The organism is Serratia sp. PGPR-27 (assembly GCF_022678525.1).
Taxonomy (GTDB): domain Bacteria; phylum Pseudomonadota; class Gammaproteobacteria; order Enterobacterales; family Enterobacteriaceae; genus Serratia; species Serratia nematodiphila.
Map to the genome: position 1 here is coordinate 57672 of NZ_JALBYS010000014.1, position 47715 is coordinate 105386.

Here is a 47715-nt window from a genome sequence, read left to right on the forward strand (position 1 = left end):
CTTCTCCGATCCTGGTCTGCTGCTGGACGCCGCCTGCAACGGCCTCGGCATCGCGTTGGTCAGCCAACTGCTGGCGCAACACGCGCGCGACGTCGGGCTGCTGCAGCCGTTAACCGAGCAACGCGTGCGCGGCGCCAACTGGGCGTGGCTGCTGCACCGCGACAGCGAACACAATCCGCTCGCCCGTCACTTCTGCCAATGGCTGCAGTCGGCGCTGCCCGCCGGCGCATAACGCGTCACATCACGATTTGCTACTCTGGTCAGGCGGGCCCGCCTGACCGCTGCTACTTTCAATAAAGCGCCGCAACAGCCCGAAGAAAACGCGCTAACCTGCTGTTTCAAAATAATTAGTTGAATTCACCTGATAACTGAACATCGCTAAAAGGATCTTCTATGTCTGCCGGTTTATTGAAAACGATAGCGCTGAGCGTGACCCTTGTTTGCTCCCTTCCCGCCGCCTGTGCCGCCGATCTGACCGCCGGCGCGGTCGCCGCTCCGGATCAGTATGGCGCAAAAGTCGCCGCGCACATTCTGCAGGCCGGCGGCAACGCGGTCGACGCGGCGGTCGCCACCGCCTTTACCCTCGCGGTGACCTACCCTGAAGCCGGCAATATCGGCGGCGGCGGCTTTATGACGCTGTATGTCGACGGCAAGCCCTATTTTCTCGACTACCGCGAAGTGGCACCCAAGGCCGCCAGCAAGACCATGTATCTGAACGAGAAAGGCGAAGTGATCGAAAATCTCAGCCTGGTGGGCAGCCGCGCCGCTGGCGTGCCGGGCACCGTGCTGGGGTTGTGGGAAGCGCACAAGCGTTTCGGCAAGCTGCCGTGGGCCGAACTGCTGACGCCGGCGATCGGCTACGCCCGGCAAGGTTTCACCGTAGCGGATCAGCAGTATCAGTACCGTGAAGACGCCAACAAGCTGTTCGCCGGTAAAACCAACTTCGGCGACTATTTCGGCGCCATGAAGCCCGGCACGGTGTTCAAACAGCCGGAGCTGGCCGCCACCCTTGAGCGCATCGCCAAATCGGGCGCCGACGATTTTTATCACGGCGAGACCGCCCGCCTGCTGGTGGCGCAAATGCAGCGCAACAAGGGGCTGATCGGCGCGGCGGATCTGGCCGACTATCGGGTGAAATGGCGTGAACCGATGCGCATCAGCTGGCGCGGCAACACCGTGTATACCGCCCCGCTGCCCAGCTCCGGCGGCATTGCGTTGGCGCAGCTGCTGGGGATCAAAGAAGATCGCGCGGCCGACTTCAAGGGCGTGCCGCTCAACTCGGCGCGCTATATCCACCTGTTGGCGGAAATCGAAAAACGCGTGTTCGCCGATCGCGCCGACTACCTCGGCGACCCGGATTTCACTAACGTGCCGGAAGCGCAGCTGATCGCCCCTGATTACCTGCAAAAACGCGCCGCCGAGATCAACCCGACGGCGATCTCGCCGACCGAACGGGTGCGGCCGGGGCTGGAAAGCCACCAAACCACCCACTTTTCGATCGTCGATGCCGCCGGCAACGCGGTCAGCAATACCTATACGCTGAACTGGGACTTCGGCAGCGGCGTGGTGGTCAAGGACGCCGGCTTCCTGCTTAACGACGAGATGGACGACTTCAGCGCCAAACCCGGCGTCGCCAATGCTTTCGGCGTGGTGGGCAGCGACGCCAACGCCATCGAGCCGGGCAAACGCATGCTCTCCTCGATGAGCCCGACCATCATCACGCGCGACGGCGACGTCACCCTGGTGATCGGCACCCCGGGCGGTTCGCGCATCTTCACCTCGATCTTCCAGGTGATCAACAACCTCTACGATTACCATCTGCCGCTGGCGCAGGCGGTGGCCGCCCAGCGCGTACACCATCAGCTGTTGCCGAAGGACACCGTATACTATGACAGCTTTGCGCCGCTGACCGGCAAACCGGCGGACGAGCTGAAGGCCATGGGCTACACCCTCGAAGACCAGGGCTGGAACATGGGGGATATTCAGGTCATCCGCATCGATGGCCGCACGCCGGAAACCGCGTCCGATCCGCGCGGCCGCGGCGTGGGCCTGGTGGTGAAAAAGTAACGCCCCGGCGGCCCGCCTCAGGTTAGACGGGCCGCTACTTCCCCGCATTGACTGCCGCTGCGCCCTTTCTTACTCATCTATACTGAAGCGACAGGCTCGCGTTTGACGACGGCGGCGTCTGCCTTCCTTCTTAGACGATAACGACAATATTAATTTTAAATCAATCACCTGCATTTATCGTAAGCGGTGTCGGAGGCAATCAATAATGGCGAAAAGACGAGCAGTACCCGGTGTCCATCCCTACGATGGGCCCGCCGGCGGTTGGGGCGCGCTGAAAGCGACGGCCATCGCCGTGCGCACACAGATGGATACCCTGGAAGCGCCGGTGACGCTGATGCGTACCAACCAGCCCGACGGGTTTGACTGCCCGGGATGTGCGTGGCCGGATAAAGAGCATCGCTCCACCTTTCAGTTTTGCGAAAACGGCGCCAAAGCGGTGACCTGGGAAGCGACCAGCAAGCGCGTGACGCCCGAATTCCTGGCGCAAAATACCGTGACCTCACTGCTGCAAAAAACCGATTATCAGTTGGAAGACTATGGCCGCCTGACCACGCCCCTGTTTTATGACGCCGGGACGGACACCCTGCGCCCGCTGGCCTGGGACGAGGCGTTCCAACGCATCGCCGCCGTCTTGCAGACGCTGCCGCCGGAACAGGTGGAATTTTATACCTCCGGCCGGGCGTCCAATGAGGCGGCCTACCTGTTCCAGCTGTTTGCGCGTGAATTTGGCAGCAATAACTTTCCCGACTGCTCCAACATGTGCCATGAGCCGACCAGCGTTGGCCTGCCGCAATCGATCGGCATCGGTAAAGGCACCGTCTCGCTGGACGACTTTGACAGCGCGGAGCTGGTTATTTCCATCGGGCACAACCCGGGCACCAACCACCCGCGCATGATGGGCACGCTGCATGAGCTGGCGCGCAAAAAAGTGCCGATCATTGTGTTTAACCCGCTGCGCGAGCGGGCGCTCGAACGTTTCACCGATCCGCAAAACGTCATCGAAATGGCGACCTACAGTTCGACCCCGATCGCTTCAACCTACTATCAGGTCGAAGCCGGCGGCGATGCTGCGGCGCTCAAAGGCATCGCCAAAGCGTTGCTGCAGTTGGATGATGAGCATGGCAATGCGCTGGATCACGCCTTTATTGCCGAGCACACTGAAGGGTTTACGGCTTTCGACGCCGATCTGCGGACCACCCGTTGGGAAGCCATTGAGGCGGAAAGCGGTCTGACGCGTCAGGATCTGGAACAGGTCGCCGCCGCTTACGCGAAATCCAACGCCACCATCGTGACCTACGGCATGGGCATTACGCAGCACAATAAAGGGACGGCCAACGTGCGCCTGATCGCTGACCTGCTGCTGCTGCGCGGCAACATTGGCAAACCGGGCGCCGGCATTTGCCCGCTGCGCGGCCACTCTAACGTGCAGGGCAACCGCACCGTCGGCATCACCGAAAAACCCTCGGCCGAATTTTTGGCGAAGCTGGAAACGGTGTTTGGCTTCACGCCGCCCAAAGCCCACGGTCACGATGCCGTGAAATGCATGCAGGCGATGATCGACGGCGCTTCGAAAGCGTTGATCTGCCTGGGCGGCAACTTCGCCGTGGCGCTGCCGGATCCCGAGCAGAGCTTCCCGGCGATGAAAGCACTGGAGTTAAGCGTACATATCGGCACCAAACTCAATCGTAGCCATCTGTTGGTGGCGAAAGAAACCCTCATTCTGCCCTGCCTGGGCCGTACCGAGCTGGATCTGCAGGCCGGCGGACGGCAATCGGTGACGGTTGAGGATTCGATGTCGATGGTGCATGCCTCGTCCGGCAAATTAAAACCGGCGTCGGAGCTGTTGCGTTCGGAACCCGCCATTGTGGCCGGCATGGCCAAAACGGTGATGCCCGCCAGCAAGGTGCCCTGGGATGAGTTGGTCGAGGATTACGACGTGATCCGCGATCTGATCGAAAAAACCATCCCCGGCTTCGACGATTACAACGCGCGCATTCGTCAACCCGGCGGTTTTCGCATGCCATTGCCGCCGACAGAACGCCTGTGGCCGACGGCGACGGGCAAAGCGATGTTTTCGGTGTTCAGCGGGTTGCACGAAGACCAGATTGCGGCGGAACAAGATACGCTGCGGCTGATCACCCTGCGCAGCCACGATCAGTACAACACCACCATCTATGCCCTGGATGACCGCTATCGCGGGGTTTTCGGCAGGCGCGACGTGCTGTTTATGAATGACAGCGATCTGCAACGTTTGGGGCTGGAGCATGGCGACGTGGTCGACCTGGAAACGGCGCTGCCCGGCAGCACCCAGCGCCTGGAAGGCATCACGGTGATCGCCTACAACATCTCGGCCGGATCGGTCGGCGCCTACTACCCGGAAGCCAACGTGCTGGTGCCGTTGCATTACATCGATGAGGAGAGCGGTACGCCTTCGTACAAATCGGTGCCAATCCGCGTGAAGCTGAGATCCAAAGAGGTGCGCGCGGTCGATATCGCCTGACGGAAGCGGTTTGAGCCTTTCTCCACATGGAGAAAGGCTTCTCCCCTTTATACCTGCGCCACCAACACATTGACGTTGGCGGGGAAAACCAGCCCTTCGAGCGCATTACCGCTGTCGGATGTCACCAGATAATCGACCTCGGGCCATTTGGCCACCAGCGTCATCGCATGCCCGCGCAGCTTGTTTTCATCTGCCAGCACGATGCATTTGCGGCTCTGCGCAATCATTTTTCGCGCGATGGCCGCCTCATTGACGTTTTGATCCATCACCCCGGTCTGCACATTAACCGCGCCGGCGCCGATAATGGCGTAATCGGCGAAAAACGCTTCGATATTATTCAACGCGATCGCGCCCAGGCACGCCATTTTGGAGTCGATGAACTGCCCGCCGATCAGCACCACGTCGGTGGAGTCATTTTCCAGACAGACGTTGGCGATCAGCGGCGAGTTGGTGATGACCGTCAACTGATCCACCGTCGCCAACTGCCGAGCGAACTCCAGCGTGGTGGTGCCGAAATCCACGAACACCGTATCGCCCGGTTGGATCAGCGTCACCGCTTTCTCCGCGATGGCGCGCTTCTCAGCCTCGGCGATTTTGGCCCGCTCATTGAATTCATGCTCGAACTTGAACTGGCTGCTGACCGCGCCACCGTGGATCTTCTTGATCAGCCGATAATCTTCCAGCTTGTTAAGATCGCGCCGAATGGTTTCCTGCGAAACCTGGAATTTATCCGCCAGCTCATTCACGTAAACCCGGCCATTGGCCTGGATCAGCGCCAGTATTTCATTGCGCCTTTCCACGGAATTAGAGATATCCATTCACATTACACTCGCTGCCTTAAGTAAGAGTGACTGCTTCCGCCGAGACTCGCGGCGTTAACTGACGGAATACTACGGGTTTCAGGGCGTTAGACGCAAGCCGTAGCCGCCGTTCATCCGGCGGGTTCGATGCTGATGTGCAGCGCGTCACGCTCGCCGCCGGGCGGCAAGGCGATGTTGCGCAGCAGGATCCGCCGTTCCGGCAGGCAGCGATGCGTTTTACGGTACAGCACTTTCTCCCCCAGCCGCACCACGATCGAACCGGACACCGGCTGTTCCACGCGCATATTGATCGTGACCGTGGCGGGTTTGCCGATCAGCGCCACGTTGGCAGGCGCGGTCAGGCGGATCCGCTCGTCATGCCGCACCGGGAGGATTTGCCGCGCCGGCGGCAGCGTGCGCTGCAGCGAACGGGCAACGGCTTCGCCGACGCGCAGCCCTTCCTGATAACACTGGTCGCCCATGTCCGCCGGGTGCAGCATGTTGCCGACGGCGAAATAGGCGGCGTCGGAACAGCGGCCGAACTGATCGGTCAGCGGGCAGCCGCTCTCCGGCCGCTGCGCCAGGTGGCTCTGGCGGATCAGCGTATACTCCCCGGTGAAGCGGCCGGTGAAGATCAGGCTGTCGCAGGCGATGCGCCGTTTCTCTCCCTGGCGGTTCTCCACCTCGATGGATTCGACCCGATCGCGGCCGGCAATGTCGGTCACCCGCGAATAATAGTGAATCGGCACCCCCATCAGGCGCGCATAAAGCGCGCTCAGCCGCCAGGCGACGGGCCTGCCGCCGCTTTCAATCATGGCGACGGCGCGCACGCCGGCGTTGCGCAGCGTCCACAGCGCGGAGAAACTGACCAGCTCGGTGCCGACCACCACCGGCGCCTTGCCCGGCTGCAGCCCGCGCAAATAGACGAACTGCTGCAGCGCGCCGGCGGTCAGCACGCCCTGCGGCCGCAGGCCGCTCACCAGGCGTGGATGACGCGGCGTCTCGCGCACGCCGGTCGCCAGGATCACCCGCTGCGCTTTCAAGGTGCTGACGCCACGGCGGTCCGTGATGGTCAGCTCACCGTCTGGTTTGATGGCGAGCACCGTCACGCCGGTGCGGATCTCTACCTGCCCGGCGCGCGCCAGTATCTTATCAACATAGGTGGACCCCAGCATCGGCCGGTAAAAAGTCTGCAGCCCGAAGGTGGGATGTCGGCAGTGCCTGGGCACGCCGCCCGCCTGCTGTTCCCGCTCCAGGATCACCACATCCTCGATGCCCGCCTGCCGCAGCGCGGTCGCCGCCGCAATCCCGGCCGGCCCGGCGCCGACAATCGCCACCTGATACTCAGTTTTCATCAATGCTCCCTACGGCCAGCGTTTGGCCAAAACGATCGCCCACCATTTCCGCCACCCGGCTGCTGCAATAGAAACCGTTGCAGCGCCCCATCATCACGCGCGTGCGGCGCCGCAGCCCGCCGATGCATTCCGGCGGCACGGCGGAATCGAACGCCGCCTCTATCTCCCGCTGGGTCACCAGCTCACAATGGCAAACGATGCCGCCGTTGTCCGGGCGCGCATAATCGCGCAGCGCATAGTCGGCAAGCATCGGCATCTGCGGCCAATGCACGGTCTGCGGCGTTGTCAGCGTGAAGCACGGCGTAAAGTGGTCGCGATAAAGCTGCTCCACGTATTGCGCGATGCCGAGCGCCGCCGTCAGGCCGGTGGAGCGAATGCCCGCCACGCAGATCCACTGCCGATCGGGATAGTGCTGAATGCGGTAGTGTTTCTGTTCGGTCGCCGGGCGTAATCCGGCATAGCTGGCGGTCACACTGTAATTCGCCAGCGTGGGCAGCAGCCGGGTGCCCTGTTCGATCAGCTCGCGCATTTTGGTTTCGTCCACCGTCGCCGTCTCGCGATCCTGCTGCTCTTCGGCGGTCGGCCCGAGCAGCAAATTGCCAAAGATGGTTTTCGACAGCAGCACCCCTTTGGTGATCGCCGTCGGCACCGGCAAGATGATGGCGTTGACCTGACCGGCGGCGGCCTTGTCGAACACCAGGAACTGCCCTTTGCGCGGGCGGATTTCAAACTCGGGCTGATGGCAGAAACTTTCTACCCGGTCGCCCTGATTGCCGGCGCAGTTGATGACGATTTTGCCGTGAAACTCGCCCCGGTTGCTGGTTAGCCGCCAGCCGGTCGGCAAGCGTTCGGCGCCGGTCACCTCGGTATTGAAGCGATAGTCGCCGCCGTGTTTGACGCCCTGCGTCAGGTACGCCAGCGGCGTGCTCCAGGGATCGATCACGCTCTCTCCCGGTACCTCTACCGCCGCCAACGCGCCGGGCGCCAGTTGCGGCTCACGGCGATACAGTTCGGTGGCGTCGATCTGCGCCACGTCCAGCACGCCGTTGTCATGCGCCTGCTGCACGATCGCGGGCAGCGCCGCCAGCTGCTGCTCGTCCCACGCCACCACCAACGCGCCGGTAGGCAACAGCGGCAAATTCATCCGTTCACGGATGGCGATAAACTCCCGGTAGCCGGCCTGCATGCAATGCAGTTCCAGGCTGCCGCTCGGCGCATCGAAGCCGGTATGCAGCAGCGCGCTGTTGGCTTTGCTGGCGCCGGACAGGATATCGCCCCCCTTTTCCAACAGCAGCGTACGGGCGCCCATCAGGCAAAATTTGCGGAATACCGCACACCCGACCACACCGCCGCCAATCACGACAATGTCCCAATCCGTTTGTTCTTCCATCATGCTGATGTCCCGTTTTGATGTGATAACCACAATAAAACCACACAATAACCGCATTTGAAATGATAAAAACAACACAACTCCCAAAAAAAGGCCGCAAAAGGCGGTGATAAGCAAAAAGTATGAGGTCGATCACGCGGGGTTATTTTATCTTGTGTTTTATGTTGCTTTAATGTGTGAAATTGAAGATAGATTATTAAAACAGTCACACAACCAACACCAGGCACAATAAAAAAACAAAACCTATAAGAGAGCGAAGCAATGATGAATCAACGTTATGCCGCGATTGATCAGGGAACCACCGGCACCCGGGTCGTGGTGTTCGGCGAAGACGGCAGGCACCATTCGCCGGCCAGCATGCCGCACAAGCAGATCACCCCCAATCCGGGCTGGGTGGAACACGACGCCCTGGAGATTTTGGCGAATATCCGCCGCTGTCTCAGCCAGTGCGACATGGTGGATGCCATCGGTTTAGGGCATCAGGGCGAAAGCCTGCTGGCCTGGGACGCCGACAGCGGCCTGCCGCTGTACAACGCCATCGTTTGGCAAGATCAGCGCACCGAGCCGGAGATCCAGCGCCTGAAACGCGAAGGCGTCGAGCCGCTGGTGATGGCGAAAACCGGCCTGCCGCTCGATACCTACTTCTCCGCCAGCAAGATGGGCTGGCTGATGAACAACGCGCCAGGGGCCAGGCAGCTGGCGCAACGCGGCCGCCTGCGGCTCGGCACCATGGACGCTTTCTTCCTGTTCCACCTGTGCGGCCGGCACCTCACCGACTATAACTCGGCCTCGCGCACCTCGTTGTTCAACATTCATACCCTGCAGTGGGACGAGGAGCTGTGCCGTTTGTTCGGCGTGCCGATCGACAGCCTGCCCGAGGTCAGAGACAACATCGGCCACTTCGGCGACGTCGCGCTCAACGGCAAACCGGTGCCGCTGACGGCCTGCATCGTCGACCAGTTTGCCGGCACATACGGCCACGGCTGCCATCAACCGGGGCAGATGAAGATCACCTTCGGTACCGGCGCCTTTTTACAGGCGATCACCGGGCCGCGCCCGATCGACGCCGGCGAGTCCGGCCTGTTGCCCACGCTGTGCTGGAAGCTGCCCGGCAGCGAGCCGGTGTATGGCCTGGACGGCGGCGTTTATAACGCGGCCTCCGCCATTAACTGGGCAAGAAAGATAGGCCTGTTCAACGATTTCGATGAATTCGGCGATTTTCCGGCCCAGCCGGCCATCGCGCGCGGCCTGGCCTTTGTGCCCGCGCTCTCTGGGCTGGCCTGCCCGTACTGGGATCGCTCCGCCGCCGGGATGTGGGCCGGCCTGTCGCTGGAAACCGAACGCAAGGATCTGCTGCAGTCGATCCTCGAAGGCATCGCCATGCGTTCCGCCGAGGTGATCAACGCCATGGATAAACTGAAACCGATCGGCGACAGCATTTCGGTGGACGGCGGCCTTTCCGCCAACCGCTATTTCACGCAGTTTCTCGCCAACCTGATCCAAAAGCGCATCGTCTCTCCCGCCAATAAGGAGATCACCGCCCAAGGCGTTGCGCTGTTGGCGCGTAAAGGACTGGGGGTGGAACATCCGCTCAAGGTGCTCAACCGCTATGAAGTGACGGAACCCGCCGAGGTCGATATGGCGGTCTGGTTTGCCCGTTATCAGGAAATCATCGCGCGCTCGCGCGGCTTACGTTCATCGCAGGAGGAACACCATGGCTGAGTTCGGTAATGTCATCATCTATATCATCATGGCCGGCACCCTGATCGGCGCGTTGGCGTCGATCGTCAAGCCGGAAGGCGAGCTGGGGCGTGAGTTCGTCAACGGCATTCATGCCATCGGCCCGGTGTTTCTCGCCCAGGCGGGCATCATGGCCGCGATCCCGATCATCTCTTACCTGATCATGTACAGCATCGGCCCCTTCTTCTCGGCGCTCGGCTCAGACGCCTCGATCGCGGCGCTGGCGGTGATCGCCGTGGACATGGGCGGCTACCAGTTGGCCGACGCCATCGCCGCCAACCGCGATATGTGGATCGTCGCCATGCTGGTGGGTTACACCTCCGGCGCCAGCATCGTCTACCTGATCCCGGTCGGGCTTATCATGCTGAACCGCGACGACCATAAGTATCTGGCGTTAGGGGCCATGGCGGGTTTGATCAGCATTCCGTTTGCGGTGCTGATCGCCCTGGTGACCATCACCTTCAACAACCTGCCGGTCAGGGAGATCATCTCCACCACCTCGCCCGCCGCGCACTATCTGCAGCTGGACTTGCTGCAGGCGCTGCGGCTGCTGTCGCCGCTGTTCGCCCTGTGCTTCCTGTTGGCGCTGGGGCTGAAGCTGCGGCCGGCGGCGATGGTGAAAGGGTTCCTGATCTTCGGCAAAGCGGCGGATGCCTTTATCAAGCTGGTATTGGCGTTATGCATCATCGAACATTTCACCGGCGTGTTTAAAAAGGTATTCGGCGGCTGGGTGTTCGATCCGTTATTTGCCGACAAAGACGAATTATTCCGCGCTATCGAGATCGCCGGTTATATCGGCATTATGTTGGCGGGCACATTCCCCATTTGTTATTTATTCCAGCGCTATTGCCGCAAGCCGATGCATTTCATCGGTAAAAAGCTCGGTTTATCGGATACCGGCGCGCTGGGCTTTATTATGGTATTGGCCAATATCATCGCCGTTTATCACCTGTTCAAAGGCATGCGGGCGCGCGATAAGGTGCTGTGCGTGGCCTTCGGCATCTGCGCGCAGGCCACGTTGGGCGATCACCTGGCGTTTACCGCCAACTTCCAACCTTCGCTGGTGTTGCCGATCATGATGGGCAAAGTCCTCGGCGGCATGATCGCCGTGCTGATCGCCATAAAAATTTCGGTGCCGGAGGCTGAATTGCTGGAAAAAGAACAGACGCAAAGGCAATCGACGGCCATCGCCGCCGCCGCTCGCTGAATTTATCCCTAAGCCATAAAAATAAACGGGGCGCCGCCTCACGGGGAAACTGCGCCCTTTTTTCGTCCCTGACAACAATTATTGAGAGAACCAACGCTAATGAGAAAAATATTTTTAGCCTGCCCCTACAGCCACGCCGACGCCAACGTCGTGCAGCAACGCTTTATCGCCTGCAACGACGTCGCCGCCGCTATCGTGCGCGCCGGCAACGCCGTTTTTAGCCAGGTCAGCATGTCGCATCCGATCAATCTCTGTCTGCAAGATCTCGACAAAACCGCCATCGGCACGCTGTGGGCGCCGATCGACGCGCTGTTCATGGCGGCGATGGATGAATTGATCGTGCTCGACTTGCCGGGTTGGCAAGAGAGCGGCGGCATCAAGCGCGAGATGGATTCTTTCGCGGCGCGCGGTTGCCGCGTCAGCCTGTGGTCCGAGGTCGCTAGCGAGTTCAACTGAGGCGTGCGCCCCGCCGCTTCGCGCGACGGGGCTGCGTCCTATTTGCCGTTGGCCAATTCACCGTACACCACCTGGCCGCGGAAACCGCGCCGCACCTGCTGGAACAGCTCGCGGAACGCCGGGTAATCCTGCGCCTGGCACAGCGCTTCCTTGCCGCGAATGGCGTTCACCTGCAGGCGGTGATTGACGGTCACCTGCTGCCCATCGCGCCGCCACGCCACGCGATAGTCGCCCGCCGCATTGCGGAACTGCCTGTCTTGCGGAATGGCGATGATCGGCACGTTGGCCGGCAGCTGCAGACGGTAGGTTTCGTCGTAGCGCTGCGCGCTGCAGTAGAACGGGGTTTCGTTGCCCGGCGCCGCCGTAGTGGTATACAGCGTGCGGAACGATTTGCCGCCGGGCGGGTTGGGCAACGTCATGCCGCCCACCACGCCGAAATCGACGTAGTCGTCCGCCTTGAAGCGGAAGCGGTAACCGAACTGCTTTTTGAGATCCAGCGGATCGCTGTTCATCGCCACTTCGCCGCTGCCGTCGATGCCGGAGGCGGACATGATCGTCGCTTCGGCCTGCGCCCGGTTCTGGCGGTTGATCTGCGAGAAGTAGCCCCGCAGGTCAATCTCTTCCACTTCGCTCAGCCGGCGCTCGGTCTCCCCCTGCAGATTGCCCGCCTTGTCGAACACGAAATCGACGTTCAGCGCGCTCTTGACCGGCTGCTCGTCGCTGCCCGGCGTGCGCGCCAGTTTGGCGTCGCGCGTGAGCAGCACCGGCGCCCCCAGGTCGCCCTCCGGCAGTTGCCCGAAACGCGCCCAGGGATTGGTGGAATCGAGGTACAGTCTGAATTCCGGCACATAGGTGATGGCGTGATTAAAGCGGCCGAGCAGCGGCACGTTAGGCAGTATCGGGCCTTCATCCATGCCGATCAGCACCGGCGAGCTTTCAATGCCCTTGGCGGCGAGCAGCGCCTCCAGGATCACCACGTGATCCTTACAGTCGCCGTAGTGGTTATCGAGAATGCTCTGCGCCGAATTCGGCTCCAGCCCGCCGTTGCCCAGGTACACCGCCACGTAGCGAATGTTTTGCGCCACCCAGCGATAGAGCGCCTCCGCCTGCTCGCGCCGATCGCTGATGCCGGCGGTAATGTTGTCCGCCAGCGCCTGAATGCCCGGCGTCACCTTTGCCGCCGCGCCGGCCTTCAGCTGGTAGGCCTTGGCCAACTGCGGCCAATCGCGGTAGGTGCTGGCCATGATGGTCGGGCTGAAGGTCCAGCTGTCCGCCGCCCAGTTTTGCGCCTTCATCGGCGCGCTGCGCGAATAATGCCAGCGCCAGTGCGCCTGTCCGCCGCGGATCAGTGGCTGGTCGCCGCCCGCCACGCCGCGGGTGAAAATATGCATCGGCAGCTTGGCCGGCGCCTGCAGGGTCACTTCGGCGTCGTCGAACTGATCGAAAACGCTGAACGTCTCCCACAGGCCGAAATAGTCGGGGAAATACGGGGTGTTTTGCGTGCGGCGCAGCTCATACACCACGCGCGATCCCGGCGCCAGGTTGGAGAACACGATGACGCGCACTTTGCGGTCGGCATACAGCGGCGCCGTGGCGCTGGAGTAGCTCTCCTGGGTGTAGATGCGGTCGGGCGCCACATCGTGGCGCTGGCCGTCGGCGGTCAGCGTATAGGCGGCGACCACCTCCAGCGTTTCCATTTTCTCGCTGTAGCTCAGGCGGATCTGGCTGAATTTCTCGATCGCCGCCTTGGTCTTCAGCAGCACTTCGTAGCTTTCCGTCTTCACGTTGGTGGCGTTGGCGTTAACGCGATAATCCGCGCGATAGCGCACGAAGCTGAAATCGTTGTTGGCCGTGTCGTTCTGGCCCTGATCCGCCGCGGCGGGCGGTGCAGCGGCCAACACGGTGGCCGGGTGCGTCGCCGTCAAACCGGCGAGTAACAGTATGGAAGGAATAGCGATTTTCATCTTCGGTCCTTGAAGGGCGTTAAGCAGCGACACCGGGCCATACGTCCGTCCCGGCGTCAAAACAGGCGGGCACCCTAATATAATTGAGAATCATTTTCAATAAACGAACCGTCAACGCCCGGGTTAGCCCTGTTCGATCAGCATCACGGCGGTGGTCTCCGGCTCCAGCGCTTCGAATACATGCTCGCGATCGGCCGAGTAGCTGATGTAATCGCCGGCGTTCAGCTCCAGCGGTTGATCCGCCGGCCCCAGGCGCGCGCTCCCGCTGCTGATGATCACATGCTCAACGGTGCCGGGGGGATGCGGCCGGGAGAGTTTCACTTCACCGGGCTGCACCCGCAGCCGATAAATATCGCGTTGCGCCCCCGGTGGGCAGGTCGCCAACAGCGTGGCGGCGTAGTTGCCCTGCTCCGACAGCGCCGGCGTTCCCTCATGGGCGCGGATCACTTGCACCGGCCTGCTCGGCTGCGAAATCAGCCGGCTGACCGGCACATCCAGCGCCATCGCCAGCGCCCACAGCGTTTCCAGGCTGGGGTTGCCGCTGCCGGCTTCGAGCTGCGACAGCGTGGACTTGGCGATACCCGCGCGCTTCGCCAGTTCGGTAACGGACAGGTTCAATCGCTCCCGCTCACGGCGGATTGCCGCCGACAAGAGGCCAATCGGCGTGATGTTCTGCATTAGGCTCTCGCTCATTGTTCGTTATACCATTCATTTGTTCGACTTGACGAACAACGTCAGCCATGTTCATCATAATATTCGATTGTTCATTTTAATGATTAAGCGACTTCACCACAAGCACGGTCAGGCCGCGAGGGAAACGACATGAAAACGAAAACGCGCGGCGCAGTGCAAATGATCCTCGCCATGACGATCTCCGGCACCGTCGGTTGGCCGGTACTCGTTTTAGGGCAGCCGCCCGCCACGGTGGTGTTTTGGCGCTGCGCATTTGGCGCGCTGGCGATGCTGGCCACCTGCACCGCGCTTGGGCAACTGAAATCAGGCGCCATCAACCGGCGGCAGCTGGCTTTCGCCGTCCTGGGGGGCCTCGCGCTGGTGCTCAACTGGACGCTATTGTTTGCCGCCTATACGCATGCCTCGATCGCTGTCGCCACCGTGACCTACCATGTTCAACCGTTTATGTTGGTGGCGCTGGGAGCGTTGCTGTTCGGCGAAAAACTGACGGCTAATCGGCTGGGCTGGCTTCTGCTGGCGTTCGCCGGGATGGTGTTGATCGTCACCGGCCGGCAAAGCGGTGGCGGCGATGGCGACTATCTGCTGGGCGTGGCGCTGGCGCTGGGGGCGGCCCTGATGTACGCCCTGGCGGCGGCGATCGTCAAACAGCTGGCCGCGCTGCCGCCGCAGCTGATCGTGTTGATTCAGTTGACCGTCGGCGCGCTGGCGCTGGCGCCGTTCGCCGGTCTGACCCACCTTCCTGCCGATTCGTTCGACTGGCTGCTGTTGGCGACCCTCGGCCTGGTGCATACCGGGTTGATGTCCACGTTGCTCTATGGCGCGATCCAGAAAATCCCCACCGCTCTGGTCGGCGCGCTGTCGTTTATCTACCCGGCAGTGGCGATCGTGGTGGACTGGGCGGCGTTCGGGCACCGTCTCAGCCTGTTGCAGCTGCTGGGCACGCTGGCCATTCTCGGCGCGGCGGCGGGCATGAACTTCGGCTGGCGATGGCCGCCCGCCGCGCACCGGGCCGGTAAAATCGGTTAATCCCGCCCGACGGGCAAGCTATGCACAATAAGGCATTCGCCTTGTGTCCGGCGCGGTGCTATTTATTTAAACCGTGTAGGGTAGAAGGAGTGTTCTATGTGGCATCACCGCCTGCAACGGCGCATCCGTTTCAGCTACTGGAACGAACTGTGCATCATAAAAAAATAAGGGAAGGCGCAAGCCTTCCCTTTTGTCATTCACCGTTCAGCTCAGAAGCGATCGGTTTTCACCACCTCGTCGAACGGCAGCTTGCCGATGCGCGGGTAAGGTTGCCCCGCCGCCTTGCCGATAGCGACCATCAGCGCGATCTGATAATGCGCCGGCTTATTGATAATCTCGCCCACCGCGTCGAAATCAAAACCGTCCATCGGGCAAGAGTCGTAGCCCTGCGCCTTGGCCGCCAGCATCAACGTCTGGGCGAAGATGCCGCTGCTGCGCATCACTTCGTCGCGCTGCACCTGCGGCTTGCCGCGATAGTACTGATCGACGGCCGGGATCATGAACTGCTGTACCGGCTCCGCGGCCTCGGCCCAGACGTTTTTTACCTGTGACTCCCAGCTCGACAGATCGCCGCACAGCACGACCAGCATCGACGCGTCGGTCACCTGCGCCTGCCCCCACGCCGCCTCGCGAATTTTCTCGCGCTGCGCGCGATCTTCGATCAGCAGCGGGCGCCAGTGCTGCAGGTTAAACGCGCTGGGCGCGCCCTGCAGCGCGATAGTCAGCAACGCTTTTTTCTCTTCGAGCGTCATCACGTGCTGCGCATCGAACTGCTTGGTGGCGCGGCGCTGGCGGATTGCGTCTAACGTATTCATTTTACTGCCTCTGTCCATGTGAAAAGCTCTATTGTCGCCAACGCGGCGTGGCTGTCCAGCCCCCGGCGGTTATTTCTGCGCGGTTTCGGCGCGCAAGCGGCCGACCTGCGCCGCCAGGTCCGGCCACGGCGCCTGACCGGCGTAATGCTGCCGCAGGTAGTTGAGCAGGATGGCGATCTGCGCGTCATTCAGGTTATGGCGAAAGCCTGGCATATAGCCCAGCTCGGCGTTCGCCGGCCGCTGTATGCCGTCCAGCACCACGCGAATGGCGTTGTCCGGCGCCTCGGCGAACAGGTTGGTATTCAGCGCCAGAGACGGGCGCACCCCCGCCATCTGCGCGCCTTTTTCCTGCGCATGGCACGCCATGCAGGCGCCGGAAAACAGCCGCGCCCCTTGCGAACTCAGGGGCTCGACCTGGCGCTCCGCCTGAGCATTCAAGGTTGCCGCCGCGGCCTGCGCCGCCGCTTCCGGATGATAGCTGCGCAGATAGACGGCGATCGCCTGCAGGTCGGCCTGCGGCAAGCGCGACAGCCCTTCTTCGATCACCGGCGCCATCGGGCCAGCGGCGACGCCGTGGTTGGCCGAGTAGCCGGTGCGCATGAAATCGACCAGATCCTGCTGTGACCAGGCGAGCGGCGCGGGCGAGCGGCCGGTCAACGCCGGCGCCGTCCAGCCTTCCGCCACGCCGCCGGCCAGGTGCTCGCCGCCGGTTTTCTCGCCGAACAGCACGTTGCGCGGTGAGTGGCAGGCGCTGCAGTGCCCCAACCCTTCGACCAGGTACGCGCCGCGGTTCCAGTCGGCGCTTTGGGCTGACTGTTCCGGCAACGCGCCCGGCGTCAGGAACAGCAGGTTCCAGGCGAAGATGCCCTGGCGAATGTTGAACGGAAAGTGCAGATCGGTGGCCGGCGGCCGGTACTTGACCGGCGGCTGCGACATCAGATAGGCATACAGCGCCTGCAGATCGTCGTCGCGGGTGCGGGTAAAGGCGGTATAGGGAAACGCCGGATAGAGATAGCGGCCCTGGCGATCGACGCCGTGGCGCATGGCGCGTTCGAACGCCGCGTAGCTCCAGCTGCCGATGCCGGTTTCCACATCCGGCGTGATGTTGGTGGTGTAAATGGTGCCGAAGGGGATCTCCATCGCCAGCCCGCCGGTGTTGCGCTCGCCGCCCGCACGGGTGTGGCACACGGCGCAGTCGCCGAGATCGGCCAACGTTTTGCCGCGCGCGATCTGCGCCTCGCTGAAACTGTGGGTCGCATCGGCGGCGAGCGGCGCAATCTCCGGCTGCCAACTGGCGACCACGCCGGCGACCACCACGGCGATCACCGTGACGCCACCCCACCCGACGATTTTTTTCATCTTACTCATCTTTGCTGTCCTTGTTCGTTACGGGGGGTTAATGGCCGGCCTGAGCGCGCAGCGCGGCGAGCACCCGCGCCGGTGTGAACGGCACCTCGCGCAGGCGCACGCCGAGGGCGTCAAACAGCGCGTTGCCGATCGCCGCCGCACTCGGCACCGAGGCGGACTCTCCTGCACCCATCGGCGCTTCGTCCGGGCGGTCGATCAGCTGGATATCGACCTGCGGCAATTCGTCAAAGCGCAGGATCGGATAGCCGCCCCAGTCCAATGACGTCACGCCCGACGCGTTGAAGGTCACAAACTCTTTCAGCACCCGGCTGGCGGACTGGATAATGTTGCCGTGCACCTGATGGCGCACCCCGGCCGGATTGATCATCCGGCCGCAATCATGCGCCACGAAGATTTTATCGAGCGTGATCTGCCCGGAAAGGCGATTGACGCTGAGATCGCACACCCAGGCTGCCCAGGCGGCGCCGAAGCCGGGAAATTTGCTGTGGAAATAGCGCGCATAGGCGAAGCCGCGGCCGCTCACCACTTCGGCGCCGGCGGCGCGTGACCGGTGCGCCGGGCCGTCTTGCCAGTTCGCCTGGCGCTTCAGGGCCTCAATCAAGGCCACTGCGCGCGGATCGTTCAGGTAACGCAGGCGAAACGCGATCGGATCCTCGCCGGCACGCCAGGCCAGCTCGTCGATCCAGGACTCATGGGCGAACACGTTGGGCAGCGCCGAAACGCCGCGCATCCACGAGGCCCGCACGATCGGCGCGGCGTCCTGGCAAATCACCCGCATGTGCGGATACTCGTATTGCGGAATGGCGGTGCGATCGCCCATCTGTTGCACGTCAGCCCGGTTGGCCACCTTGCCGGTCAACACCAGCGGTAAGGTCACCGCATTGTTGGAGGGATAGCTGGTTTTCAACTCGTAGGCCGCCACTCGGTTTTGCGCGTCGAGGCCGCCGCGCACCCGGATCAACTGACCGGTGCCCTTCGGCTCCCAGCCGGATTCCTGTTCGCGCATCAGCTGCACCCGCACCGGGCGGCCGGTCGCCCGCGCCAACAGCGCCGCGTCCGCCGAGACGTCGTCGGCGCAGTTGCGGCCATAGCAGCCGGAGGCCTCCATGCGGGTGATATGCACCTGCTCAGGCGCCAATTCCAGCAGCGTGGCGATATCTTTGCGCAGATCGTGCGGGTTTTGCGTGCCGGACCACACCTGCGCCCGCCCGTCTTTAACCTCCGCCACTGCGCAGGAAGGGCCGATCGAGGCGTGCTGATGGTAAGGCCAGACATAGTCCGCCCGCACTTCGGTATGCAGCAATGCCAGCGCGTCGTCCGTGCCCGCATCGTCGCGCAGCACGCGGTCGGTTTTCGGGTTGGCTTCCAGTGCGGCGGGCAGCGCCTCCGGCGACAGGTCCGGCAGGCCGGCCCAGGGTTTCCATTCGGTTTTCAGCCGGCGCATGGCGGCGATCGCCTGCTCTTCGCGCTCGGCCACAATGCCGATGAAATCGTTGATCACCACCAGTTTCACGATGCCCGGCAGATGCGCGATCGAACTTTCATCCACCGACAACAGGCCGCCGCCCAGCGGCGCGCTGCTGTCGGCGCCTGCGTAAGGCGGGCGCACCACCCGGCCATGCAGCATGCCGGGCAAACGCAGATCGTGCACGTAGGTCAGCGCGCCGCTCACTTTGGCCGGAATATCGACCCGGGCGACGGCGCGGCCGACATAGCGGTTCTGCTGTTCACCGTTCAGCGGCACGTTTTTATCCAGCGCCACGTGCAGATTCTGCCCGCTCGCCAGCTGCGCATAGCTCAAGGTGCGTCCCGGATTCTTGGTCACAAACACCTGCCCCGCCGCCGCCGTCAGCTGGTCGGCCGGCAGTTCGAAGGCTTTGGCCGCCAGCGCCGTCAGCATATGCCGCACCTGCGCCGCCGCCTGGCGCAGCGGCACCGACGTCACCTGAAGGGTGGCGCTGGCGATAGTTGGCCCCTGATCCGGCGTGCGTTGCGTATCGCCGAGGATCATCGTGACGTGCTCGAACGGCACGCAAATTTCGTCGGCGACGATCTGCGCCAGCGCGGTGCGAATGCCGGTGCCGAGATCGACGTGGCCATTGAAGGCCGTCACCCGGCCGTCGGCGGTGAGGCTGATAAAACTGTCTACCCTATCCAGCGGCAGATCGGCAGGCGCTACAACCGCCTCGGCGGCGAAGGCGTTAAACGGCGCGGGCAGCAGGCTGCTGACCATCACCACGCCGCCGGCCTGCAACAGCTGGCGGCGGGTCAGTTCGAGGCGGCTCATGCTTGCCTCCGTGCAGCCAGCAGCGCGCGGGCGCGTTCGGCGGCGCGCAAGATCTCAAGATGGGTGCCGCAGCGGCACAGGTTGTAGGCCAGCTCTTTCTTGATCGCCTGTTCGTCCGCCTCGGGTTCACGTTCGAACAGCGCGACCAGCGTCATGATCATGCCGTTGACGCAGTAGCCGCATTGCGCCGCCTGCTCATCGATAAATCCTTGCTGCACCGGGTGCGGTGTTTCCGGCGTGCCCAGGCCTTCCAGCGTGGTGACGGACTTGCTTCCTACCGCGGCCAACGGCATTGAGCAGGAGCGAGCGGCGACGCCGTTGATAAGAACGGTGCAGGCGCCGCACTCCCCCAGGCCGCAGCCGTATTTGGGGCCATTCAAGTGCAGATCGTTGCGTAACACGTACAACAGCGGGGTCTCGGGCGAGATATCGCCGAGTGGAACCACCCGGCCATTAACATTGATTTCCATGGTGAAACTATCCCTTAAACAAACGGATTTAATCCGTAACATCACTGCGGCGAATAATTGCGCAGCGTGCTAATAATTATCATCAAAAGACTTGATAATGTTAAGGGAATGTAGCCGCCATGGCTTTAACGAAAAGTGGGTATTTTCTATAAATTTCCGATAGATAAGCCCGGTTTTATGATTGCGTCCCGTGATTATTGGCGTTCGTCAACGCGGCCTCGGCACCGTCGACCAACAGCCGCACGCTGGCTTCGAACAGCGCGTCTGCACCCTTATCCTGCAAAGTTTCCCAGCCTTCGCACAGCAGCGGGTAACGCTGGCGATCGGCGTCATTCAGCGTATCGTCCGGCTGCATTTGCTGCTCTTCCAGCACCCAGCCTACGACGAAGCGCCCGACGGCGAACAGCAAATTCACCGCGCGTTCAGGCGTCAAGCCCGCCCGGCACAGCAGCGCCACCTTGGCCTCGATAATGGCGAATTGCGGCTCCTGCGGCCGGGTGCCGGCATGCAGACGCGCGCCGTCGCGGTAAGCCAGCAGCGCCCGACGGAAATTGCTCGCATTGGTGACAACCCAATCCTGCCAGGGCATGTCGGCGGGCACCTCTTCACGGTGATCCAGCATGATGGTTTCCGCCATCGCCTTCAGCAGCTCGGCTTTGTTCTTGAAATGCCAATAGAGCGTGGGAGATTGCACGCCCAAATGTTGCGCCAGGCGACGGGTGCTCAGAGCATCGATGCCGATTTCATTCAGCAGCGCCAGCGCTCCGCGCAGGACGGTTTCACGCGTTAAACGTATCGTAGTATTTTTTTCACTCATCTCTCTATCACTGATAGGGTAACTATGGAATACTCAATACTCTATCACTGTTAGAGTCACAATCTTGAAAAAACCTATGCTGGTTATTTTGTTGACGGTGTTGCTGGATGCGGTGGGCATCGGTCTGATCATGCCGATCCTGCCGGTGCTGTTGCGCTCGCTGGGCGGTCTTGACGCCGGCAGCCTGCATTACGGTGCCCTGCTGGCGGCCTATGCGCTGATGCAATTCCTGTTTTCACCGATCCTCGGCGCGTTGAGCGATCGCTTCGGCCGGCGGCCGGTGCTGTTAATTTCACTCGCCGGCGCCGCGGCCGACTACCTGCTGATGGCGTTCGCGCCGACGCTGGCCTGGCTCTATCTGGGCCGGTTGCTGGCGGGCATCACCGGCGCCAACATGGCGGTCGCCACCGCTTACGTTACCGATATTACTCCTGCCGGCCAGCGCGCGCGGCGTTTCGGCCTGGTGGGCGCGGTGTTCGGCGTCGGCTTTATCGTCGGCCCGCTGCTCGGCGGTTCGCTGGGCGAGTGGCATCTGCATGCGCCCTTCCTGGCGGCGGCGGCGATGAATGCCCTCAACCTGGCGATGGCGTTTTTCCTGCTGCCGGAATCGCGTAAACCCCGCACCCGCGCCGCCGAGAAAATCCGCCTCAATCCCTTTTCGTCATTGCGACGGCTGCACGGCAAACCGGGCCTGCTGCCGCTGGCCGGCATTTATCTGATCATGGCGCTGGTTTCACAGGCGCCGGCCACGCTGTGGATTTTATACGGCCAGGATCGTTTCGGCTGGAGCATGATGGTGGCGGGCCTGTCGCTGGCCGGTTACGGTGCCTGCCACGCGCTGTCGCAGGCCTTCGCCATCGGCCCGCTGGTCGCGCGGCTCGGCGAACGCAAGGCGCTGCTGATCGGCCTGACCGCCGACGCGCTGGGCCTGGTGCTGTTATCGATCGCCACGTGCGGCTGGGCGCCCTTTGCGCTGCTGCCGTTCTTCGCCGCGGGCGGTATGGCGCTGCCCGCGCTGCAGGCGTTAATGGCGCAAAAGGTGGACGACGACCATCAGGGCGAACTGCAAGGGACGCTGGCCAGCATGGGCAGCCTGATCGGCGTCGCGGGGCCGCTGGTGGCGACGGCGCTGTATGCCGCCACGCGCGATGTCTGGCCCGGCCTGGTCTGGGCGTTGGCCGCCGCCCTCTATCTGCTGGTGCCGCCGTTGCTGGCGCGTTCGCGCGAGCGTGACGCGGCATAGCGTAGAGATCCCCTTCTCCCGCTTAAGTTCATTTATGGCTAAGCAAGGCATTATTCAGCATAAGCGGGCGCTTTACACGCCACTGCGCCGCTCATTATCATCGCCCTTATCCCGCCGCAGGAAAATTTGAATGCCGTTTCATGACGTTACGCCCAGCGCGTATCGCTATTGTTCACTTCGCCTATCGGAAAATCAGGATGAGAAAACTCACAACGCCGCTGATCGCCGCCCTGCTGCTGGGCCTGTTTAGCCTGCCGGCCGGCGCGCAGGAGAAACCGCAGCAAATCACCATCGGTTACCAGAAAGCCAACATTTTTGCGCTGCTGAAATACCGCGGTACGCTGGAAAAAGCCCTTGAGCCGCAGGGCGTCAAGGTTCGCTGGATAGAATTCCCCGCCGGCCCGCAGATGTTGGAGGGGTTGAACGTCGGCAGCATCGATCTGGCGGCGACCGGCGACGCGCCGCCGGCCTTCGCGCAAGCCGCCAAGGCCGATCTGGTTTATTTGGCGCATTCGCCGCCCAGCCCGAAAACCGAAGCCATCGTGGTGCCGCAGGATTCGCCGATCCGCTCCGTGGCCGATCTGAAAGGCAAACGCGTGGCGTTGAACAAAGGGTCTGACGTCAATTACCTGCTGGTGAGCGCGCTGGAACAGGCCAGCTTGAGCTACAAGGACATCACGCCGGTCTATCTGCCGCCGAGCGATGCCCGCGCCGCCTTCCAGCGTGGCAGCGTCGACGCCTGGGTGATTTGGGATCCCTACTACGCCGAGGTGGAAACCCGCGCCAACGCCCGCCTGCTGAAAGACGCGGAGGGCCTGGTGCCGCACTACACCTTCTATCTCGCCAGCCGCCGCTTTGCCGAAACCTACCCGGACAGCGCCAAACAGGTGATTCAACAGCTCGGCGCGCTGAGCGACTGGGCCAACGAGCATCCACAGGAAGCGGCGGCGATCCTCGCTCAGAGCACCGGTCTGGATCAGGCCATTTGGGCCAGAGCCATCGCCCGCATGCCGTTCGGCAGCCAGCGCATGTCGCCGGAGGTGTTCAGACAGCAACAGCAGTTGGCGGATAAATTCACCGCCATCGGGCTGCTGCCGGTTAAGGTGGATGTCAACGCCGCCCGCTGGTCCGAAGATAAGCCCGAGGCGCCATAGCCTTTGCCGCGCTTTGGCTTTAGAAAGCAGAAACCGGCATTTTGCCGCCGGCATCCGCTGGCCTATGCTAACCCTGTGTGATGAAACGCGTTTTCATGGCATGTCTTCCGGAACGTTTTGCTTTAATTTGTTCGTCGTGAACCCTGGGCCGCCCCTGACTGGTGCGGCTTTTCTTTTTGTTCGGCAGTGTCGGCGGCGGCGAATTTTGCTATGGTAACCCGCAGATAAATGTCCCGTTTTCAGCCGCCGGATCGACCCATGTTTACCCATAAAGCAATCGCCGAGCTCAACGCCCTGGAGCTGATGGTTTATAACTACGTCAGCAAACACAAAAATCAAGTGATGTACATGACCATCCGCGAGCTGGCCGAGGCCGCCGGCGTATCCACCACTACCGTGCTGCGATTTTGCAAAAAAATGGGTTGCGACGGTTATTCAGAATTTCGCATCCGTTTCAAACTGTATCTGGAGCAAAGCGATGCGCCGCCGGTCGATTCCGGCATCGGCGAAATTCTCAGTTTTTTTAAAAGCGTCAGCAACGACGAATTTAATCAGTTACTCGATGAAGCGGCGCACCATATCGCCGCCGCCGAGCGGATTATTTTCGTCGGCATCAGCACCTCTGGCGCCTTGGGGAAATATGGCGCGCGTTTCTTTTCCAACGTCGGTAAATTCAGCACCCATATCGACGATCCTTATTATCCCGTCAACAGCGATATGTATAAAAACGCGGTGGCGATCATGTTATCAGTCTCCGGCGAGACCGAAGAGATCCTGCGGCTGGCGAGCCAGTTCAGTCTGCACCACTGCAAGATCATCAGCATCACCAACAACGAAACCTCTTCGCTGGCGCGGCTGGCGGACTTTAATCTCTCCTACCATGTGCCGCAGCATTTGATCGGCGGCCATCACAATATCACCACGCAGATCCCCGTGCTTTACATTATTGAAACCATCGGCAAACGGCTTGGGCATATTAATTCGGCAAAATAAAACAGGCTGTTTTTTTATTGTGACAAATCACTTTGTACGGCGATTTGTTATATCGTGACATTTCTTTTGGTCTTGTTACTCTATTAGCAATGCGAACGTTATTATCCTTCATTAAATAAGATGAGACATTGACGATGAAACAGTTGCCGAAAGATTTTCTGTGGGGAGGCGCGGTCGCCGCGCACCAGGTTGAAGGCGGTTGGGATCGGGGCGGCAAAGGCCCAAGCATCGCCGACGTGCTGTCCGGCGGTTCGCACGGCGTCGATCGCGTGATGACCGACGGCGTGCTCGACGGCTACCGTTACCCCAACCATGAAGCGGTGGACTTCTACGGCCGCTACAAACAGGACGTGGCGCTGTTCGCCGAGATGGGTTTCAAATGCTTCCGCACCTCGATCGCCTGGACGCGCATCTTCCCGAACGGCGACGAAGCAACGCCAAACGAGGCCGGCCTGCAGTTTTACGACGATCTGTTCGACGAGTTGTTGAAATACGGCATCCAGCCGGTGATCACCCTGTCGCACTTCGAAATGCCTTACCATTTGGTGAAAACCTACGGCGGCTGGAAAAACCGCCGGGTGGTGGAATTTTTCGTGCGCTTTAGCGAAGTGGTGATGCGCCGCTACCGCGAGAAGGTGAAGTACTGGATGACCTTCAACGAGATCAACAACCAGAGCAACTACCGCTACCCGCTGTTCGGCTACTGCTGTTCCGGCGTGGACTACACCCAGGAAGACAACCCGGAACAGGCGCTGTACCAGGTATTGCACCACCAGTTCGTCGCCAGCGCGCAGGTGGTCAAACTCGGCCATCAGATCAACCCGGAGTTCAAGATCGGTTGCATGCTGGCCTGCGTGCCGTTCTACCCTTATTCCTGCAAGCCGGACGACGTGATGTACGCCGTGGAGGCGATGCACCAGCGCTATCTGTACACCGACGTGCAGATGCGCGGCTACTACCCAAGCTATCTGCTGCGCGACTGGGAACGCAAAGGGCTGAAGATCGAGATGCAGCCGCAGGACGCGCAGATCCTGCGCGAGGGCTGCACCGACTACATCGGCTTCAGCTATTACATGAGCAACGCGCTGCAGGCCAACGCGGTGGAAGGCAGCGACGGCATGTTCGGCTTCCCGGGCAACGTGCCGAACCCGCACGTCAAGGCTTCCGACTGGGGCTGGCAGATCGATCCGGTCGGGCTGCGCTACTCGCTGAACGTATTGTATGAACGTTACCAGAAACCGCTGTTTATCGTGGAGAACGGCTTCGGCGCCTTCGACAAGGTGGAAGCGGACGGCCAGATCAACGATGACTATCGCATCGACTATCTGCGCGCCCATATCGAAGAGATGAAAAAAGCGGTGATTGAAGACGGCGTAGACCTGATCGGCTATACGCCGTGGGGCTGCATTGACTGCGTGTCGTTCACCACCGGCGAGTACAGCAAGCGCTACGGCTTTATCTACGTCGATAAACACGACGACGGCACCGGCACGCTCGAACGTTCGCGCAAGAAAAGCTTCGACTGGTATCGCCGGGTGATCGCCAGCAACGGCGAACAGCTTTAACCGCACGGCAAACCAATCAGGGGCGATGTTCGCCCCTTTTTACTTTATATTGCGCCTTACTCAGCCGTCTGCCCGGCGGCGAGGTACTTCGCCATTTCCGCTGGCGGCACCATGCCGCCGCCGGTCGCCCACACCAGATGCGTCGCCTGCGCCAGGCTTTCCGCGCTCACCCCTTGCCCGCTAAGCTGTTGCGCATTGGCCTCCATGCGCCACGGCCCGGCCATGCCCGCCAGGGCGGAGGGTTCCAGCTGGATATGCTCGTGCCTGTCCAACAACCCGAGCAATGCGAACATCTCTTCGTCGCTCAGCGTGTAAAATGCGCTCAGCAGGCGCTCCATTGCCCGGCCGACAAAACCGGAGGCGCGCCCCACCGCCAGCCCGTCCGCCGCCGTGCGGTTGTCGATGCCGAGATCTTGCACCGCAATGCCGTCATGCAACCCGCTGTAGACACCGAGCAGCATGCAGGGGGAATGGGTCGGTTCGGCGAAAATGCAGTGAACGTGATCGCCGAACGCCAGCTTGAGGCCAAAGGCCACACCGCCCGGCCCGCCGCCGACGCCGCACGGCAGATACACGAACAGCGGATGCTGCGCGTCCACCACAATACCCTGTTCGGCAAACTGCCGCTTCAGGCGGCCACCCGCCACCGCGTAGCCGAGGAACAGGGTTTGCGAGTTTTCATCGTCGATAAAGAAGCAATTCGGATCGTTCGCCGCCTGTTGGCGCCCTTGCTCGACCGCCACGCCGTAATCTTCGGCGTATTCCACCACCGTCACGCCATTGTCACGCAGCTTCTGTTTTTTCCACTCTCGCGCATCCGCCGACATGTGCACGCTGACATCAAATCCCAGGCGGGCGCTGATGATGCCGATGGATAATCCCAGATTGCCGGTTGATCCGACGGCGATGCGGTACTGACGGAAGAACTGACGAAACGCATCGGAACACAGTCGGGCGTAGTCGTCACCGATCTGGAGCAGCCCCGCCTCCAGCGCCAGTTTCTCCGCGTGCGTCAGCACCTCATAGATGCCGCCGCGCGCTTTGATTGAACCGGAAATCGGCAGATGGCTGTCCTTTTTCAATAGCAGACGCCCGCCCAACGCCTGCCCATAGCGCCGATCCAACGCCTGCTGCATGGCGGGGATCGCCACCAGCTCGGATTCGATGATCCCCTTTGTCGGTTGGGTTTCCGGGAAGGCCGCCGCGAGATAAGGCGCGAAACGCGCCAGGCGCTGCTCGGCTTCGGCCACGTCGGCGGCGGTCAGCCCGACATGGGGCAAGCCGGCGGCCAGCGTGGTCGCACGCGGATTGAACCAGGTGATCGGCTCGAGAGCGACCATTTGCTGCAGCAGCGGATGCTGCGCAACCCACGCTTGAATCTGTGATTTTTGCATAAGAGTCCCTGACTGATTTGGCGTTGCCGTCACCATGCCGTGAACGCCGGCGGCTGACAAATGATAAATTCTGAGTTTGAGGTGCAATAGATTGATGCAAACGCGGCGTTAGCCTGCCGTCACGCCAAACAGCAGGCCGACGCCGGAAGAAACCGCCATCGCCAGTGCGCTCCAGATGAGGATGCGCGCCACGCCCGGCAAGATCGGCGCCCCGCCGGTTTTCGCGGCGATGCCGCCGAGAACGCCGAGGGAAATCAGCGCCGACGCCACCAGCGCCGGCCGCGTCCAGGTGACCGGTGCCCACAGCGCCACCAGCAGCGGCAGCAGCGCGCCGAGGGAGAAACTGAGGGCCGACGCCAGCGCGGCCTGCAGCGGCCGGGCGCGGGTGACGGAGGAAATGCCCAGCTCGTCGCGCGCGTGCGCCTCCAGCGCATCATGCGCCATCAGTTTTTCCGCCACCTGCCGGGCCAGCGCCGGATCCAGCCCGCGATGCACGTAGATTGACGTCAGTTCGCGAAACTCCCCCGGATAGTCTTCGAGCAGCTCCGCCTGCTCTTCCGCCAGCGCGGCCTTTTCGGTATCCGCCTGCGACGAGACCGACACATACTCGCCGGTGGCCATCGACATCGCACCGGCCACCCACCCGGCAACGCCGGCGATCATCAGCGCGGAATGCGCGGCGCTGGCCGCCGCCACGCCCAGCAACAGGCTGGCCGTCGAAACGATGCCGTCGTTGGCGCCGAGCACCGCCGCCCGCAGCCAGCCGATGCGTTCAATACTGTGCCGCTCTCGATGCATCCTTTCTCTCCTTCGTTCTCTTTCCGCTAGCCCCGCGCCGCCGCTTCCAGCCCGGCGATGTCGATTTTGCCCATCAGCAGCATCGCTTCCGTGACCCGCCGCACACGAGCGGCGTCGGGATCGTTCATCAACTCCGTCAGGCGCCGCGGCACAATTTGCCAGCACAGCCCCCAGCGATCGCGCAGCCAGCCGCACTGCTCCGCCTCGCCGCCCTCGCTCAAGGCATCCCACAGCCGGTCGACTTCCGCCTGATCGTCACATTCCACCATCACGGAGAAACTGTGGTTGAACGGATCCAGCGGCCCGGCTTCGATCGCCGCGTAGCGCTGGTCCCCCAGCGTGAAAGAAGCCAGTTTCACGCTGCCGGCCGGGCCGCTCGGCGTATCCGCCGGCAGGTCGGAAAACCAGTTCACGGACGAACCGGGGATCAGCGCGACATAGCAATTCAGCGCCGCTTCCATGTCCTTTTCAAACCACAGATGTTGCGTAATTCTGGCCATTTGCGCCTCCTTTACGCATCGAGGATCGGCGCGAACCCGCCAAAGATCATGCGTTTGCCGTCAAACGGCATCTCACCGAGCGCCTTCATGCGCGGATCGTTCATCATTTTCTCGTTGGCGGCGTCGCGCACCGCTTTGGAGGGGTACTCTATCCAGCTGAACACCACCACTTCACCTTCTTGCGCCTTCACCGCGCCGCGAAAGTCGGTGAGCTTGCCGTCGGGCACGTCATCGCCCCAACACTCCACGATGCGCGTGGCGCCAAACTCTTTGAACAGCGGCGCCGCTGCGGCCGCCAACCGGTGATAAGCCTCCTTGTTGGCGGCCGGTACCGCCACCACAAAACCGTCTACGTATTTCATCCTGGTATCCTCTTGTCTGATTAAGGACAGTCGGTTCAGCGCGGGCGACGTTGCCTGCGCCCCCTACCAGTTTAGACGGCGGGCGCGCAACCCGGATCGGAAGTTCAGCGCTCAGGATCGTTCGGTGGGTCAGAGTCCGGCGTGGCGACCCGGTTACGGCCGGCGTTTTTCGCTTTGTATACCGCCAGATCCGCCAGTTTGAGCAGGTCGGCCAGGCTGTGGCCGGAACCACCCGGGCAGGTCACCATGCCGATGCTGACGGTGATCTGCAGCGGATGGCCGGCCGGCATGGTGATCGATTCCGCCTCAATGCGTTGCCGCAGCCGTTCGGCCAGCTGCAACCCCTGCTGCGGCTGGCCGAGCGTCGAGACGATAGCGAACTCTTCGCCGCCCATGCGGCCGAACAGATCATCGCCGCGCAAATCGGCGGCGATCGCGCGGGTAAAGGCCATCAGCGCCTGATCGCCGCCGGCGTGGCCGAAACGATCATTGATCGATTTGAAGTAATCAATATCAAGCATCATGACGCATACCAACTCGCCCTTTTGGTCAATCATCCGCTCGCCGCGCTGCATAAACGCATTGCGCGTCAGCACGTGGGTCAGCGCATCGTGGTTCGCCACATGCTCCAGCGTGCGCAGCAGCGCGCTGCGCGCATAGTTCATGCTGGCCACGGCGATGGGCCCCAGCGCCAGCAGCGCGATGCCCAAACGCATCGATACCGCGTTTTGCAACACCTTCATGTCGAGCGTCGTGCTAAGCAACCCGAAATCGATAGCCAGATGGCACCACAGCACATAGATCAGCACCGCAATCATAGTGCAGAACAGTGAGAAGGACATCGCCAGCCACAGCAGCACCGGCATGGGAAAGATCACCGCCCCGGGGCCGCCGATCAGCACGCTGCACACCGCCGCCAGCAACAGCAGCGCCAACACCGTGAGTTTTCGCCCCGCCCGCGGCCATTGGCTGCGCTGGGTGAACATGGCGCCGGCCGCCGCAAGGCGACGTCGCCAATCGGCGGGAAACGCCAGAATAAACGGCATCAGCGTGACGTAGTTGGTGAACTCGGATGAGAACCACAGCGCCAGCGAGGTCAAATAGGGCCTGCCGAACAGCCACTGCGAGGCCGCCGCGCCCACCAAACCGGTCGCGGCGGCGGCGGCCAGGCAGATGCCGAACAGGTACATGCTGGAGGCGCCACGCTGCAGCATACGCGCCGGCGGCGACAGCCGCATGAACAGCAGATACCCCACCACCACGCCGGTCAGATTGGCGGCGTTCAGCAGCAGCGCCTTTTGCAGCGAACTGCCGGTCAGCAGGTCCGCCGCCAGATAGCCCAGCACCGCTATGCCCCATCCGGCGCGCGTGGCCCACTGCGGGCGGCGCACCAGAACCGCCAGCAGTACGGCGTTTACCGGCCAGAATATCGCCAAAAATCCGACGGGGCGGCTCACGATGCCCAACAGGCAAACCGCGAACACCAACAGAAAGACGGTGAGTGCGGGCCAAATTTTCCGGGCATCGGACAACGAGGTGGTTTGCATCTTGGATCCAGAGACTTCTGCTGCGTAAGGTGACAATCTGTTCGTGTCACAACCGTCGACGATGAGGAGAAGATAAGCGGCCGACTCGCCTATTATTGCCAGTTTTGCCGGCCCGGACATCTGTTTATTCATCTAGGAAAAATATATTTGTGTATCAATATATTGACGACACCCGCATACCTGGCGCAGAAACGGCTAAATCGGACGCTTCACTTTGAACATTTCACGCCTCAGTCGGCCTGTTACCGGTAAAAACCGCCGTCTTTTTCCTCAAAAGCAAAATAAGATTTTGCTATGTGGGGTTGTTTTTTCATCCCACGTCAAAACGCCTTGCGATACATCACAAAACCGGGGCGCTCCGCCACCTTGTCGTACAGCCGCATGGCGATCTGGTTGGTTTCGTGGGTATTCCAATAGACGCGCGGCAATCCCAACTGCTGCGCGCGCTCGTAAACCGCCGCGATCAGCGCTATAGGCCGCATACCAGATGTGCGCGCCGTCGTGTTTGACAAAGCCCTGCCTGGAACCGGGCGGCAACGGCGGCGCGCCCTACGCGGCAAAGCGGGTCAAATCGTCGTCGGTTTGCATCTTTCTCCCCTCATTCGCCGAGGTTGAGCATCAATACGGCATCCAGGGAGTATAGTTCGCAGCGGCAAGCGGTGCCGTTCGCTTTCCCGGCATATACTTAAAGGAGGAATCGCAATGGAGGACGGTGAGATGAAGAAGATAATTCTCGTGTTTTTGACGTTGATGCTGAGCGGTTGTATCGGCGGAGGCGGCGGCCCATCGAATGCGCCTTCGGCATCGCCAAATGAACCTTACACCTGCACCAAATCCAGCGCCAACAGCGACTGCTCGCAATCGGTGGAACCATCGATGTACTAGCCGCGCTCGGCGGGCCGTCGCTTAACGGCCCGCCGCCTCAAACCGGCACTAGGAGGAGTGCTCCTCTTCATTGGCCTGATATCGCGTCGCCTGCTGCTTCATAAACACCACTTCCTGCGGGCTGGACAGGCTCACTTCCTGCGCGCGCAGCAGCTTGAGGATATTGAACAGCAGTTCACTCTTGGTGGCGCCGACCATGCGCGGGCTCGGCACATAGCCGGTCACGCTCAGGATAATGCCGTCCGGTCCCAGTTGGCTGAAGCGCACGTAAGGTGCCGGCGTGTCCAGAATGGTTTCGTACTCGTTATAGGCGCTGAGCAAGATATTGCGCACCTGCTCCGGATCGATCGAGGTCGGGAACGTCAACGCGATGGTCACCACGCCTTGCGCGTTGCCCATGGTGGCGTTGCGCACGTTCTGCGAGATCAGCTGCGAGTTCGGTACGATCATGGTGGAACGGTCGCTGAGCTGGATTTCGGTAGCGCGCACGTTGATGCGCCGCACGTCGCCTTCCACGCCGCCGATGCCGATCATATCCCCGACCTTCACCGGGCGTTCGGTCAGCAGGATCAGGCCGGAAATAAAGTTCTTCACAATCTCCTGCAAACCGAAACCGATACCGACCGACAGGGCGCTGACGATCCACGCCAGGTTGCTCCACTGGATGCCCAGCGCCGCCAGGGTGATCAGAATCACCAGCACATAGCCGATATTGCTGAACAGCGTCACCAGCGAGGCGCGGATGCCGACGTCCGAAATGGTCTTCGGCAACAGCTCAGAGCCAAGCCAGCGCCGTACCGCACGCAGGATGTAGATGCCGATCGCCAGGCAGATCACGGCGTTGAGCAGGTTGCCGGGCACGATGTTGAAACGCTGCAAGCCTTCGCCGGTCAGGATCGAGACGATTTTCTCCATCAGCGAGCCCGGCGTGGTGCTGCCGAACGAGCCGTTGAACAACGCGACGATCATCAACAGCAACAGTGAACATTTGGCCAGCGCGGTGGTGATGATCGCCACCTGCTCCAGATGGCGATCCTTGAAGCTGAGCGTTTTCTTCAGCATCTTGCCGCTGACGGTCTGCGGCGAAAACAGCGCGGCGCACAGGTCAGTGGTGAACAGCACCATGAAGTAGAACGCCATCAGCACCAGCACCACCCAGATCAGCTGGTAGGTCAGGAAGCGGGCGAAGGCGATGTAGCCGATAAGCAGGGAAAGCAGGATCACCACCGAACACACCAGGGTGACGATGTGCACCAGCCCGCCGACCAGCGTGCGTTTTTCCAGGTGCGCGCCCTGCTGCTCCAGACGGCGACGAATGCGCTGGCCGCGCAGCGGCGCCGCCAGCAGCACCATGCCGATCAGCCCCGCCACCAGGCCGTTGCCGAAGATGGTGGTGGCCAATGAGGCGCTGACGACGTTGTTGATCAGCTCCACAGTACCGAACGCCAGCGCCAGACCGGCCAGCAGCGGCGAGAAGTAACGCAGCCCGGCGGCCACTTCATTGTCCAGCGAAGCCAAACGCCAGGACGGGCGATTCAGCGACAGCGCCGCACGCCCCAGCCCGGCAATCAGCGCGCAGAAAATCCCCAGACGGTTAAAGCCTTCGGCAAAGTCTTCCAGCATCACCGGCAGCGGCTGCACGCGGATAAAGACGTAATACAGCAGGTTCAGCGCGATCGAGGTGGTGATCACCGTCACCGCCACGGTGATGATGGCCATAAAGCTGCGGCGCAGGCGCCCGTCCGGCAGGAAGCGAATGCTGACCCAGGCGAGGAAACGCTCGGACAAATAGCGCCCCCAGGACCAGACGATCACCGCCAGCGCCAGCAACGCCAGCGTGCCGTACCGCCATTCGTCCTGCCAACTGGCGTCCCAGGCCGCTTTCATCTCGGCGTTGAACTGGTCCAGCCGCTGCACGTCATCCGCTGACGGCTGCACGACCGGCGTCCAGAATTTGACGCCCAAAATGCTGCCGGTGTTCAGCGCCAGCTGGGTTTTGAACGCCACCCGGCGCAGATCGCTGATCTGCTGGCCCAGATCGAAGGCGCTGGTCTTGATGGCCTGCGCGCGTTTTACCGCATCGTCCAACTGCTTCTTGCTGCTGTTCAGCGCATTGCGCTGCTGGGCGACGGCCGGGGTTTCCGGCAGCGCGCCGGCCGCCGGGGCCGGCCCCAGCACGTCCAGCTGCGCCTGCAGTTTTTCCTGCACCGGCTGCAGATCGGCGGACAATTTATCCATGCTGGCGACCAGATCGTCCGTCGCCAACCGCAGCTTGCTGAGCTGGGTGTCGGTCGTCGCTTTGGAAACCAGCTGCTTCATGCTGTCCAACTGCTTTTGCGCGGCTTTCAGCTGCGTAGCGGGATCGGGCACGCTTTCGGCGGCGGGATCATCCTGGGTGGCGGCGACGGCGGCGAACGGCGTCAGTTGCATACCCAACAGCAATAATAACAACAGCAGGAACGGGCGAGGCTTTAACATAAATTCAGTGCTCAGCATCATTATCTGATAGACAGACGAACAGGCGGCGGATGAACCGTCGCTTAACCATAAACGCTAATTATAATAGCTGCTTAATGTCGGCCGAAATACAGTAATTATTCCCATTGTGTGCCACGCGCCCGCGCTCGCCTTAGCTTGCTGATAATTCAGGCGCTTTTACACTGGCGATACGGCATGAAGCGCTCTATAATCCAGCCACCGATTAACCTGCAACCAATAAAAGGAGACTTACTATGCTGACGTGTGAATTGGTTTTTCACTCACACTTCTTTGGTAATCGTCGCCGCTCAAGCATTACCGGTATCGCGCTGCGATAACCCAGCTTGAGCGAAGCTTACTAAATCCAGGATCTTCCCTCCGGCTTACCGGGTTGTCGTCAGCAATGTTTGACGATAGGCATTGTCATGCCTGTAACTCTTGAGTAAGCAATGAGCACATTACTGTCTGCACAATCTGTCGGTTACGACAACGCGTTCGGCGTCCTGCTGAGCGAGATTTCCTTCAGCCTGAAAAAAGGCGACCGCATCGGTTTGATCGGCGATAACGGCTGCGGCAAAAGCACCCTGCTGCAAATTCTCAGCGGCTACCTGCCTGCGCACACCGGAACGGTGACATTGTCACATCAATGTCTGATGGCGCGCATCGAGCAGCACCTGCCGCCGGAACTGCACACCAGCACCCTGCTGGATGCGGTTCTGGCGCGGCTGCCTGCGGGCCAACACCTCAGCGAACGCTGGCGCTGCGAAGCACTACTGGCCGAGCTGGGGTTTGAACCGGCGAGCTGGATGCTGACCGCCGGCACCCTCAGCGGCGGCCAGCATACGCGGCTGCTGTTGGCGCGCGCGCTGATCCGCCAGCCCGATCTGCTGCTGCTCGACGAACCCAGCAACCACCTGGATCTGCCCACGCTGCTGTGGCTGGAACAGTTCTTGCGTAACTGGACCGGCAGCTTCGTGCTGGTGTCGCACGATCGCTACCTGCTCGACCAGGTAACCAACTGCACCTGGATCCTGCGCGACAAAACGCTGCAGTTCTTCCGTTTGCCCTGCTCTGCGGCGCGCACCGCGCTGGCGGAACAGGACGCCGCAGACGAACAGCGGCGACAGGCCGAGCAAAAGGAAATCGACCGGGTGGAAAAAAGCGCCAAGCGCCTGGCGACCTGGGGCAAGGTCTACGACAACGAAGATCTGGCGCGCAAGGCCAAGCAAATGGAGAAGCGCGTCGATCGGTTGAAGGAAGAACAGACCACCCTGACCGCCGGCAGCCCGTGGCGGCTGCGGCTGCAGGGAGAAGCGCTGGACGCTGACCGCCTGCTGGCGCTGCCGCAATGGGCGGTGCGCCCGGCGCCGGATGCGCCGGTGCTGTTCAGCCTGGAACATCTGCGCGTGAAAAGCGGCGATCGCATCGCCATCGTCGGGCGCAACGGCTGCGGCAAATCGTCGCTGCTGCGCCTGCTGTGGCGCGAGTATCAGCAACAAACGCAGCGCCCGGCGCTGTTCCATCCGCGCGTGCGCATCGGCTATTACGATCAGAGCCTGCAACAGCTACGCGATGAAGACACGTTGAGCGAAGCGCTGGCGCAGTTTGCGCCGCTGACCGAGGAACAGCGGAAAATGGCGCTGATCGGCGCCGGGTTTCCTTACCTGCGCCACCATCAGCAGATCCGTTCGCTGAGCGGCGGCGAGCGTTCACGGTTGTTGTTCGTCGGCCTGACGCTGGCCAACCATTCGCTGCTGTTGCTGGACGAGCCCACCAACCACCTGGATATGGCCGGCAAAGAGGAGCTGGCGGAAACGCTGCGCCAATTCCCCGGCGCCGTCATGCTGGTCACCCACGATCGGATGCTGATCGAACAGAGCTGCAACCGCTTTTGGCTGATAGACCAGCAAAAACTGGAGGAGTGGCACGATCTCGCGCCGGTGTACCAGCGCCTGGCGGGTGAAACGCCGGCTCTGCCGACGGCGCACGAGGCCAACGCAGACGCCCCGACGCCAAACCCGCTGTTGGAAGGCGAAGAGGCGTTGCTGACCGCCCTGTTTGCCCTCGAAAGCAAACTGGAGGCCGACCTGGCGCGTAAACCGAAGCATCAAAAACCGGAGCTTCAGGCGCGTTGGCGCCGCGAGATTGCCGACCTCACCGCCCGGTTGCATCTGGGCTAATCCCACAGGCCGCCCGGCGGCCTGTCAGGCTATTGACAAAGAGGGGAAAAAGCGTGGTTTTTCCCCTCTTTGTGGCGATCGGCCGAAAATCAATAAATTGATTTTCCTTGTTTTTTATTCGGTGCTCTCTGCCAACCCGGCTAGGATATAAGGTTTGTCATCAATCTCACAGGCCGCCCGGCGGCCTGTTTTTTCCTCTTTGCAAAAACCGCGTGCCGCCGGCGGTTTGAGACTCGACACGCTGCGCTTTTCTTATCCGCAGCGCTGAGCGACACATTACTTTCATCATTCTCTGGCAGGCTACTGCCATTCTTTTTTCGTTATCAGGCACTCCATGACATCACTCTCTCCACGGGACATCGAGGCGCGCTACCGCTTCGCGCGTGAAATCGCCCGCGCCGCCGCCGATCTCGCCTTCAGCTTTTATCAACGCCGGCAGAGTCTGGCCGTCGAGTTTAAACAGGGCCTGCAGGACGTGGTCAGCGAAGCCGATCGCCGCGTCGAGGCGCTGATCCGCCGTATGATCAACCGTCGGTTTCCCCTGGATGGGTTTCTCGGCGAAGAGAGCGGCGGCAGCAGCGGCGATAACGCCACCTGCGTTTGGGTGGTCGATCCGATTGACGGCACCGCCTGCTTCCTGAACGGGTTGCATACCTGGTGTATCGCGATAGGCGTGGTGATCGACGGCGTGCCAACGATCGGCGTGGTCTACGATCCCAACCACCGCGAGATGTTCCGCGCCTGCCGTGGCCAAGGCGCTTTCCTCAACGGGGAACCGATCGGCGTGCATGCCGGGCGCAGCGTCGCGGATGGCGTGATGGGCGTCGGGATATCACCGCGCGCCTCGGCGGCGGAATTCAGCGGTTTTCTCTGTCGCCTGCTGCAGGCGGGCGGCATGTTCGTGCGCAGCGGCTCCGGCGCGTTGATGACCGCCCAGGTGGCCGCCGGGCGCCTGCTAGGCTATTACGAACCGCATATGAACGCCTGGGACAGCCTGCCTGGGCTGGTGCTGACGCGCGAAGCCGGCGGCGTGGCGAATGACTTTATGCACCACAACGGGCTGCGACGCGGCAACCCGCTGCTGCTGGCCAACGCGGCGCTCTATCCGCAATTGGCCGAGCTGATTCAAACGCCGGGCTTGATCGGCTCGACGTGCCCTATCGCGCGTGAGATGGCCGGATAAAGCGCGCGCAGCCGCCGCTCGACCCGATCGACCGCATCGTGCGCGGCGGCGATGGTTACCGCCGGCGACACCCGGCAGTGGAAGTTGACGATGATGCCGCCGTCGGTTCTGCGCGCCCGGATGTTATGGACGTCTTGCACCTTATCCCCCTGCTCCAGCGCCGACTGCAAAATCAGCCGGATATCGGCCAGCTCGGCGGCGGAAACATCCTCGCTGGCCAGCCAGTGCGGCGTCTGCGGCTCCAGATGGGTCTCTATCTCGGTGTCCTCGCCGATCGCCTGACGCAGGATCCCTTCTATCTCCGTGGCGATATCATGCGCCTGCGCCACGCTGGCGTTGGCCGGCACCGCCAAATCCATGCCGATCGCCATGTGCGTCGGCAACTGCTGCAAGGTGACATTCTGCACCTGCGCGCCGTGATTGGCGGCGATCGCCCGAATGCGCGTTGCCATGTCTTCGTCGCTGCGGGTCTGCGGCACCGCGATGACGGTAAACTCCGCCTTGGCATACTGCTCCCGCAGTCGTTCGACGATTTCTCGCTTGAGCGCATCGATGCGCTCCAGCGGCAAGGTGCGGCACACCGCCACCGTGATCTCGACAAACAGTACGGCGCCGGCGTTGCGAATACGCACGCTTTCGCAGGCCAGCACCGCCGGGAAGCTGTCCAGCGTGGCGCGAATCGCCTCGGTGGCTCCGGCCGGCGCGGCATCCATCAGCGAGTCGAAGGAGCGTTTACCCAGTTTGATTGCCGCGACAAAGATAAAACCGGCGACGATCAGCGCGGCGATGGCGTCCGCACGGCCAAAGCCCAGCAGCACAAACACCATGCCCAGCAGCACCACGCCGGACGAAAGCATGTCGGAGAAGAAATGCAGCGCATCCGCCTCCAGCGCCGCGCTGTCGGTCGCCCTGGCGACGCGGTTGAGCGCCCGCACGCGGAAAAAATCGACGCAGATGGAAATCAGCAGCACCGCGATCACCACCGGCGCCGCGACGATCTCATGCGGTTGTCCGAGCAGGCTACTGCCCGCCTCGTAGACGATCCAACCGGCGGCGCCGAGCAACAGCAACACCTCGAACAGCGCCGCCAGGTTTTCCACCTTGCCGTGGCCGAAGTGGTGATCGTCATCGGCGGGTTTATCGCTGATGCGCACCGCCAGCCAGGTGATGCTGGTGGCGATAAAATCGGTGAAAGAGTGGATCCCTTCGGATATCAGGCCAATACTGCCGGTAAAAATGCCGGCGACGAATTTGCCCGTGGCCAGCAACCCGCTGGCGATCATCGAGTTTCTGGCCACGGCCTGTTTTTCATTTTGCATGATGCTGCTCACATTCGGACGGTGATTTATTTTTTTACTTTAGAGGATAATTGCCAGACAAAGGCGATCAGCAGCATACTGCCAGAGAAAGTCAGCATGAGGCTAGTAAGAAAATTGGATTTTCCGGTGGAATAAAAATAAATCTCATTCACCCTCACCGAAATCATTAAAATGGCGTAGAGCAATCCCAGAATAAGAATCGTCATTATTATCAACTCCCGTTTTAGGCTGCGCGTTCAGCGCGCCGCTAAATCCTCCCCATAATAAATAGCGATCACAGGGAGGATGCATCTAGGCGGATCTTTAGCGTTCATTAATCATCCCATTTGGTGCTCATATAGGCCGCCAACAGGCCCAGCGAGCTGATCATTGCCAGGAATCCCATAAAAATAGTCATGTTTCCCATTATTTTGTCCTCAGGTTAAATGTTATCGATAAAATCCCCTTGCGTTAAATATCGGGGTTGGTCGGCATCCATGGTTTTTAACGTCCTCCTCAGGCTTGTCACATTTCCGCCCTTTACGGGCGGAGCGGTTTAAATACCCAAAACGTGCTGGGCGATTTTGAAATAAATAATCAGGCCGGTGCCATCGATAAAGGTGGCGATAAACGGCGCCGACACCACGGCAGGATCGATGCCGAGACGTTTCAGCAGCATCGGGATGATCGACGAAACAATGGCGCTCCACACGGTGATCGCCACCAGCGACAGGCTGACCACCAGCGTCACCTCCATGCCGACGCCCATGATCCAGGCGCGCACCCAGGCCGCCAGACCAATGGTGACGGCGATCAGCAGCGAGGTCGTGACCTCCTTGCGGATCACCGCGCCCAGGTTGCGCAGGCTGACCTCTCCCAGCGCCATGGCGCGCACCAGCGTCGAGGTGATCTGGGTGCCGCTGTTGCCGCCGGTGCCGATCAGCAGCGGGATGAAGAACGCCAGCGCAATCGCCGCTTCGAGCTGATCTTCAAACGCTTTCAGCACGTTGCCGGTGTAGGCTTCAGCGACGAACAACATCAGCAGCCACACCGAGCGTTTACGCCACAGCGCCCACGGGCTGGTCTCCAGATAAGGCTTGTCCAGCGGCAGGCTCGCGCCCTGGCGTTGTGCATCCTCGGTGTTTTCATCCTCGACCAGCCGGGCGATCTCACGCTCGCCCAGTACGCCGACCAGCGTGTTATTGGCCACCACCGGCACCACGTCCAGCCCCCCTTTGCCCAGCAGATGCGCCACGTCGTTGCGGTCATCGTCGGGCGAAACCTGGAAATAGCTGTAATCCATCATTACGCCGACGGCTTTATCCTGTTCTTCGCACTGCAACAGTTTTTTCACCGACAGTGTGCCGCGCAGATGATAATCGTCCGCGGTAATAAATACCCGGCTGGGAATTTCGTCCGTTTTGAGCTGCGAAAGTAAATATTCCCGGGCATGATTGACCGCCATCGTTGCGGGAACGGTAATAAAATCGGCGTTCATATAACCGGCGACCGAAGTCTCGTCGAGAGTTTCAGTCGCGTTCAGCGCCGGAGAAGAATAGTGTTGATGTGACTTGATCATTTTGTCAGTCCCTATTTCTGTTGTGAACTTCAACAGCGAATCGCATAGGGGCGTAACCACAGAGGGAGTGCAGACTGCCTATCTCCGCGTCCAGGTTTTAGCACTATACAACGTATCCGAGTTGTTGCTCGGAAGTTACTTTGGGCTAAACCTTAATCCGATAAAGCCTGTCTTAACCTTGGGCATCTCTCGATGTCGTCAGATCAGTAACCTGTGTTTGTATAGGAGCCTCGCCAAACGAGATACTGCATATAAACTACCGGCGCAGTATAGGCGTTGTTTTATCCGGCGGGAAGAAAAGATTGCCCGTCGTTTATGGAGTATTTAGGATAATGTTAATTAAACGGCCATTTATAAAAACGGCTGATATAAATCAGCCGTTTTTTATTTTTCAGTGTTCGAGAATGTAGACGTTTTTATCGTATAAGGCGCCCTGACGAGTAAAGTCGATCCCCTTCACGTAAGGTTTGATGAGCGTGGCGTTGGCTTCGTAGTACACCGGCGCGACCGGCGTATCGACGGCCAGCACCGCCTCGGCCTGCTGGAAATATTGCTGCACCTGCTGCGGTGTCGGCGCCGCCGTCGCCTGATGCAGAATGCGATCGTACTCCGGATTGCGGTATTTGGGGCTGTTCTCGCTGCTGTCGGAACGGAACACGTTCAGGAAAGTAGACGGATCGTTGTAATCCGCCAGCCAGCGGGTAAAGGCCACGCCGTACTGCCCGCGGTTGATATTGTCCAGCGTGACTTTGCGCTCCTGGCTTTGCAAGGTGGCCTCTGCGCCGAGGTTCTTTTTCCACATGGCGGCGGCGGCGATGACGATCTTCTTAATGGTGGCGTCATTGCTGTACAGCACGGTAAAGCGCAGCGGATGCTCGGCGTTGAAACCGGCCTGCGCCAGCAGTTGCTTCGCCTGGGCGTGGCGTTGTTCCGGCGTCAAACCGGCCGCGGCGCCGGGCTGCAGGTTATAGCCGCCCGCCCCGGTTGGGGTAAAGATCCAGGCCGGCTGCTGGCCGTATCCCAACACTTTGCCGGCGATAATCTCTTTGTCCAGCGCCAGGTTCAGCGCCTGGCGCACCCGCTCGTCGTTAAACGGCGCCTGGCGGTTGTTGAAGGCGAAATAGCTGGTGGAGAGCAGCGGATAGGTCACCAGCTGTTGCTCGCCGAGCGTTTTTTTCAGCTGCTGATACAGCTCCGGCGGCGTGGTATACCCCAGCTCAACCTCACCGGCGCGAAAACGCGCCACTTCAGGGAAGCCCTGGATCGGCAAGAAGGTGACCTTGTTGAGCACGGTATTGGCGTTATCCCAATACTGCGGGTTACGTTCCACCACCACCTTTTCGTTCACCACCCACTGGCTGAGGCGGAACGCCCCGTTGCCGACAAAGTGCGCCGGCTGCGTCCAGTTTTTGCCGTACTGCTCCACCACCTTGCGGTTCACCGGCAAAACCGGGAAATGCACCAGTTGCTTGAGCAGATAGGAATTAGGCTCCGACAGCGTCACCTGCAGAGTGTGCGCGTCCGGCGCCTTGACGCCCAGCTCGCTCGGCGGTTTGCTGCCGGCGTTGATCGCCGCCGCATTCAGCACGTAGGCCGAAGCCAGATAGCTGCCGTACGGCGAGGCGGTTTTCGGATCGGTGAGGCGCCGCCAGCTGTAAACGAAATCGTCGGCGGTCACCGGATCGCCGTTCGACCATTTGGCCTGCGGCCGCAGATGGAAAGTCCAGACGTTGCCCTGATGCTCCCACGTCTGCGCCAGTGCCGGGATCACTTCACCGTCTTTTCCGACGCGCAGCAAGCCTTCGAACAGATCGTTGAAGATGTAGAACTCCACATTGCTTTCGGCCAGGTTTGGATCCAGCGTCGCCGGTTCATACCCGTTGGCGCGCACCAGTTCTTGCACCGCCGCCAGTTTAACGCCTGCCGGCACCTCAGCGGCTTGGGCAGCCGTAGCGTTAAAAGCCAGGAGGATTAAACCAGCCAGTTTCTTGCCATTAAATGAATATTTCACGTCGATATCCCTGATTAGTGTTTTATCGCGTTTAATATGCAATGAGGCAGTGGAATAAATTAAATCATTAATCGCTATGAGTCATAACCAAAAGCGGTGTTGAATTTCTTTCATTATCAAAGAAGTACTGGCGACAGAACGATGAAAAACACGAGGATAAACGCGGAGACCGGCATTGCCGTCAGGAACGCCGTGAACCGGCGGTGACATAAATTCAGGCAATCAATACAGATTATTCCAGCCGAAGCTTAACTTATCCTTAGGGCAATTCATTTTGTGAGCGATCGTCAAAAATAATTTAATACGAATCGTTTTCACTATCATTATTGATGTTCTTGGCTAAAATCGGCCTGCTTGCGCTCGCCAGGCGATATTCGTTTTCTTCATTCGAACGCTAAAAAGGATAACTGCATGAAGCTGCGTATTTCATCTCTCGGCCCCGTCGCCCTGCTCGCCTCCTCGATGATGCTGGCCTTTGGCGCTCAGGCGGCCTCCGCCGACCAGGGCATCGTTATTTATAACGCCCAGCATGAAAATCTGGTGAAATCCTGGGTCGACGGATTTACCAAAGACACCGGCATCAAGGTGACGCTGCGCAACGGCGGCGACAGCGAACTGGGCAACCAACTGGTACAGGAAGGCAGCGCTTCACCTGCCGACGTGTTTCTGACGGAAAACTCCCCGGCGATGGTGTTGGTGGATAACGCCAAGCTGTTCGCCCCGCTGGACGCCGCCACGCTGGCCCAGGTGGAACCACAATATCGCCCAAGCCACGGCCGCTGGATCGGCATCGCCGCCCGCTCTACCGTGTTTGTTTATAACCCGGCCAAACTGAGCGACGCGCAGCTGCCGAAGTCACTGCTGGATCTGGCCAAGCCGGAATGGAAAGGCCGCTGGGCCGCTTCGCCGTCGGGCGCCGATTTCCAGGCGATCGTCAGCGCGCTGCTGGAGCTGAAAGGCGAGAAAGCCACGCTGGACTGGCTGAAAGCGATGAAAACCAACTTTACCGCCTATAAAGGCAACAGCACGGTGATGAAAGCGGTCAATGCCGGCCAGATCGACAGCGGCGTGATCTATCACTACTACCCGTTCGTGGACGGCGCGAAAACCGGCGAGAACAGCAACAACATCAAGCTGTATTACTTCAAACATCAGGATCCGGGCGCCTTCGTCAGCATCTCCGGCGGCGGCGTGCTGGCTTCCAGCAAGCATCAGCAGCAGGCGCAGGCGTTCATCAAGTGGATCACCGGCAAACAGGGCCAGGAGATCCTGCGCACCAACAACGCCTTCGAATACGCCGTCGGCGTCGGTGCGGCCTCTAACCCGAAACTGGTGCCGCTGAAAGATCTGGACGCACCGAAGGTAGACGCCGCGCAGTTGAACAGTAAGAAAGTTGTCGAACTGATGACCGAGGCGGGCCTGCTGTAAGGCCCGCCGGCAAACCGAGAGTTTTTGATCGTTATGTCAAACCTGAGTACCCACGCCGCGCAGACCGCGCGGCGTTATTCTGTTGTCCCCCGTCACCCGCGGCCAGGGGCGATCGTGGTGGTCAGCGCCGTGTTGCTGTCGTTGCTGGCGCTGCTGCCGTTGGGATTCGTTATCGGCGTGGCGGTTGAAACCGGCTGGCAAACGGTCAAAGCACTGGTTTTCCGCCCGCGTGTGGCGGAGCTGCTGTTGAATACCCTGCTGTTGGTGGTGCTGACGCTGCCGATCTGCGCCGTGCTGGGCGTGGCCCTGGCCTGGTTGACCGAACGCACCACGCTGCCGGGCCGCCGTCTCTGGGTGGTATTGGCGACCGCGCCGCTGGCGGTGCCGGCCTTTGTGCAAAGCTATGCCTGGATCAGCCTGGTGCCGTCGATGCACGGCCTGGGTGCTGGCGTTTTCATCTCGGTGCTCGCTTACTTTCCGTTTATCTACCTGCCTGCCGCCGCCGTGCTGCGCCGCCTGGATCCCGGTATCGAGGACGTCGCCACCTCACTCGGCTCCCGACCGCCGGCGGTGTTTTTCCGCGTGGTGCTGCCGCAGCTGAAACTGGCGGTCTGGGGCGGCTCGCTGCTGATCGCGTTGCACTTGCTGGCGGAGTATGGCCTGTACGCCATGATCCGTTTCGATACCTTCACCACCGCCATCTTCGATCAGTTCCAATCGACCTTCAACGGCCCGGCGGCCAACATGCTGGCCGGCGTGTTGGTGCTGTGCTGCCTGGGGCTGCTGTTGCTTGAGGCGATAAGCCGTGGCCGCGCACGCTATGCCCGCGTCGGTTCCGGCAGCGCCCGCAGCCAAACGCCGCGCCGCCTTTCGCCGCCGCTCGCCGCGCTGGCGCTGCTGCTGCCGATCGCGCTGACTGCGCTGGCGTTGGGCGTGCCTTTCATTACCCTGGCCCGCTGGCTGTGGCTGGGCGGCCTCGACGTATGGCGCAACGCCGATCTGTGGCCCGCGCTGTGGCAAACGCTGTCGCTGTCCGCCGCCGGCGCGCTGCTGATCACCCTGTGCGCCATTCCGATGGCCTGGCTGTCGGTACGCTATCCGGCCCGGCTGTATCGGGTGCTGGAAGGCTGCAACTACGTGACCAGCTCGCTGCCCGGCATCGTGGTGGCGCTGGCGCTGGTGACCATCACCATTCACAGCTTCCGGCCGATTTACCAGACCGAAATCACCCTACTGCTGGCGTATCTGCTGATGTTTATGCCGCGGGCGCTGATCAATCTGCGCGCCGGTATCGCACAGGCGCCGGTGGAATTGGAAAACGTGGCGCGCAGCCTGGGCAAATCGCCGGCGCAGGCGTTGTGGAGCACCACGCTGCGGCTGGCGGCGCCGGGCGCCGCTGCGGGCGCGGCGCTGGTATTCCTGGCGATCGCCAATGAACTGACCGCCACGCTGCTGCTGGCGCCGAACGGCACCCGCACGCTGGCCACCGGCTTCTGGGCGCTGACCAGCGAGATAGACTACGTCGCCGCAGCGCCTTATGCGCTGATTATGGTGGCGCTGTCATTGCCGCTCACCTGGCTTCTTTATTCTCAATCTAAACGCACGGCGGGACTATGAGCACGCTCGAACTGCACGGTATCGGAAAATCTTACAACGCCATCAGAGTGCTGGAACACATTGACCTGCAGGTTACCGCCGGCAGCCGCACGGCGATCGTCGGCCCTTCCGGCTCCGGCAAAACCACTCTGCTGCGCATCATCGCCGGCTTTGAAATCCCCGACGGCGGCCAGATCCTGCTGCAGGGGCAAGCCATGGGCAACGGCGGCGGCTGGGTGCCTGCGCATCTGCGCGGCATCGGCTTCGTTCCGCAGGATGGCGCGCTGTTCCCGCACTTTACCGTCGCCGGCAACATCGGTTTTGGCCTCAAGGGCAGCAAACGCGAGAAACAGCATCGCATCGAGGCGTTAATGGAGATGGTGGCGCTGGATCGCCGTCTGGCGGCCCTGTGGCCGCATGAACTGTCCGGCGGGCAGCAGCAGCGGGTCGCGCTGGCGCGTGCTCTGTCGCAGCAACCCCGGCTGATGCTGCTGGACGAGCCGTTCTCGGCGCTGGATACCGGCCTGCGCGCCGCCACCCGAAAAGCGGTGGCCGAACTGCTGACGGAGGCCAAAGTAGCGTCGATCCTGGTCACCCACGATCAGAGCGAGGCGCTGTCGTTCGCCGATCAGGTGGCGGTGATGCGCAATGGCCGGCTGGCGCAGGTGGGCGCGCCGCAGGATCTTTATCTGCGCCCGGTCGATGAACCGACCGCCAGCTTCCTTGGCGAAACGCTGGTGTTGGCCGCCGAACTGGCGCACGGCTGGGCCGACTGCGCACTGGGGCGCATCGCCGTCGACGATCGCCAACGCAGCGGCCCGGCGCGCATCATGCTGCGCCCGGAGCAGATTCAAATCGGCTTGTCCGATCCGGCGCAGCGCGGCCAGGCGGTGATCACCGGCATCGATTTCGCCGGCTTCGTCTCTACGCTCAACCTGCGGATGGTCGCCGGCGGCGCGCAAATCGAGATCAAAACCGTCAGCCGCGAAGGCCTGCAGCCCGGTGCTCAGGTCACTCTCAACGTGATGGGCCAGGCGCATATTTTCGCCGGCTGACTCACTTAAGGCCGGGCTGCTCCCCGGCCTTCTCAGCGGCAAATCTTGTCGCGGCGCGGCTTTTTCGGCGCCAGCAGATAATCCACCACGCTTTCGTCAACGCAGCTGTCGATGCCGTTCAGCGCCAGCGTATGCCCGTCGCGTTCGCGGGTGATCAGCGGGCTTTTAAAGGCGGCGGCCATCACTTGCGCGTTGCGGTACGGGGTAGTCGGATCGTAGCGCTGGGCAACGAACAGCAGCGGCGGCAACGCGGCGGACGCAGCCGGGGTATGCGGCCGATCTTTGCCGCGGTACGGCCACAGATCGCACATTTCCAGCGGGTATTCGTGCAGCGGCAGATAGTGGGCATACAAAGCGGCGGTATTGATCTCCTGCCGCTGCCGGCGCAACTGCTGCGGATCGGCCGTCGGGTTGGCGACGTCGGCGCAGGTGATGACGTTCAGGGCGTCATCGGCATCCGGCGAATAGCTTTCGTCGATCAGATCGGAAACCTGCTGCCCGGCGATGCCGGCATCGAGCTGGCGCAGCACGGTGGCCAGCTCATGCCAGCGCTCCGGCCACAGCAGCAGCGAACGCGTGACCGTCAACACGTCGTCGGCGGAGATTTCATAGCCTGCCGCAGTGACGAACGGCTGCTCGTGCAGCTTGCGCAGCAAGGCGTGATAGCGCTGCAGCGCCTGATTGGCGCCGCCGCCCAGCTGACAGCTGTCGGTTTTACCGCAGTAGGCGGCGAAGCGCAGGAAGCTTTGCTGGAACCCCCGTTCCTGGTTCAGCCGCTGGGTGAAATCGCCCTCAGCCAGATCCACCACCCCGTCGAGCACCAGCGCGCGCGTTTTCTTCGGAAAACGCTCGGCATACAGCGCCGCCACCTTGGTGCCGTAAGAGTACGCCACCGCCGTCAGCCCTGGCTCGCCCAGCGCGTGGCGGATCGCATTCAGATCGTTGACCGCTTCGTCGGTGCCGATATGTTGCAGCACGTCCGCGCCGGTCTGTTTGATGCAGGCGGCAATCAGGGCGCGCGTCTGGTTCTCCGCGCCGGCCACGTCGTTGTCGTCCGGTTCAGGGCGTTCGTCACCTTCGGCCAGCTGGCAGGAGATTTTCGGCGTCGATTGGCCGACGCCGCGCGGATCGTAACCGATGATGTCGTAGGATTTACGCAGCCTGGCGACGTGGGCGTCGTTGCCTAAATAGGGGTTGATGCCCGGCAGGCCCGGCCCGCCGCTGATCGTCACCACGCTGCCCTTTTTCGGCCCGGTGGTGGGCAGCAGGGTCAGCGCCAGGCGCACGGTCTGTTCGCCCGCCTGCACGGTATGAGCGGGCGGCGTGGCGTACGCCAGCGGCACCTCGAGATAGCCACAGCGCAGCCCCGGCGGCGGCGCCTCATCGAACCAACGCTGAAAGCCGCTGTTGAGACAAGATTGCCAACGAATGCCGTTTCCGGCCGCCGCCCCGTGGAGCGCAGGCTTAGCCTGAGCGGGCAACGCGGCGGCAGTCGCGGCGAGCAGCGCCAG

At 61.5% G+C, this 47715-nt stretch carries 40 protein-coding genes and 1 riboswitch (1 of these 41 cut by a window edge); of the genes, 17 read left to right on the forward strand and 23 right to left on the reverse strand.

Going from position 1 to position 47715, the window contains the following annotated elements:
- From MMS95_RS09995 to MMS95_RS10005, 3 genes are all read left to right on the forward strand, one after another.
- Nucleotides 1-232: the 3' portion of a LysR substrate-binding domain-containing protein gene (locus MMS95_RS09995; protein WP_060559691.1), read on the forward strand. Its footprint begins 632 nt before the window's first position; only the last 232 of its 864 coding nucleotides appear in the window; its start codon lies off the left edge, out of view; it ends in the stop codon at nucleotides 230-232.
- Between the two features lie 161 nt (nucleotides 233-393).
- A complete protein-coding gene (ggt, locus tag MMS95_RS10000) occupies nucleotides 394-2067 on the forward strand; it encodes a gamma-glutamyltransferase (protein ID WP_242141622.1) in 1674 nt (557 codons plus the stop codon).
- A 202-nt stretch (nucleotides 2068-2269) separates the two neighbouring features.
- Entirely contained in the window at nucleotides 2270-4567 is a 2298-nt protein-coding gene (locus tag MMS95_RS10005; RefSeq protein WP_242141636.1) for an FdhF/YdeP family oxidoreductase, read from the forward strand.
- A gap of 47 nt (nucleotides 4568-4614) precedes the next feature.
- Here the strand turns inward: MMS95_RS10005 and MMS95_RS10010 are convergent, their stop codons facing one another.
- The 3 genes from MMS95_RS10010 to MMS95_RS10020 form a co-directional block, all read right to left on the reverse strand.
- On the reverse strand, nucleotides 4615-5385 hold the full coding sequence (locus MMS95_RS10010; protein WP_103686685.1) for a DeoR/GlpR family DNA-binding transcription regulator: 771 nt from the start codon (nucleotides 5383-5385) through the stop codon (nucleotides 4615-4617).
- Nucleotides 5386-5498: 113 nt separating this feature from the next.
- Nucleotides 5499-6722, reverse strand: coding sequence for an FAD-dependent oxidoreductase (locus MMS95_RS10015; protein WP_103085292.1), 1224 nt, complete (start codon nucleotides 6720-6722; stop codon nucleotides 5499-5501).
- Complete coding sequence (locus MMS95_RS10020) at nucleotides 6712-8115, reverse strand: NAD(P)/FAD-dependent oxidoreductase (protein ID WP_103085293.1); 1404 nt, start codon at nucleotides 8113-8115, stop codon at nucleotides 6712-6714. Before MMS95_RS10020 ends, MMS95_RS10015 begins: the two co-directional genes overlap by 11 nt.
- Nucleotides 8116-8373: 258 nt before the next feature.
- On the opposite strand from MMS95_RS10020, the gene MMS95_RS10025 reads away from it, so the two are divergent.
- From MMS95_RS10025 to MMS95_RS10035, 3 genes are all read left to right on the forward strand, one after another.
- Complete coding sequence (locus MMS95_RS10025; protein WP_242141623.1) at nucleotides 8374-9834, forward strand: glycerol kinase; 1461 nt, start codon at nucleotides 8374-8376, stop codon at nucleotides 9832-9834.
- Nucleotides 9827-11059: an ethanolamine utilization protein EutH gene (gene eutH, locus MMS95_RS10030; protein WP_242141624.1), complete on the forward strand. Its 1233-nt coding sequence runs from the start codon at nucleotides 9827-9829 to the stop codon at nucleotides 11057-11059. The genes MMS95_RS10025 and eutH overlap by 8 nt, the downstream gene beginning before the upstream one ends.
- Before the next feature lie 99 nt (nucleotides 11060-11158).
- The gene (locus MMS95_RS10035; RefSeq protein ID WP_004938034.1) at nucleotides 11159-11515 is read left to right on the forward strand and encodes a DUF1937 family protein; all 357 of its coding nucleotides are present in this window, start codon (nucleotides 11159-11161) and stop codon (nucleotides 11513-11515) included.
- A 38-nt stretch (nucleotides 11516-11553) separates the two neighbouring features.
- On the opposite strand, the gene MMS95_RS10040 is transcribed toward MMS95_RS10035, so the two are convergent.
- Nucleotides 11554-13479 (reverse strand): DUF3857 domain-containing protein, encoded by a 1926-nt coding sequence (locus MMS95_RS10040; RefSeq protein WP_242141625.1) that lies wholly within the window; start codon nucleotides 13477-13479, stop codon nucleotides 11554-11556.
- A gap of 123 nt (nucleotides 13480-13602) precedes the next feature.
- Entirely contained in the window at nucleotides 13603-14172 is a 570-nt protein-coding gene (locus MMS95_RS10045; protein ID WP_048323578.1) for an XRE family transcriptional regulator, read from the reverse strand.
- A 129-nt stretch (nucleotides 14173-14301) separates the two neighbouring features.
- Between MMS95_RS10045 and MMS95_RS10050 the strand changes: the two genes are divergently transcribed.
- Nucleotides 14302-15198, forward strand: coding sequence for a DMT family transporter (locus MMS95_RS10050; RefSeq protein ID WP_242141626.1), 897 nt, complete (start codon nucleotides 14302-14304; stop codon nucleotides 15196-15198).
- A 209-nt stretch (nucleotides 15199-15407) separates the two neighbouring features.
- Here MMS95_RS10050 and MMS95_RS10055 read toward each other — a convergent pair whose 3' ends face one another.
- The 5 genes from MMS95_RS10055 to tetR all read right to left on the reverse strand — a co-directional run bounded on the left by MMS95_RS10055 (nucleotide 15408) and on the right by tetR (nucleotide 20955).
- A complete protein-coding gene (locus MMS95_RS10055; RefSeq protein ID WP_033632999.1) occupies nucleotides 15408-16013 on the reverse strand; it encodes a nitroreductase family protein in 606 nt (201 codons plus the stop codon).
- A gap of 69 nt (nucleotides 16014-16082) precedes the next feature.
- Nucleotides 16083-17381, reverse strand: a complete 1299-nt coding sequence (locus tag MMS95_RS10060) for a cytochrome c (RefSeq protein ID WP_082996782.1) — start codon at nucleotides 17379-17381, stop codon at nucleotides 16083-16085.
- Between the two features lie 28 nt (nucleotides 17382-17409).
- Nucleotides 17410-19668: a molybdopterin cofactor-binding domain-containing protein gene (locus tag MMS95_RS10065; protein ID WP_242141627.1), complete on the reverse strand. Its 2259-nt coding sequence runs from the start codon at nucleotides 19666-19668 to the stop codon at nucleotides 17410-17412.
- Nucleotides 19665-20138, reverse strand: coding sequence for a (2Fe-2S)-binding protein (locus MMS95_RS10070; RefSeq protein WP_049188933.1), 474 nt, complete (start codon nucleotides 20136-20138; stop codon nucleotides 19665-19667). The genes MMS95_RS10065 and MMS95_RS10070 overlap by 4 nt, the downstream gene beginning before the upstream one ends.
- Before the next feature lie 175 nt (nucleotides 20139-20313).
- Nucleotides 20314-20955, reverse strand: coding sequence for a tetracycline resistance transcriptional repressor TetR (gene tetR, locus MMS95_RS10075; protein WP_015377927.1), 642 nt, complete (start codon nucleotides 20953-20955; stop codon nucleotides 20314-20316).
- Between the two features lie 64 nt (nucleotides 20956-21019).
- Between tetR and tet(41) the strand changes: the two genes are divergently transcribed.
- The 4 genes from tet(41) (at nucleotide 21020) to MMS95_RS10095 (ending at nucleotide 25910) form a co-directional block, all read left to right on the forward strand.
- Complete coding sequence (gene tet(41), locus MMS95_RS10080; RefSeq protein WP_099981899.1) at nucleotides 21020-22198, forward strand: tetracycline efflux MFS transporter Tet(41); 1179 nt, start codon at nucleotides 21020-21022, stop codon at nucleotides 22196-22198.
- A 197-nt stretch (nucleotides 22199-22395) separates the two neighbouring features.
- A complete protein-coding gene (locus tag MMS95_RS10085; RefSeq protein ID WP_085058691.1) occupies nucleotides 22396-23352 on the forward strand; it encodes a sulfonate ABC transporter substrate-binding protein in 957 nt (318 codons plus the stop codon).
- A 258-nt stretch (nucleotides 23353-23610) separates the two neighbouring features.
- Nucleotides 23611-24345, forward strand: a complete 735-nt coding sequence (locus tag MMS95_RS10090) for a MurR/RpiR family transcriptional regulator (protein ID WP_004938065.1) — start codon at nucleotides 23611-23613, stop codon at nucleotides 24343-24345.
- A 128-nt stretch (nucleotides 24346-24473) separates the two neighbouring features.
- Complete coding sequence (locus tag MMS95_RS10095) at nucleotides 24474-25910, forward strand: 6-phospho-beta-glucosidase (RefSeq protein WP_031299656.1); 1437 nt, start codon at nucleotides 24474-24476, stop codon at nucleotides 25908-25910.
- A 56-nt stretch (nucleotides 25911-25966) separates the two neighbouring features.
- Here MMS95_RS10095 and MMS95_RS10100 read toward each other — a convergent pair whose 3' ends face one another.
- From MMS95_RS10100 to MMS95_RS10125, 6 genes are all read right to left on the reverse strand, one after another.
- Entirely contained in the window at nucleotides 25967-27304 is a 1338-nt protein-coding gene (locus tag MMS95_RS10100) for a D-serine ammonia-lyase (RefSeq protein ID WP_049279542.1), read from the reverse strand.
- 108 nt (nucleotides 27305-27412) lie between these two features.
- On the reverse strand, nucleotides 27413-28102 hold the full coding sequence (locus tag MMS95_RS10105) for a VIT family protein (protein ID WP_033632990.1): 690 nt from the start codon (nucleotides 28100-28102) through the stop codon (nucleotides 27413-27415).
- A 26-nt stretch (nucleotides 28103-28128) separates the two neighbouring features.
- Nucleotides 28129-28602, reverse strand: a complete 474-nt coding sequence (locus MMS95_RS10110) for a VOC family protein (RefSeq protein WP_015377932.1) — start codon at nucleotides 28600-28602, stop codon at nucleotides 28129-28131.
- 11 nt (nucleotides 28603-28613) lie between these two features.
- The gene (locus MMS95_RS10115; protein WP_004938082.1) at nucleotides 28614-28964 is read right to left on the reverse strand and encodes a DUF1428 family protein; all 351 of its coding nucleotides are present in this window, start codon (nucleotides 28962-28964) and stop codon (nucleotides 28614-28616) included.
- Between the two features lie 104 nt (nucleotides 28965-29068).
- Nucleotides 29069-30511: a GGDEF domain-containing protein gene (locus tag MMS95_RS10120; RefSeq protein ID WP_103085298.1), complete on the reverse strand. Its 1443-nt coding sequence runs from the start codon at nucleotides 30509-30511 to the stop codon at nucleotides 29069-29071.
- Between the two features lie 320 nt (nucleotides 30512-30831).
- Nucleotides 30832-30993: a GNAT family N-acetyltransferase gene (locus MMS95_RS10125; protein ID WP_232733398.1), complete on the reverse strand. Its 162-nt coding sequence runs from the start codon at nucleotides 30991-30993 to the stop codon at nucleotides 30832-30834.
- Nucleotides 30994-31213: 220 nt separating this feature from the next.
- Between MMS95_RS10125 and MMS95_RS10130 the strand changes: the two genes are divergently transcribed.
- Entirely contained in the window at nucleotides 31214-31396 is a 183-nt protein-coding gene (locus MMS95_RS10130) for a hypothetical protein (RefSeq protein ID WP_004938091.1), read from the forward strand.
- Between the two features lie 48 nt (nucleotides 31397-31444).
- Here MMS95_RS10130 and MMS95_RS10135 read toward each other — a convergent pair whose 3' ends face one another.
- Nucleotides 31445-33874, reverse strand: coding sequence for a DUF3772 domain-containing protein (locus tag MMS95_RS10135; protein ID WP_242141628.1), 2430 nt, complete (start codon nucleotides 33872-33874; stop codon nucleotides 31445-31447).
- 449 nt (nucleotides 33875-34323) lie between these two features.
- Between MMS95_RS10135 and MMS95_RS10140 the strand changes: the two genes are divergently transcribed.
- Both MMS95_RS10140 and MMS95_RS10145 read left to right on the forward strand, forming a co-directional pair.
- The gene (locus tag MMS95_RS10140; protein ID WP_242141629.1) at nucleotides 34324-36054 is read left to right on the forward strand and encodes an ABC-F family ATP-binding cassette domain-containing protein; all 1731 of its coding nucleotides are present in this window, start codon (nucleotides 34324-34326) and stop codon (nucleotides 36052-36054) included.
- Between the two features lie 334 nt (nucleotides 36055-36388).
- Nucleotides 36389-37237, forward strand: coding sequence for an inositol monophosphatase (locus MMS95_RS10145; protein WP_076741221.1), 849 nt, complete (start codon nucleotides 36389-36391; stop codon nucleotides 37235-37237).
- Here MMS95_RS10145 and MMS95_RS10150 read toward each other — a convergent pair.
- The 5 genes from MMS95_RS10150 to MMS95_RS10170 all read right to left on the reverse strand — a co-directional run bounded on the left by MMS95_RS10150 (nucleotide 37180) and on the right by MMS95_RS10170 (nucleotide 42125).
- Nucleotides 37180-38556: a cation diffusion facilitator family transporter gene (locus MMS95_RS10150; protein WP_242141630.1), complete on the reverse strand. Its 1377-nt coding sequence runs from the start codon at nucleotides 38554-38556 to the stop codon at nucleotides 37180-37182. The genes MMS95_RS10145 and MMS95_RS10150 overlap by 58 nt on opposite strands.
- Nucleotides 38557-38582: 26 nt before the next feature.
- On the reverse strand, nucleotides 38583-38762 hold the full coding sequence (locus MMS95_RS10155; protein ID WP_242141631.1) for a hypothetical protein: 180 nt from the start codon (nucleotides 38760-38762) through the stop codon (nucleotides 38583-38585).
- Nucleotides 38763-38869: 107 nt separating this feature from the next.
- On the reverse strand, nucleotides 38870-38962 hold the full coding sequence (gene mgtS, locus MMS95_RS10160; protein WP_004938109.1) for a protein MgtS: 93 nt from the start codon (nucleotides 38960-38962) through the stop codon (nucleotides 38870-38872).
- 129 nt (nucleotides 38963-39091) lie between these two features.
- On the reverse strand, nucleotides 39092-40114 hold the full coding sequence (locus tag MMS95_RS10165; RefSeq protein ID WP_242141632.1) for a magnesium transporter: 1023 nt from the start codon (nucleotides 40112-40114) through the stop codon (nucleotides 39092-39094).
- A gap of 75 nt (nucleotides 40115-40189) precedes the next feature.
- A riboswitch (M-box (ykoK) riboswitch) is annotated at nucleotides 40190-40363 on the reverse strand.
- Nucleotides 40364-40505: 142 nt separating this feature from the next.
- A complete protein-coding gene (locus MMS95_RS10170) occupies nucleotides 40506-42125 on the reverse strand; it encodes an ABC transporter substrate-binding protein (RefSeq protein WP_242141633.1) in 1620 nt (539 codons plus the stop codon).
- Nucleotides 42126-42536: 411 nt separating this feature from the next.
- Here MMS95_RS10170 and MMS95_RS10175 point away from each other — a divergent pair, with 411 nt between their 5' ends.
- The 3 genes from MMS95_RS10175 to MMS95_RS10185 are packed head-to-tail and all read left to right on the forward strand — an operon-like array spanning nucleotide 42537 to nucleotide 46204.
- Nucleotides 42537-43553, forward strand: coding sequence for an iron ABC transporter substrate-binding protein (locus MMS95_RS10175; protein WP_004938115.1), 1017 nt, complete (start codon nucleotides 42537-42539; stop codon nucleotides 43551-43553).
- A 33-nt stretch (nucleotides 43554-43586) separates the two neighbouring features.
- Nucleotides 43587-45170: an iron ABC transporter permease gene (locus MMS95_RS10180; RefSeq protein ID WP_242141634.1), complete on the forward strand. Its 1584-nt coding sequence runs from the start codon at nucleotides 43587-43589 to the stop codon at nucleotides 45168-45170.
- Nucleotides 45167-46204 (forward strand): ABC transporter ATP-binding protein, encoded by a 1038-nt coding sequence (locus MMS95_RS10185; RefSeq protein ID WP_015377942.1) that lies wholly within the window; start codon nucleotides 45167-45169, stop codon nucleotides 46202-46204. Before MMS95_RS10180 ends, MMS95_RS10185 begins: the two co-directional genes overlap by 4 nt.
- A 32-nt stretch (nucleotides 46205-46236) precedes the next feature.
- Here MMS95_RS10185 and MMS95_RS10190 read toward each other — a convergent pair.
- Nucleotides 46237-47715 (reverse strand): alpha/beta hydrolase (locus MMS95_RS10190; RefSeq protein WP_242141635.1); only part of this gene is annotated, 1479 nt, incomplete at its 5' end.

Excerpts from the sequence above, each read along its gene's own strand:
- ggt (WP_242141622.1), top strand. The coding sequence starts at position 394 with ATGTCTGCCGGTTTATTGAAAACGATAGCGCTGAGCGTGACCCTTGTT.
- MMS95_RS10010 (WP_103686685.1), bottom strand. The coding sequence starts at position 5,385 with ATGGATATCTCTAATTCCGTGGAAAGGCGCAATGAAATACTGGCGCTG.
- MMS95_RS10015 (WP_103085292.1), bottom strand. The coding sequence starts at position 6,722 with ATGAAAACTGAGTATCAGGTGGCGATTGTCGGCGCCGGGCCGGCCGGG.
- MMS95_RS10020 (WP_103085293.1), bottom strand. The coding sequence starts at position 8,115 with ATGATGGAAGAACAAACGGATTGGGACATTGTCGTGATTGGCGGCGGT.
- MMS95_RS10025 (WP_242141623.1), top strand. The coding sequence starts at position 8,374 with ATGATGAATCAACGTTATGCCGCGATTGATCAGGGAACCACCGGCACC.
- eutH (WP_242141624.1), top strand. The coding sequence starts at position 9,827 with ATGGCTGAGTTCGGTAATGTCATCATCTATATCATCATGGCCGGCACC.
- MMS95_RS10035 (WP_004938034.1), top strand. The coding sequence starts at position 11,159 with ATGAGAAAAATATTTTTAGCCTGCCCCTACAGCCACGCCGACGCCAAC.
- MMS95_RS10040 (WP_242141625.1), bottom strand. The coding sequence starts at position 13,479 with ATGAAAATCGCTATTCCTTCCATACTGTTACTCGCCGGTTTGACGGCG.
- MMS95_RS10045 (WP_048323578.1), bottom strand. The coding sequence starts at position 14,172 with ATGAGCGAGAGCCTAATGCAGAACATCACGCCGATTGGCCTCTTGTCG.
- MMS95_RS10050 (WP_242141626.1), top strand. The coding sequence starts at position 14,302 with ATGAAAACGAAAACGCGCGGCGCAGTGCAAATGATCCTCGCCATGACG.
- MMS95_RS10055 (WP_033632999.1), bottom strand. The coding sequence starts at position 16,013 with ATGAATACGTTAGACGCAATCCGCCAGCGCCGCGCCACCAAGCAGTTC.
- MMS95_RS10060 (WP_082996782.1), bottom strand. The coding sequence starts at position 17,381 with ATGAGTAAGATGAAAAAAATCGTCGGGTGGGGTGGCGTCACGGTGATC.
- MMS95_RS10065 (WP_242141627.1), bottom strand. The coding sequence starts at position 19,668 with ATGAGCCGCCTCGAACTGACCCGCCGCCAGCTGTTGCAGGCCGGCGGC.
- MMS95_RS10070 (WP_049188933.1), bottom strand. The coding sequence starts at position 20,138 with ATGGAAATCAATGTTAATGGCCGGGTGGTTCCACTCGGCGATATCTCG.
- tetR (WP_015377927.1), bottom strand. The coding sequence starts at position 20,955 with ATGAGTGAAAAAAATACTACGATACGTTTAACGCGTGAAACCGTCCTG.
- MMS95_RS10085 (WP_085058691.1), top strand. The coding sequence starts at position 22,396 with ATGAGAAAACTCACAACGCCGCTGATCGCCGCCCTGCTGCTGGGCCTG.
- MMS95_RS10090 (WP_004938065.1), top strand. The coding sequence starts at position 23,611 with ATGTTTACCCATAAAGCAATCGCCGAGCTCAACGCCCTGGAGCTGATG.
- MMS95_RS10100 (WP_049279542.1), bottom strand. The coding sequence starts at position 27,304 with ATGCAAAAATCACAGATTCAAGCGTGGGTTGCGCAGCATCCGCTGCTG.
- MMS95_RS10105 (WP_033632990.1), bottom strand. The coding sequence starts at position 28,102 with ATGCATCGAGAGCGGCACAGTATTGAACGCATCGGCTGGCTGCGGGCG.
- MMS95_RS10110 (WP_015377932.1), bottom strand. The coding sequence starts at position 28,602 with ATGGCCAGAATTACGCAACATCTGTGGTTTGAAAAGGACATGGAAGCG.
- MMS95_RS10115 (WP_004938082.1), bottom strand. The coding sequence starts at position 28,964 with ATGAAATACGTAGACGGTTTTGTGGTGGCGGTACCGGCCGCCAACAAG.
- MMS95_RS10120 (WP_103085298.1), bottom strand. The coding sequence starts at position 30,511 with ATGCAAACCACCTCGTTGTCCGATGCCCGGAAAATTTGGCCCGCACTC.
- MMS95_RS10125 (WP_232733398.1), bottom strand. The coding sequence starts at position 30,993 with ATGCGGCCTATAGCGCTGATCGCGGCGGTTTACGAGCGCGCGCAGCAG.
- MMS95_RS10130 (WP_004938091.1), top strand. The coding sequence starts at position 31,214 with ATGGAGGACGGTGAGATGAAGAAGATAATTCTCGTGTTTTTGACGTTG.
- MMS95_RS10135 (WP_242141628.1), bottom strand. The coding sequence starts at position 33,874 with ATGTTAAAGCCTCGCCCGTTCCTGCTGTTGTTATTATTGCTGTTGGGT.
- MMS95_RS10140 (WP_242141629.1), top strand. The coding sequence starts at position 34,324 with ATGAGCACATTACTGTCTGCACAATCTGTCGGTTACGACAACGCGTTC.
- MMS95_RS10145 (WP_076741221.1), top strand. The coding sequence starts at position 36,389 with ATGACATCACTCTCTCCACGGGACATCGAGGCGCGCTACCGCTTCGCG.
- MMS95_RS10150 (WP_242141630.1), bottom strand. The coding sequence starts at position 38,556 with ATGCAAAATGAAAAACAGGCCGTGGCCAGAAACTCGATGATCGCCAGC.
- MMS95_RS10155 (WP_242141631.1), bottom strand. The coding sequence starts at position 38,762 with ATGACGATTCTTATTCTGGGATTGCTCTACGCCATTTTAATGATTTCG.
- mgtS (WP_004938109.1), bottom strand. The coding sequence starts at position 38,962 with ATGGGAAACATGACTATTTTTATGGGATTCCTGGCAATGATCAGCTCG.
- MMS95_RS10165 (WP_242141632.1), bottom strand. The coding sequence starts at position 40,114 with ATGATCAAGTCACATCAACACTATTCTTCTCCGGCGCTGAACGCGACT.
- MMS95_RS10175 (WP_004938115.1), top strand. The coding sequence starts at position 42,537 with ATGAAGCTGCGTATTTCATCTCTCGGCCCCGTCGCCCTGCTCGCCTCC.
- MMS95_RS10180 (WP_242141634.1), top strand. The coding sequence starts at position 43,587 with ATGTCAAACCTGAGTACCCACGCCGCGCAGACCGCGCGGCGTTATTCT.
- MMS95_RS10185 (WP_015377942.1), top strand. The coding sequence starts at position 45,167 with ATGAGCACGCTCGAACTGCACGGTATCGGAAAATCTTACAACGCCATC.